Origin of the sequence: uncultured Paraglaciecola sp. (assembly GCF_913058035.1) — a bacterium.
Lineage (GTDB): Bacteria > Pseudomonadota > Gammaproteobacteria > Enterobacterales > Alteromonadaceae > Paraglaciecola.
Map to the genome: position 1 here is coordinate 1 of NZ_CAJXPA010000012.1, position 48,231 is coordinate 48,231.

Here is a 48,231-nt window from a genome sequence, read left to right on the forward strand (position 1 = left end):
TACGATGGCCAAGCCACGATAACTGACAGAAATAACATGATAAATTAGGCTTTAAGCTTTAGGCTTCATTTATTTGAAATAAACACTCAGCCTAATACCAATAAATACAATATTCCTTCGCAATTGTCATAATAAAATTTAAAATGCAGCTTGTGAAATTATCAAATACACGATTTTTTCAATAGACACCCAACTTTCCTTAATTATGCAGGTACTGGTCTAAACCCAAATTAAATTTTATCATCGATTGTTAAACATTTATTTATGCTCGTCCCGCTGAAATATTAAACGTTCCAGCATGAATACTTTCTACATCAATTGCATCAAAGCTAAATTCAGAGTGACAGTATTGGCAATTCATTTTTATAGCACCATCTTTAGCAACTATATCAAGTAACTCCACCTTACTCACTGCAGTCAGAGCCTTAGCGCTGCGGTCTTTGCTACAGCCACACTTAAATACAACGTTGGTTGCAGGGTATAATTCAAGTTCTTCTTGATGATATAGACGATGCAAAATATCTTCAGCCGCTAGCTCGAATAACTCTTCATCTTTAATGGTATCCGTCAAAGCACTCAAATGTTCGAAAGCTGTGTCAGCTTTATCTGTAGCTTGACTACTAGTAGGCAATACTTGTAAAAGCATGCCGCAAGCTTTAGCTTGTTTATCTATCAGTTGGGTCCGTAATATTACTTTTGTTGCTAGCTGTTCTGATTGTTGAAAATATCCTTCAATGCAACCCGCTAAGGTGGGTTTATCTAGCGCTACCATACCCTGGTAACGTTCACCTTTTTTAGGAGATATGGTGATCACCAGTACTCCTTTTTTGACCAACTCGCTAAATGTATTGGGCAAAAATTCAAGCTCCTCATCCCATCTTGCGACACCTCTTAACTGCTGATTGTGAGTACCATTGATAACGGCATAACTGAGCGGCCCTTCGCCTTGAATTTGAATAGCGATATCACCTTCAAACTTTAATGTCGCAGTCAGCAAACTGGCAGCAGCCATCAGCTCACCCAGAAGCTGTTGGATAACAGGTGGATAAGGATAGGAGTCTAAAATGGCCTGGAAACTTTTTTCCAAACGTACCATTTCACCCCTTACGTTGCCTTGGTTAAATAAATATCGATGAAGTTGGTCAAATACCATGTTGTCTACCTTGTTACCTTGAGTATTACTGATGTTTAAATTGAATAATTTGACGGCGTTGTTTTTTATCTGGACGACCGTCAGGTTTTGGGCTGTGAAAAGCGCTTAATCTTCGTGCTTCTGCATTACTTGCGCGAAGCGTTTCGCTAGCTAGAGTTTCCTCGTACATTAATTGCGCAAGTGGAGCACCTAGACGCTGTTCTTTTACTTGCAACACCACCACTTCTTTTAGGTCAAAACCTTGAGGTACTTTTATATTAGCCCCCAATTCTACTATTTTTCCAGCTTTACTGCGTTGCTCGTTATATTGTACTTTACCAGATTGCACAGCATCTCTAGCTATGGAACGGGTTTTATAAAAACGAGCCGCCCAAAGCCACTTATCTAAGCGTACACTTTTACTTTCAACAGGATTTTTTTGCATAAGCCTAACTCTTTGTTTGTAATTTTGTTTATAATTTTGTTAGCAAGAAAAATTGTATTTTTTTGTAACTAAGGTGGATTAATGTTGTCCCAGAAGCCCCGACTAGTTATCATTAACGTGCTAAGCTTTGAAACCCTTATCGAGAGACAATGACCGTCGTTAATCATACCGCTAATCATTTATGGCTCCAACTAGTCAAAAACCAACAAAAAATTAATTTGTTGGTAGTAGTAATGTTGGCTTTTTTTCTGCTTTCTTACGCTGCAGAACTCACCTGGCGTTTGTGGCCTCAACCTGATCCTAGTAGTAGTTTAGAAAATATTTCTATTAGCCAATCAGTTTCACCAGAAGATTCTAATAGCAGATTAAATCTTGCTGATATAAAGCGGCTCAATTTATTTGGTGATTTTGATGCTGCTCCGATGGAAGAGACAAAAGCGACAGATGCACCTGTTACACGATTAAATTTGACTTTAACGGGTGTCGTTGCCAGTTCTGTCAAAGATCAAGGAGCTGCAATAATTGAGAACCGAAACCAACAACAAACTTACGGAATTGGTGAAAAAATTGAAGGCACTAGCGTCTCACTAAAAGAGGTTTATGCCGACAGAGTCATCATTAAAAATGGCTCTTCTAATGAGACATTAATGTTAGATGGTGTCGATTACAATAAAAACACTAGCGAATTGAGTCAAACACCGGAAATGAGCATACAGTCTAGTAACCAAGACCTAGATCTTCGACAAACACTATCTAGCGATGCAATTCAAGCTAGTAGGGAATTACAAGACCAACCAGCCAGTTTCATCGATTATATTGCCGTATCTCCCCATCGACCTAATGGTGAATTAGTGGGATATCGCGTTAGCCCTGGTAAAAAGCCCACTTTATTCAAAGCGGCGGGGCTAAAGTCTGGTGATGTAATCACTGATATAAATGGCTTAGATTTAACCGATATGCAGCAAGCCTTAGAAGCTATGAATATGCTCAAAGAACTGCAATCTTTGCAAATGTCTGTACAACGCGAAGATGAGCTTATTACTATTTACCTTGATCTGCCCCAAGGGGAAGAGGAACCAGAAATATGATGTTTATACGCAATCGCTCCAATGTATTACAAGGATTATTCCTAACTATTGGTAGTGCTTTTTTTGCTGTCTCAAGCCTAGTGGCTGCAGCGGACTACTCTCCGAATTTTAAAAACACTGAAATCAGTGAATTCATCAATGTAGTGGGTAAAAATCTTAAGAAGACCATCATAGTTGATCCTAATGTTCGAGGTAAAATAACTGTACGTAGTTATGATTTATTAAGCGAAGAGCAGTATTACCAGTTTTTTTTAAACGTGCTGCAAGTTTATGGCTATTCGGCAGTCACAATGTCCAGTGGTGTAGTTAAGGTAATACGATCCAAAGATGCCAAGTCTTCGAATATACCAGTGGTCGAAGGTAGTCCTTTTGATGGTGATGAGATGATCACTAGGGTTATGCCAGTATATAATGTACCTGTGCGAGAGCTTGCCCCACTATTACGCCAACTTAACGATACAGCCGGTGGTGGTAATGTAGTCAGCCACGATGCATCCAACGTAATGATGCTTACAGGTCGTGCTGCCGTGGTTAATCGGTTAGTTGAGATAATTGAACGTGTCGACAAAGCAGGCGACGAAGAAGTTGAAATTATTAAATTAAAATATGCTTCTGCCACCGAGCTAGTACGTATTATTGATAGTGTCAATAAATCTCAAGGCAAGTCGAACTCAGGTGGCAAATCGGATCCGAGAGTTGTGGCCGATGATAGAACGAATAGCATTATTGTCAGTGGTGACGTAAAGGCTCGTAAACGTTTGATTAATTTAGTTGAGCGAATGGACTCTGAATTAGAGACCAGTGGTAATACCCGAGTCATATTTTTAAATTACGCAAAATCAGAAGATTTAGTGAAAGTATTACAAGGTGTCAGTGCCAGTATCCAAGCAGAAGAAAAAGGGGCAACGAAAAGTCGTCAATCTTCTAGCCGTGAAGTCAGCATTGACTCTCACCAAGATTCAAACGCATTAGTCATAACGGCTGAACCAGATATGATGCGCTCGCTCGAAGAAGTAATACGTCAGCTAGATGTGCGCCGCGCGCAAGTGTTAGTAGAAGCTATTATTGTAGAAGTATTTGAAGGTGATGGCACCACATTAGGTGTGCAATGGGCCAATGAAAGAGGTGGTGGTACACAATTTAATAATGGTGTAGTAGGCATAGGTTCGCTCGCCGTTGGTGTTAATCAAGCACAAGACAAAGTACTTGTAGATTCCATTACTACTACTTCTAATGGTGATACGGTCGTCGTACCTACTGAAAAATCTCAACTCGGTGATTTGTCTAGCTTAGCTTCTTTGCTTGGTGGCGTTAATGGCCTTTTACTTGGTGGCGTAAAAGATGGCTGGGGCGCTGTACTTCAGGCAGTCAGTACTGATACTAATTCGAATCTTCTCGCTACTCCTCACCTTACTACTATGGATAATGAGGAAGCCTTTTTTATAGTGGGTCAAGAAGTGCCCATTATTACTGGTTCAACAACAGGTTCAAGTAACTCTAATCCTTTTCAGTCCGTCGACCGTCAAGAAGTAGGCATAAAGTTAAAGGTGACCCCACAAATTAATGAGGGTGACGCGGTGCAACTGCTGATTGAGCAAGAAGTGTCAAGCGTAAGCGGTGCAACGTCAGTTGATGTTATTATTAATAAACGTGAAATTAAAACCTCTGTCATCGTAGACGATGGCGGCACGATAGTATTGGGTGGATTAATCGATGATGCGGTACAAGAAAGTGTCTCTAAGGTTCCTATATTAGGAGATATCCCGATTCTGGGAAACTTATTTAAGTCAACATCGACTAGTGTAAGCAAGCGTAATTTAATGGTGTTTATTCGCCCCACCATTATACGTGATGGCGTAACCATGAATGAAATTAGTCATAAGAAGTATCAATATATTCGAGCACAACAATTGAAACGCCAAGCCGATGGCATTCCATTGATGCCAAATATTGAAGGGCCGACTTTACCAAAGTGGGATGACAAACTTAGCTTACCACCGTCATTTGAAGACTATATTATGAAAAAAGACCAAGATAAGGATAGCGACTAGTCATGCCAGCTGCCCACCTAAGCGCTGTGGATGCTGAAGAACAAGCATTGATAGAGTCAGGCACTGATCTAGATATGCCTGTTGACGAGCCCGAGCACAAACAATTGGCTTTTAGCTTCGCTAAACGTCATCAAGTATTACTGGATACAGGCGAAAAACCGGCTATTTTGTATCATACACAAGATACTAAATTTCATGTGTTTGCTGAAGTTAGACGTTTTTTAGGTGCTGAATTTAGACTTAAAGAAATTGAATTTGATAAGTTTGAGTCCCTTTTAACCAATGCTTTCCAACGTGATTCATCCGCAGCTAAGCAGTTAATGGAAGACATAGGCAATGAAAGTGATTTATTTAGTCTCGCAGAAGATTTACCCAACACCGAAGACTTATTAGAAAGCGAAGATGACGCACCCATTATCAAGCTCATCAACGCCATGTTGGGGGAAGCTATCAAGGAAGGCGCGTCAGATATTCATATCGAAACCTTCGAAACCCAGCTTTTAGTGCGTTTTAGAGTAGACGGGGTGTTACGTGAAATTTTACGTCCAAACCGTAAAATGGCCTCGATGTTGGTATCCCGCATCAAAGTGATGTCTAAAATGGACATCGCCGAAAAACGTGTGCCTCAGGATGGCCGTATTACCTTGCGTATTGCAGGTAGAGCAGTTGACGTGAGGGTATCTACCATGCCTTCCAGCCATGGCGAACGTGTAGTATTACGTTTACTTGATAAAAATAACGTACGCCTAAATTTGCAAGACTTAGGCATGACCAAAACCAATCGTGGTTTCTTTTCTACATTAGTGCATAAACCTCACGGTATTATCTTAGTCACAGGCCCAACAGGTTCAGGTAAATCGACAACCTTGTATGCGGGCCTAAGTGAAATTAATTCAAAAGACCGCAATATTTTAACGGTTGAAGATCCGATTGAATTTGACTTGCAGGGCATCGGTCAGACACAGGTTAATACTAAGGTCGATATGACTTTTGCACGTGGGCTGAGGGCGATATTACGTCAAGATCCTGATGTCGTCATGGTCGGTGAAATTCGTGATTTAGAAACGGCAAAAATCAGTGTGCAAGCCAGTTTGACTGGTCACTTAGTGATGTCAACTTTACACACCAACACTGCAGCAGGTGCCATCACCCGCTTGGAAGATATGGGCATCGAACCTTTCTTATTATCTTCTAGTTTGTTGGCAGTTTTGTCCCAACGATTGGTTCGTACTTTATGCCCAGATTGTAAAACCCCACATATACCGAGCGAACAAGAATGTGTGGTGTTAGGTATAAAAATAGCCAATATATCTAATCACTCTACTTACTCACCCAAGGGCTGCGCTGCTTGTAATCAAACTGGTTACAGAGGCAGAACGGGTATTCATGAGTTATTAGTGGTCGACGAGGGCATACGAGAACTGATCCATACTGGCCATGGTGAGCAAGCGATTGAAAAGTATATTCGACAAAACACACCAAGTATTCGTGATGATGGCTGTGGCAAAGTATTGTTAGGTATTACCTCACTTGAAGAAGTGTTGCGAGTGACAAAGGAAGATTAAATGGCTGCTTATGCATATCAAGCCATGGACAAAAGTGGCAAAAACAAAAATGGTGTTCTAGAGGGCGATAACCCAAGGCAAATACGTCAACAATTGCGCGAAAAAGGGCTAATACCCATGCAAGTTGACCAAGTAGCTGAAAAAGAGCGTAAGTCACAAGCCGGATTCAATGTATTTAAAAATACCATTTCAGTTTCAGATTTATCGCTTCTGACTCGTCAGCTATCAACGCTGGTTGAAGCTTCATTGCCTATCGAAGAGGCCTTGTTTGCGGTTGCAGAACAATGCGAAAAATCGCGCCAAAAAAATATGATGATGGCAGTACGTAGCAAGGTAGTTGAAGGTCACACATTAGCTGACGCCATGGCCGAATTCCCCCATATATTTGATGATTTGTTTCGCGCTATGGTAGCCGCAGGTGAAAAATCTGGTCACCTTGATACAGTACTGAATCGCCTAGCTGATTACACCGAAAAGCGTCAACAGACTAAGAGTCAAATAACACAGGCCATGGTTTATCCTAGCATTATGATGTTTTTTGCATTCGCTATAATCATATTACTGTTGACCGTTGTAGTACCCAAAATTGTTGGTCAGTTTCAGAATATGGGCCAAGATCTTCCTACAATCACTCAGATATTGATTGATGTCAGTGAATTTTTACAAGCCTATGGATTAGCGCTAGGCATTTTGATAGTGATAGTGTTTGTCATAATTAATCGCGTGTTGCAAAAGCCTGTCATGAAAAAACGTTATCATAAACTGATTCTCGTTTTACCTCTTGTTGGTAAATTATCACGGGGTATGAACACCGCAAGATTTGCTCGCACATTAAGCATTTTAACTTCAAGCGCTGTACCACTGTTAGAAAGTATGCGTATTGCCAGTGAAGTACTTGAAAATTTACAGATAAGAGCAGCGGTCAATACTGCTGCAGGTTTTGTAAAAGAAGGCTCAAGTTTGCGAGCATCACTTGAACAAACAAAAGTGTTTCCACCGATGATGATGCATATGATCGCATCAGGTGAACGTAGTGGTGAATTACAACAAATGCTGGGTCGCGCAGCGGACAATCAAGACAGACAATTTGAGTCTTTAGTAGGCGTATCACTAAAAGTATTCGAACCAATTTTAATCGTGACTATGGCAACTGTTGTACTATTTATTGTACTAGCGATCCTACAACCTATTATGGCTTTAAACTCTATGGTGAATATCTAATGAAACGACATGATTCTACAAAAAAAAATAAGAGCAGAATTAAGGGATTCACCCTAATAGAAGTTATGGTGGTATTGCTTATAATCGGCATTATGGCTGGTATGATTGCACCACAAATTTTAGGTAGTCAGGAGGAAGCACAGTTAAAGACAGCTGCCATTGATATTCAAAGCCTAGAAAATGCATTGACTCAGTATAAACTTAGTAACAATGTATTTCCCACGTCAGAACAAGGTTTGGAAGCTTTGGTCAGTGAGCCTACAGTTGACCCCATACCGCGCAATTACAGAACAAACGGCTATATCACGCGTCTACCAAATGACCCTTGGAATAATCCATACCAGTTACTAAGTCCAGGTGAACTTGGTCAAATTGACATTTTTTCTAATGGCCCAGATGGGCAGCCAGGTACCGAAGATGACATTGGTAACTGGAATCTAAACGACTATTTGAACTAATTAGATTGATGACCCGTTAGAATGAAATCTCACCGCTCAACATTCTCTAAATGTACTGGTTTTACTCTACTTGAGGTGATGCTGGTATTACTTATTATGGGATTGGCGACAGGTGCAGTGGTACTCAGCTATAATGGCGAAAACGGTCGAGACATACTCAAAAAACAAACTCTACGTTTACAGGTGGTATTTAATATGGCCTCAGATTACGCCGTACTAAACCAAAGGCAGTTGGGTTTAAGAGTCGAAGATAACAACAACAGCTATTATTTTATGTACCTTGATGAAACTCAAGAATGGCAAAAGCTTGAATTCGATGACACCTTCGCTGAGCATCAACTACCAGAATTTTTCAGTTTGGAATTATTTTTAACAGGCCTACCTTGGGAGACTGATAACAACCTAATCAGCAGCGACATATTTGACGAAAAATTGACAGTGTCCAGAGATGGGGTAGAGATAGGGAACGAGGAGGAGAAAAAAATTAAACCTCCACAGATTTTTATTTTTTCTAGTGGCGAAATCACCCCGTTTTCTATGACATTAGCTTATGAACCAGAGTTTAGTAATGAACTACCCACTTATTTCCGAGTTAATGGACAAGATAGTATACCTCTAACGACCGAAGGGCCTTTAGATGCCCCCTAGAAACTTGAATAAAAAGAAATTCCAATTCGTGTCAGGCATGACATTGCTCGAAGTACTGGTTGCTCTGTTTATTTTCGCTTTGACAGGCACAGCTATTATGAAGGCTGCTAGCGACCATCTGACAGGTGTTGGACAAATTGAAGAAATTACATTTGCTACATGGGTTATCAATAATCGTCTTACTCAACTACACATTGATAACACTTGGCCAATCAAAAACAACTTAAAAGGCGAGCAAGAATTAGCTGGTCGAAGGTGGTATTGGCAACAAAGGGTAAATAAAACGAACGACTCAGACATGGTACAAGTAGAAGTTTCTGTTGGGCTAGACGACCAATATGAAGATACAGTGAGCTCCGCAAGCACCTTTATTGCTAAGCAAACTAAGTCATGAACCGCCAACTCAATAAGCAAAACTATGGTTTTACTTTGATAGAAATATTGGTTGCCATGGCAATCTTTACTGTGATTGGTTTGGCAAGCACTGGTGTACTTACATCGGTAATTAACAGTGACCAACTGTCTTCTGAACGTTTTGAAAGGTTAGAAGAGTTACAAAGAGCAATGCTGACCATAGAGCGTGATATTTTGCAGATCGTACCTCGTGCTGTGCGAATTAACGGAGACCCCGTGGATACCGTAATCTCTGGAGGTGAAGACGTATTTGACAGTGATGCAGATGGTCTTGGTTTTGTTCGCATTGGATGGCATAACCCACAGATGTTACTACCTCGTAGTTCCTTGCAAGCGGTTGGTTACCGTATACAAGAACAACAACTTCAACGTTTATACGGCAATTATGTAGATAACGTGATTGGCTACGAACCCAAAGTAAAAGTCTTATTATTTGGTATTGAAGATTTTCGAGTCAGCTTTTTAACAAAAGCTGAGCAGCTAGAAGAGCCAGAAGAATGGGATGAAGCCTATTCAAGTTCTACATTACCAATAGCAATATCCATTACCATAGTGAGTAAAACCTTTGGTGAAATTCGCCGCGAATTTATGCTGGCTAATGGCTGATGAATCAATCCAAGCAAAATCAACAAGGTGTTGCCTTAATAATAGTCTTGTTAATTGTGGCTATTGTTAGCGTGCTAGCCACAGAAATGGGCGGGCGTTTACAATTACAGATTAAGCGCGCATCTAACATAAAAGAAAATAATCAAGCTTACTGGTATGCGATGGGAGCTGAGCAGTACGCGCGAAAATCCATCAAACAACTAATGGATGAAGATGGTGAAGTCATTCATCTAGAACAACCGTGGAATCAAGAGTTTATCTATCCAATACAAGGTGGTGGCATACAAGCGCAACTAATCGATATGCAAAGCTGCTTTAACCTAAACGCTTTAAAGGTGACTCAACCATCCGTTAATAATAACATCCCTAATGCGAATAACAGTCTCACGTTAATCGAAAAAAAAACCGCTTTTGAACGCTTACTGAGAAGTATAGAACCTGAAATATCAAGCTATAATATCGATATTCTTCGCGACTCGTTAGTTGACTGGTTAGACGAAGACAACAACCCAACACAACTAGGTGCAGAAGATAGCGAATACGAAAGTCGTCAATTTCCATATGTCGCCGCTAATAATTTTATGGTTCATAAGTCAGAGTTACGAATGGTTAATGGTGTTGAAGTTCCTTGGCTAAGAGAATTACTGACACTGGTGTGTGTACTACCCAATGACAATTTATTTAAAATTAATGTAAACACTGTAAGCGAAAAAAATGCTGCTGTTATCTCAGCTGCTACTGGGCTGGATTTATCTGGAGCTAGATCAGTACTTGCCACTCGAGGTGAAAAAGGCTTTCAAACAACGCAAGAGTTTTTGAGCGAACCTAGTATTCAAGCTTTAACATTATCTGCTGAACAAAAAACATGGTTTGATGTAAAAACTTCACATTTTATTTTACACACTAAAACCAAGTACAATAATTCTACATTCGTTATGCAAAGCTTATTTAAAGTCGACGCCAGTAACAATGTCACCGTTATTAGGCGTGAATTTAGTGGTTCTTGATTAACTATTTTTTAATAAGCTGGTTTTTGACGGGCTTTTTTTAATGAAATGGCTTTTAACAAAGAAGCGTTTTTAAACCATAACAACCAAAAAGGTACAAAAACCTTATGGAACAGTTAGTAATACGCCTAGGTGCTAATCCAGATGAATCGATTCATTGGATTGTGTGGTCTAGCCAACAAAACGAAATCATTGCTTCTGGTGAGCTACCCGATGCAACACAATTAGCTACCTTGGCGGATAGGGCTGGTAGAAGACCAATCTGTGCCTTGGTGCCAACCAGTGATGTGTTGCTCAAGTGGGTTGAGTTGCCAGCTAAGGCTGGGCGTAAAGCCTTAGCTGCGATCCCATTTATCTTGGAAGAAGAAATAAGTGGCGATATTTCACAACAATTTTTTGCCCTCGGCCCCAAAGAAGGTAATAACCAAGCTGTAGCCATAGTAAACAAAGCAAAACTACAAAGTTGGTTGAAAATAATCGCAGACGCAGGTTTGACATGCGAGCAACTGATTCCTGATGTTTTAGCATTGCCATTAGTAGATAAGAGCGCATGGTCTGTCTTAGAACTGGGTCAACAAATGTTGGTTCGTAAAGACGAATGGGCAGGTTTACAGGGTGAGAGAGGCTGGCTAATACAAGCTATTAATCATATTGCGCGACAATATACTAAGCAAACAGCACAAACACCTTCGATAAATGATTATTCTGGTATGGATTTAGCTGATCTAAAGCACCTTGATATATCAGTGATGCCTCTTGAGTTACCGATGAAAGTGTTGGCTCAAGGAGTCGCATCAGCGAAATTCAACTTATTACAAGGTGAGTACAAAATTAACAATAAGGTCGCTGGCCAATGGAAAAAATGGCGATTAGCAGCGGTACTGGCTGTTGTTGCTTTGTTTACCAGTCTCATTGATAAAAGCCTAGAGCAGAATCAACTAGTTAACCAACTTACTTCTTTAAAATTACAGGTAAAAAGCGAGTATAAGCGGGCATTTCCTAATGCTGGTGCATATCGTGATCTCAGGACTACCATGGGTCGTCAAATGAAAGCCCTTGAGACAAGTGGTGGAGGCGCGTCGATGTTAATTATGCTGAGTCAGCTTAGACCTGCATTTGAAGAATCAGATGTCAGGCCGCAGACCATGCGTTTTGACAGTAGTCGTGCAGAGCTGCGTATTCAAGCAATCGCAAGTAATTACGACGCCTTAGACAAATTTAAACGCCAAGCAGAAGCCCAGGGGTTTACTGTTGAGCAAGGCTCTATCAACCAAAAAGATAATCAAGTAATCGGCACATTGTTGATAAGGAGTTAATATGGAAAAACTCAAAAGTATGTTTTTACAGCTAAGTGAACGTGAACAACGCTTAGTCACTATTTCAGCAATTTTGGTATTAGTAGCCATATTTTATTGGGGTATCTGGTCACCATTAAACACGTCACTAGATCGAGATAAAACAGCGGTTAAACATCAAACAGAATTACTGACTTGGGTACAAAAAAATGCTAATCGAGCGTTACAACTTCGTAGTGGTGGCGATAGTAAAACTTCGTTTTCAGGCTCTCTTACTCAAGTAGTGAGTCAATCTGCTAACCGTATGAAAATTGCTATATCAAGAATGCAGCCCCAGGGTGAAGAATTACAGGTATGGATAGACCAAGCACCCTTTAATGACGTATTGAGCTGGTTACAATCACTTGAAAAAACAGGCATAAGTATATTAGATATTGATATTGCAGAATCTGGTTTACCTGGGCAAGTTAAAATTCGTCGCTTAAAATTAGGAAAGTTATGAAGTCAGTGCTGAAATGGGGTTCACTATGCCTTGTTGTTTATTTTATATTTTTGATCGTTAAATTACCTGCAGTCCAAGTATTATCAAAAATTCAATTACCTGAAGGCATCAATATAAGCGTCATATCTGGCACTATTTGGAACGGTCATGCACAAAGAGCTCAAATAAATGGGTTACCTGTTAATGACATAAATTGGTCCCTGTCGTTTCTCCCTCTGTTACTAAAGGAAATCAGCGCTGATATCAAAGTAGGTAATTTACGCGATGTGGAACAAATCTCTGTTTCTGGTCACATTAGTTTTTCTGGGCAACGCTTTCAGTCAGAAGATTTGTTGGCTTATGTTCCCGCAAACTTAGCCATAAGCCTACTTCCTTTGCCTATTCCCATTCAAGCTGATGGACGTTTTAAAGTGCAATTAAACAAGGTGGATTACAAAGCAGGTTGCCAAACGTTTAGTGGCAATGGCCAATGGTTAAATGCAAATTTTACTGGTGTAACAGGCATTATAGAGTTAGGTAGTTTCGATGCAGATTTAAGTTGTGAAAATAACAGTATTATATTGAATGTTAAACAACCCAACAGATTTGGCTTAACCGCAAAAACCACAATTCCTGCTAATATGAAATTTACTATCGAGGGCCGCTTTAAACCTGAAGCTAGCTTACCCAGAGAAGTGCATCAAGCTGCACAGTTTTTTGGTAAAGCGGATGCCGATGGTTATTATCCGATTAAGTTTTAAACAGTTTATCCTCATCTGGATCCTTTATGAGATTCAGTTGTTTTACTGGACGTTTAGTTTAACCACTTTATTATAAGTTTAGATTAATTAACAAACGGGTTCGCTACGATCTCATCCAACAAAAAACGATAGTCCTGTATTGATGGAAATTCACTAATCTTTCTAGCTGGTTGACGGCTATCAGGGTTGCTCACTGCCAACAAATGTTTAATACCAAAATCTTGAGCAGCTTTTAATATACCTAAACTGTCATCCACAAAAAGTGTGTGTTCCGGGTTAAAACCAAGTTTTGCTTGAAGCCTTTGCCATAAAACTTGTGATTCTTTGGTGACAGAAAATTCGTGAGTCGATATTAGTTGGTCAATGTGGTTATTTAATTGAGTATGTTCCACTTTTAACGACAAGCTGTCAGGGTGCGCATTAGTCACCAAAATCACATCACGCCCTGAGGCTTTTAAGGCGTCTATAAAAGGTAAACTGTCTTCGCGAATACTGATTAAATGCTCAATCTCGCGCTTGGCCTCAATAATATCGATGTCCAGTTTTTCAGCCCAGAAATCCAAACAATACCAGCTTAAAGTACCCATTACCTGCTGAGTTTCAACAGCCATAATATCTTTGGCAGCTTGTAGTGAAATGCTATGTTTTTCAGATAATCTTTTAGGCACATGTTCTAACCAGAAATGATTGTCGAAGTGCAAGTCTAGTAAGGTGCCATCCATATCGAGCAACACAGTGTGAATATTTTTCCAAGCAAGCTTTGACAAGTAGCATGTCCTCTATTTAACAGGTATATTTGGTCTATAAAGAAATTCATCTAATTTAAGTTATATAAAGTTAATCTTACTTTTAAAAAGACGATATCGGCGGTTATATTAACGTGAAAAATACATGAACAACATAGACAATAAAAAATTACTCCCACAAATCCATTCTCGCAAAATAGTTGCAAAAAGCGGACTGTTTAAAATCGAACAAGTCGATTTAGAATTTTCAAATGGGGAAACGCGTGCTTTTGAGCGCATGGCTGGTAGCGGCAATGGGGCCGTTATGGTAGTGCCGTTTATCAATGATGACGAATTTTTGTTAATAAGAGAATACGCAGCAGGAACCCACACTTACGAACTGGGCTTTCCTAAAGGGTTGATTGACCCAGGTGAAACGGCGGAAGTAGCGGCTAATAGGGAACTAAAAGAAGAAATTGGTTTTGGAACCAAAACATTACGTCTACTACAGAATGTCAGTATGGCACCGGCTTTTTTTGATGCCAAAATGACCATCTTTGTTGCCGAAGATTTATACCCAGAGTTATTGCCAGGTGATGAGCCTGAACCTTTAGAAGTAATTAAATGGTCAATTCAGAATATAGACGCGCTGTTGGCTAAAGATGATTTTATAGAGGCAAGATGTATTGCTGCCTTGTTACTTGCTGAGAAATGGAAAAAGTCACGCTAATGCCAACTAAAGATGCCCAACAACTTTTAGATATAGCAAAAAAAACGGCGATTATGGCTGGTAAAGTAGTATTAGAAATTTACGACAGTGGTGATTTTACTAGTTTTCAAAAAGAAGATAATTCACCTGTCACGTCAGCTGACTTCAAAGCCAATGAAATTATTATGCTGATGTTGCAAAAAGCAACACCAGACATTCCCATTATGTCTGAAGAGACTGAAATAGGGTCGTTAGAAATGCGTCAAACTTGGACACGATATTGGCTTATCGACCCGATTGATGGCACTCAAGAATTTATTGCTCGCAGTGGTGATTTTGCTATTAATATCGCACTGATAGAAAATAATCAGCCTATTCTAGGTGTAATCTACTGGCCCACAGGTGAAACATTGTATTCTGCGTTAAAAGGCCATGGTGCATTTAAGGAATGCCCAGTTGAGAACAAACAAATCTATGTCCGAAGTTTAAAAGCACCTAACGAAGATCCATTAATTATTGCGATTAGTCGCAGACAACCTCGCGAAAAAGTCATATCGAGTTTGAGTGGGGAACGTGTTTATCAAACCTTACCTGCTGGCAGCTGTTCACTTAAAGCTTGCTTTATCGCTGAGGGCAGAGCGGATATATTTTTACGTTTTGGTATAACAGGAGAATGGGATACAGGTGCATCACAATGCATAGTAGTCGAAGCAGGAGGTAAAATTTTGGCACATGATTTTTCTCCTCTAAGCTACAACATGCGTACAAGTGTGATTAATCCAGATTTTTTTATTATGGGCGATCAGAATGTTGATTGGCAAAATATTGTTAAATGCGAATTTGGTAACAACAATCAATCTGTCTAACATCAAAATTTTTACCTAATTGAGTTAACTATGAAATATTTATTACTTCGCACAATTTTGATTACTTCGACCTTGTTTTGTTACACGGCTAACGCACATTGGATGTTAGTTGAGGACAAGTGAAGTATTGTGTCGACTAAAAATTAACATATCAGTGAAGTTCAATAATTTAAGACCCTAAAGATGCATTCAACCCTGAGAGGAAATTACAGGTTGAAATTAGTCTAGCCAGTATTGATTCAAGTATCGGAATACGTGATGCACGTTCGCGAGAAGAGTTGTTTTTGGTGGATACATTGCCTTCTGCTAATTTATCTGCCTAGTTACCAGATAGTGTGTTATCACATGCAAAAGGCCGCTCGATATCGATAATACTTCCAGCCGAATTAAGTGTTATGGGTATCAGAAAAACTATTAATGTAACTGTTCAGGTCGCACATAAAACTGACAATGGCATAGGCGCTATTAGCACCCAGCCAGTATAAATATTTACCGCTTATTTTGGGTTAACTTCTGGGATTATAATATTACAAAAGCTAGCAGGACATAATAGTGTTGTGCTAACAGTGCCGGTCAACTTTAACTTAGTATTCTTGGCTCACTAAAATTACTAATTACAGTTGCTGTTGAGCCTCTGACAATTCAAAATCCCCTAGCTGTTGCTTAGGGATGATATTCACAGTTTCATGCAGTTCAGAATAAACTAGAAGCACATCACCTATCGCTAACTGTGCAGATACTTGCTGTACTTTATCCGCCAGCGATACATCAGCCTCACCGTACTCGGTGCCTTCACGGAGTACAAAGCCCTCAATAATGTTCATTAAGGTTTCTTCGGTCAAATCTGTAATAGGTATAATCATTTTAGCTCAACAGTAGATAAGTGTTCAGAATTGTAAGCGATGAACGGCTTAAAGAAGGTATTTGCTCTTTGTTGCATCCAAATCTTGGGTCGCCATGGTGTACCTTGCATAAAACCTACATGTCCACCTTTCTCACTTACTTCGAGGCATACACTCGGTGATAAAAGAACGGCATCAGGCACTATGCTGCTGTGCATAAAAGGATCATCTTTGGCGTGTATAACTAAAGTGGGCGTGGCGATACCTTTAATAAAGTGTTGTGAACTACATTTTTGATAATAATCATCAGCATCCTCAAAACCGTGTAATGGCGCTGTGATATGTTGATCAAAATCTCGAAAGTCTCTAAATTGTTTGATCTGTGATTCCGACACTTTTATTAACTTACTGTAATCCATATTGCGCATCTTAATCAGCAGATTGCTAACCATACTTTTTAGCAAGTAAGCTTGATAAACCCTCGAAAATCCTTGGTTAATACTAATTGCACACAAAGCCAAGTTGAACGGTGTAGACACAGCCATTGCTGCTTTTACGATTTGTTGTTTAGGTTGTTCACTCAGGAGTTTAAGTAACATGTTAGCGCCAAGAGAGAAACCCATCGCTGCTTTACGCGTTTCAGGGAATTTATGCTCAAGCCAATTCAAAAAGTACCAAGCATCCTGAGTCTCACCTGAGTGGTAGGCTCTAGGTGTAGCATTATGCTCACCGCCACAGCCACGAAAATGCATCAATACAACGGCATAACCTTGTCTGACGAAGTTTGCCGCCATATCGTTGATATAATGTGAACGAATAGAACCTTCTAAACCATGAAACAAAGCAATAATGCCCGAGGATTTTTTTACATCACCAGCCCAGATTAAATTAACAAAATCGCCATCAGGTAAAACTAATTTTTCCTTACGGTAATCAAGCTTGGCTCGTTTTTGTATAAAACGCGGGAAGATGGTTTGTACATGTCTATTTTTTGCCCACCAAGGTGGCCTAAAGTCACTTTTGACTATTTCACCATAACGGACATTTTGACTAATTTGGGACTCAGAATACATCAACAAAAAATCTCGATTTATCATTAAATATGAGTATATCAATTGATTGAAAACATAAAAATCTCTTTTGATGGTATACATTAAGAAAAAGGACCAGCACTTTTTATCAGAGGAACAAACATGAAAAAGAAGACGAGATTAGTCATTTAGCTAAGGTGACATTTAATAAGACTCGTCTAATCAAAAAAACTGAGTAACCACTGCATATATAACGACTTATCAAAGACATCATTTGCGCTTCTCGTTGATTCAATTATTCATTTTTGTGAACATTGTATGAGTAAAGTAATTGTATGCCTCACTTAAAGCGTTAGAAGCAGAAGCAATTTACATTATGCGAGAAGTCGCTGCGAGTTTTGAAAGCCCGTGTATGTTTTACTCGATTGGTAAAGACTCCACGATGATGCGGCATAAAGCACAGAAGGCGTTTGCTCCAGATAAAGTCCCCTTTACTATTTTCATGAAAATACCACTTGAGGGTTTCGATAAATGGGTGTATCTCGCAATAAACTTTGTGACGAGCTTTAGATGTGTTTGAGTTTGAGTTTGAGTTTGAGTTTGATGCAGCATCAGGCGTTGCCTGACGTGATGAAGAAAAATCACGTGTTAAAGAACGAATATTCACGGTAAGAAGTGCTGACCATCAATGGGACCCAAAGTAACAACGTCCTGAACCATTGTCGCTGTACAAAACTCAAATAAATAAGGGTGAATCGGTGCGTGTGTTTTCATTTTCAAGCTAGACCGAGCTTGATGTTTGGCTCTACATCCTTTAAGAAAGAATCGACATCGTACTATTATATTTTGCTGACAAACGTATGAGCTGAATAGACGAAGAAAGCGGGCAAATACTTGATTTAGACGACGATAGGATGTTGCCAGATTTAAACAAAAAAGAAAAATCCACATTGAAAGAACACTGGGTACGTCTTGGACATTATGTTACTACCCACAAGCGCGGGCATTATTAAGTAAAACGACAACTCTATAAGGAGTTGCGACGGAAATGCTATTTAGCAAAAACAGCGAACAAAAAGGTCGCTTATTAGACAAATATCAGACTGATTCAATGGATAAAAAATGCGCGAAGGTTACTTCTAACGACTCTACAAACAACAAAGCAACAAAGTTAAACCTAAACATCATCACTATCAGTCAATTTATTAGCGTTCTTAACCACTGTGCCACCTAAATTGGCTAAGTGGTTAATTACTGGCTGAGTCTTCAAAACTCAACAGACGTACTCAAAAATAGTTATGTTAATCAGCACTTTCTTGCTCAAATTCCTGCTGTTTAGTTTCTAACTGTTCTTGGGCATCTAGCCATTGCATTTCTGTATCTTCAAGACTTGACTTCAATGTAGCTTGGTCGGCTAATATTTGTTTAAGATGTGGTTTATTTTCAGCGCTATAGATCTTTGTATCACTTAGTTTTTCCTCTAATAATTGTAACTTTTTATGAGAATCCGCCATGCTTTTTTCGTGCTGTTCAATTGCTTTTCTTAGAGGCTTTGTTGCTTGCCTGAATTCTGCTTCTAAACGTTTATTGTTTTTACGATCAGGTTTAACACTGGTTTTATCGCCTGTTGTGTTAGTAGCTTTATCACCTTTGAGGATCCAGTCTTTGTAATCATCTAAATCACCATCAAAGGCTTGCACTTGCTTTGAATCCACTAGATAAAAGTCATCACAAACCGATGTCAATAAAAATCTATCATGTGATATCAATACCATGGCACCTTCAAAGCCTTGCAGCGCGATATTCAGTGCATGCCGCATATCTAGATCTAAGTGGTTGGTGGGCTCATCAAGCAACAATAAATTAGGTTTTTGGTAAACAGTTAAAGCCAATACTAAACGAGCTTTTTCGCCTCCGGACATAGGCGCGACTTTGCTTAACGCATTATCACCACGAAACCCAAAACCACCTAAATAATCTCTGAGGCTTTGCTCAGTGGCTTTTTTATCTAGTCTTTGCAAATGGGCTATGGGTGAATCATCGCCGCGTAAAAACTCTAACTGATGTTGTGCAAAATAACCTATACGTAAACCCGCAGATGTTTCATATAAGCCTTCCATGGGCGACATTTCACCTGCTAATAATTTGATTAAAGTCGATTTACCTGCGCCGTTTTTACCTAATAAGCCAATACGACTGCCCGGTACAAGATTAAGGTGCAGTTTTTCTAAAATAATGGTGCTGTCGTAGCCCACCTTCACTTGCTCCATTTTTATTAATGGATTAGGTAATTTAGGCGGAGTGAAAAATTTGAAACTAAATTCAGAGGCCGCCATTACCGGTAGTAAATCTTCCATCTTTGCCAACTGTTTAACACGGCTTTGTGCCTGTTTAGCTTTGCTAGCTTTTGCACCAAATCGATTGATAAACGACTCTAAATGGGCAATTTGATCTTGCTGCTTTGAATATTGTAGACTTTTTAAACGTAAGCGTTCAGCGCGTTGTTTTTCATAAGCATCGTAGTTACCCGTATAACTAATAAGTTGCTGCGATTCAACACTGATGATTTCATTCACTGTGCTGTCCAAAAAAGACTTATCGTGAGAGATCAACATTAAGGTTCCCGTATAACGCTGCAGCCATTTTTCTAACCAAATCACCGCATCAAGGTCAAGGTGGTTAGTAGGTTCATCTAATAACAACAAATCAGAGCGACATAGCAATGCCTGGGCTAAATTCAAACGCATTCGCCATCCACCAGAAAAAGCAGAAACGGGGTTTTTCATTACATCATTGACAAAACCTAAACCCGCTAAAATAGTCGAGGCACGGGCATCAATATCATATGCGCCAACCTGTTCTAACAAGCCATGTAAATGAGCAATTTGTTCACCATTGTGCTCTTGTTCTGCATCGATCAATTGTTTTTGAAGTTTTCTGTAATGTTTGTCTCCATCAATCACATAATCGATTGCAGAGCGTTCAACAGCAGGCGTTTCTTGTTCAACTGAGATAATTTGCCAATTTTTAGGAATATTAAAATCCCCCTGCTCGGTGTGTAACTCACCCTTTATCAAAGCAAACAATGTGGACTTACCACAACCGTTGGCACCAATCAGGCCTGCTTTATGGCCAGGGTAAACGACAGCATTGGCATCTCGCAGCAATACCTTACTGCCACGCATTAACGAAACATCTGAAAATTGGATCATGGAAACCTGTTATGAACTTTTTAGCTATCTCAACCGTTAGTTTGTACTTAGTGACACAAAATCTAATACGAGATAACACTCAAATTTGAATGGGAGTATCATATCAAGATGAGCAACCGAAAATATGTCTTAAACCATGGTTAACAAAATTAAAAAAAGATTCGTCGCAGGAGCAAACTGCCCAAAATGTCGTGCACTTGATACAATCATGCTTTACTTTGAAAATAATGTTGAAAAACTGGAATGTGTAAAGTGCCATTATTCAGAGTCTCAAACAGATAAAAAAGTGGCTAAGGCCTCACGAGCAAGTTCAAATGTAATTGGAGTGTTTAAGCCAGATTGAATTATTAATCGCTGCACATCGATCTAATAGATGAATAATTCAAGAATAGTGTTTATTCATCTATTTTATTGATGTGTCACCGTAGGCAGTTTACATATGGTGAATTTTTTATGGATGCACCTACAATTAATAAGTTTCAAAACGACCCTAAATAACACCTATTCGTCCCAACTGGTTCTAGAATCAACTCAAATGAGAGTCTTTTATTCCTTAAATCATCGTTGACACATTAAAACATCTGCTTAGGCAGCAATATTTAACAAGCAACCTCGTTCCTTCTAAATTTCAAATAGTTGTACTGTTTAAAGTTCTGAGTTGCTAAGAACCTCTCGGCGTGTCATATCAATACTAAATCTTTTATATTCGACTAGTAGTGTGGTGGTGGCATTTCCTCTTTTTCAGACGCCATATTACTGGGTTCGATAGCACTAATTTTTGATACCAATTGTTTAACTTGATATTGCAAGTCATCCATTTGTTTTTGCTGTTCAATCAATGCCTGGTTAAGGCTTTCAATGGTGTCTTCTTGAAAAGACAGTTTCATTTGTAATTGTTCGATATCCGTTTGTACTGTACTCATTAATTTTCTATCTTCCACTTTTCTAGTAAACCATTGCTACTTTCTGAAATAATTTCGCTATCACCAATAAAACCGACAGCATGCACAACCGCCGATGCAGGTCTGCTACCCTCACGAGCTGAAACCTTCCACTCATTTAACTCTTCACCTGTTTTCACATCCCAGCGATTAATTCTTCTAGATGGCGAACCGGTTAGTAAATAATTACCATCATCCGAAAAAACGGCTGTAGTGAATATCCTTTGTCTTGCTGAATATTGTAGATTACTGATTTCCTTACCAGTCACTAAGTCCCATATCCTCGCATCTCGCTTACTATCAGCGGTAAATGCATAACGCCCTTTATCATCTAGCGATACCTTTGTAACTCGACTAGGATGGTCGAATTTAAATATAACTTGACCTGTGCGGGTATCCCACAAATAAGCTAAATAGTCATTACCGCCTGTTAGTGCATAAAAACCATTAGGAGAGATATCCAAGCTGTTTATTTTTTCTTTATGTCCTAAAAACTCTAATCGCCTGCCTGTTTTAGGCTCAAAAAACATCACTTTACCACTACCGCGGCCAACCAAAATACCTCGCCCTTGATTTGAAACTGCGATGTCTCGAATACTTGTCTCGTCAATTCGCCAAAAACCTTCTGGCTCGCCGACATCTAAATTCCATAATGCAAATGCTTCTCTATCAGATGTCACAACATATGAATTATCAAAGGCAATATGAATATTTGTCACTGAATTGCTACCGTCATCTTGATGTCGCCACACGTATTGCTTTTTATTAGTACTTAAATCCCATACAGTAATGCCATTTACAATGGTAGATACAACTGCAATCGTATTGTCTGCAGATATGTGGGACGCATGTGTCCCTCCGTCAGCATGGCGAAATGAACTAACAGGCACATTACTTGACCCATCGCAGCCCATAAATCCAATGGTACTTAGCAAAATTACAACATAGACAATCTTAATGCGTTTATTCAATGGGTTTCTCTTCGATTCAATCGTGTCTAGTATATGCGTTTGCCCACCAATCACATACTGCTAGTTGGTGAATTATAATGAAAAAGACCTCAATCACTGTTTGGATTACCTCTGTGGAAATCTTAATTGCCTGTTTGACCACTTCCTATTGATCCCATGAAAGTTGAGACGTTAACCTTCAGTACACAGTAACAATCTCATGCTATGGGCGCCAGTTTGGGCCAGATTGTTGAAAACAAAGTAACGAATCAAAAAAATGGGTATCAAATACAACCAAAATTTATTGGTTAAAAGTTTTATTGCTGCCATACAAGGTCAGCCATAACTCGATAATATAGGAATACAATCAATCACCCGTAAAGTCGAAAGTCTTGTACGAGAGAAACAAGACAAGTTAAGAGCTCAGATGAATGATGAAAATAAAGCCAAGGGTTCAGAGTTTTTAAGAAATGATGTTGGACATGTTGCCATTTTTATCACAGATTCAGATTTACAGTACTAGGTGTTAAAAAATGGTGCTGCTAACAGACCTAAATCGACTGACATAGTCAAATAAACTACTTTGGAATGTTAATAGATGAAACAGAAATTGATTCTTATTTCGCACGTAACAAGTAAGCAAGTTTTCCTTTAAATCAGGTTATTAATGTTTGGACTGAAGGCCAACAGCTCATGGGCGTGGGTGCAAAATATAAGTTTTATGTTTTCTCAATTCTTCCTTATGCAGCTCGTTCAACATGTGAAGTCACTAGTCACTCAATGCTTATTTTTGAAGTAGAATTACTAGAAATAATCAAAATAGATAATGCTGTAAAAAATAGGAATGGTCAGTTGTCGACGGCCAATAAAAAACCGAACACGTTACCGTGTTCGGTTTAACTCTGTTATTTTTACTAATCAGCTATTTCCGTGCTGAACCTTATTCCTTCACTATTTACCCTTCTAAAGGGTAATTTATCCCAAATTAATTGGGTAATTTAAGCTGTAATTTTTTGTCATTTCGACTAAATACTGTTTCAACTTTATGTGTTTGGATGTCGATATTTACCTCAAATCAATTGTTGCCAAGTTTATAGGTAGTATGACTTGCTATTGCTATTTCAGTTGGTTTTACAAAGGGCGAAAAAAAGGGCAACTCTCTTTAACGCTAGGTTCCACAAAGTGTTTTTCTGATTAGGTTAGCAAAGGTCTTTAATTAAAAACCTATCTCACTTTGATTAATATTAACTATAGTAGATAACTGTTCTTTTACACGCCTAAAATTGATTTTTACTTGTAATGAATTGTGCTAAAAAAATAGTTTTTATTACCTCTTAGTGTTCGAATTAGTGTTCGAATTAGTGTTCGAAATTTCTCTTCATCGTTTTCTAATTTTCGGTCACGGCTGCCGTCAGTTTTTAATCAAAAACATTATTTTTTTAAATGATTTAGGTTTCTCAAGGTCCACTAATGATGATAAACAGTGGCAATGCCCATTTTAATATAAAAAAACGCCTGATTTAGAAATAGTTACTTTGGTAAAAGCTTGAGAAAATTTATACTTATCATATTAAAATAATACGCTGAGTAAGATTTAAGGTTGAAAACAAAGTTAATAACATCTGAAGGCTATAAAAAACTTTATGATGAGCATGAATATTTATGGATGAAAAAACGCCCTGAAATTACAAAAATTGTCAGCTGGGCTGCGAGTCTTGGAGATAGATCTGAGAACGCAGACTATACTTACAATAAGCGTTTATTACGGCAAATAGATAGACGTGTTAGATTCCTTAGGAAATTGCTTCCAGAACTTCAAGTGGTACATCATTCGCCTGCACAAGACGGCAAAGTGTTTTTTGGAGCTTGGGTAGAAATTGAAAATACCGATGGTGAAATGAAGTGTTTTAGAATTGTTGGCCCAGAAGAAATTTACGGAGAAGATAAAAACTTTATATCTGTCGATTCGCCAATGGCAAGAGCCCTAATTAAAAAATGTGTAGGTGATGTTTTTACTGTCATAACACCAAACGGTAAAAATGAGTGGTTTATAAATTCAATCAAGTACAAAGATGCCTTCGAGAAATAATAACTCACTTTTCAGTATTTGGTTTTCCAAATCGACCTATTAGCGTTTATCCCAATAAACTGTCAATAGATACGAAAAGTGTAAAATTTTAAGTACCTTGCTTTGATGTTCAAGCATAATCGATTTTTGCTCTGATTATGCAAAAAATTAAATAAGCCTCCATCTAAATATGAAGGGGTAATCTGGATATATAGCCTTATAAAATTTTCATTAGCTTAATATTGTCACTTTTATTCATCTAACGCTGGTAATTTCTCTCTCGCACCCCTATATAGATGGCTGGATTTAAATGAATCATATACAAGGCCTTCGATGATGATAGTGGAAAAAATTGCGCATGAGTTGCAAGTACAAGCGCAACAAGTTCAAGCTGCGGTAAAGTTACTAGACGAGGGGTCGACAGTTCCTTTTATTGCTCGCTATCGAAAAGAAGTCACCAATGGTCTAGATGACATAGCGTTAAGAAAATTAGAACAACGCTTAACTTATTTGCGTGTTTTAGAAGACAGACGAAAAGTTATTATCAAATCAATTGAGGAGCAAAAAAAAATGACTCCTCAATTAAAGACAAGCTTGCTTAGTGCAGAAAACAAAACCGAACTAGAAGATTTATATCTGCCGTTTAAACCCAAACGCAGAACTAAAGGCCAAATCGCCATTGAATCTGGGCTTGAACCTTTAGCCAGTGCTCTATTTAATGATCCACAGCTCTCCCCTGAATCTGAAGCTCAGGCATTCGTAAAAGAAAATAGTGATGTGCCAGACGTTAAGTCAGCCTTAGATGGCGCAAAGTACATTCTTATGGAAAGATTTGCTGAAGATGCGAGCTTGCTGCAAAAAATCCGTCAACATTTAAACAATCATGCCCACATTAAAAGCCAAGTTATAATTGGTAAAGAAGTTGAAGGCAGTAAGTACAAAGATTACTTTTCACATTCCGAACTATTGAAAAAAGTACCTTCACACAGGTCACTTGCGATGTTTAGAGGCAGAAATGAAAAGTTTCTGCAAGTCTGCCTAGATGCTGATCCAGAAAAAGATAACAGTGATAAAAGCTCATATTGTGAGCAAATCATCATCGAACACTTTAATATCAAGTTTGCCAATAGACCCGCAGACAAGTGGTTAGCGTCGGTGGTGCAATGGACATGGCGGGTAAAAACTTTGCTGCATATGGAAAACGAATTATTTGGCGCGGTGCGTGAACAAGCTGAACAAGATGCAATTAACGTATTTGCTAAAAATCTAAATGATTTGTTAATGGCGGCACCGGCTGGCCCTAAAGTCACGATGGGTTTAGACCCAGGTTTACGTACAGGTGTAAAAATAGCGATCGTAGACCCAACAGGAAAGGTCTTAGCTACTTCAACTATTTTCCCCCATGTGCCCCAGAATCAGTGGGATAAATCACTTCGCACTATTGCCAATTTATGTAAACAACACAAAGTACAACTTATTAGTATTGGTAATGGCACTGGCTCAAGAGAAACCGATAAGCTTGTGGGCGAGATGACTAAAGTCAACCCAGACCTGTCAGTGAGTAAGATTATAGTCAGCGAAGCAGGAGCCTCGGTTTATTCTGCATCAGAACTTGCTTCAAACGAATTACCAGCGATGGATGTTTCATTACGTGGAGCTGTTTCTATCGCCAGACGACTACAGGACCCTTTAGCAGAGTTAGTCAAAATTGAACCTAAAGCCATAGGTGTAGGACAATATCAGCATGATGTCAGCCAGAGCAACCTAGGAAAGTCACTGGGTACTGTGATAGAGGACTGCGTAAATGCTGTGGGAGTGGATATCAACACAGCATCAGGTGCATTATTGAGTCACGTGTCAGGTCTGAATCGTACTTTAGCTAATAATATTGTTAACTATCGAAACACACACGGTGCATTCAAATGCCGTAAAACCTTACTCGATGTTGAACGCCTAGGACCAAAAGCTTACGAGCAAGCAGCAGGCTTTTTACGGATTATGGGGGGAGAAAACCCACTTGATGCATCAGCTGTGCACCCTGAATCCTACCCAGTGGTTAATTCGATTATCGAATATACCTGTACTGCAATGAACGACATTGTTGGCAACACCGAAGTGCTAAAAAAACTTACTCCTGAAGACTTCGTCACTGACTTGTTTGGTTTGCCCACAATCACAGATATCATTAGCGAGCTTGATAAACCCGGTCGAGATCCTCGCCCAGAATTTAAAACTGCTAACTTTAAAGATGATGTGCAGTCTCTAAAAGATCTCAAAGTCGGTATGATTTTAGAAGGTGTAGTGAGTAACGTTGCCAACTTCGGCGCTTTTATTGATGTAGGTGTGCATCAAGACGGGCTTTTACATATTAGCGCAATGACTGACAAGTTTATTTCGGACCCTAGAGATATTGTCAAAACAGGTGATATTGTTAAAGTGAAAGTAATGGAAGTAGATGTTGAAAGAAAACGTGTGTCCTTCACTATGCGAATGGGCGATACAACTAATCAAGAAGCAAAACCATCATTACAAAAAAATCATATGGAAAAAAAGCCCTCTAATCGGCCTGCAAAAGACAATCGGCAACAGTCTAAGCCTAATCAGTCGAATCAAATGATGGGCAACGCTTTTGCTGATGCTTTTTCCAAAGCAAAGAAATAATGACTTCTAACTATCCCTAAAACTAACAAGCCCTCTTTTGAGGGCTTGTTTCATTATGATGTACTTATAACACCAGACTTAAGCAGATTGCTGTACTACTTCAGAACGAGGATTAGTCACTTGTTGATAAAAATTTTGAATCACTGACACCCTGCGAATAATTTCTAAGTCTCTGTTTGCTAAAAACTGACTCGCATCATGCAAGTCAAGCTCAGTACCAATAACGCTTTGCTCATCAACTTCTGACTTACCGATATCTAGTAAACGAGTTGGTATACCGATATCTAAGGCATCAACAATGTCATCAAACGAAGGTGTTTCTCCATCAACAGAATTCTGTTGCGCTTTTACAATTTTATCACTGGCTATTTCAGCGCTTGCTTCAAGGGCTATTTGAGTTGCTTCGGTCGCTACTCTTAAATCTTGCACGCTGGGTTTTGCGGGGGCCAAGGCCGCAGCTTTAACTTGCTCCGCCTTACGTAGTGTTTCCTGTGGTGTAGCAGCCTTTGATATATCTATTGAAACCTCGCCACTGACCGCATATCGTCTGCCATCAGGTCCTCTTTCATATTCGTATTCAGGTGAGCTTGCATATTGACCACCCAAGGAGGCATGAGCTTGCTCATGCGCCCGGACTTCAGCATCTCTTTGTTGCAGCTCTGTCAGTTGCTGTTGCTCAGCTTGTTGTTGCTGTTGCTGGTCTTCAGCATTTTCTTTACCCTCACTGGCATCTTGCCCATTGTCTTGAGCTGAATCATTTTGTGTATTGAGCTGTTGAGCCGTTTGAAAAGTGGGCTTTTCGTAAGTGAGTGGTTGAGGTACTTGGCCAGGTGTCTTAAGCTTATCTGCTTCAGGACCTACACTTGTCTCAGCCGATGACTTCTCATTAGATGCTAGTTGTGGCACAGTCTCGCGCTGAGAGTTATCCCTGCGCACCGCTTCCGTATTAACAGTACCAGTGTTAAATATTACAGGGGGAGAAACGGGGAGAAGAATATTCATAGTATTTATTGCCTAAAAACTAGGCCAGAATATCTAGGATAGTGCCAACAGTATCACTAGCGGTATCAACTACTTTTGTAGAAGCTTGAGCATTGGTCAGATTCACTGATAAGCCTACTAGGTTAGATGTAATCCCATCAATTGCTTCTGGAAGTAATTTTTTGATTGAACTGAGCTGCGTAAGTGTAGCATTTGCTAAAAACTCTTGAGGATCGCTATTCGGTAGGGTAAAAGCCGATAAGCCGGCCAAATTCGATGTATTTTGGGTGAGCCCTTGAGATGCTCTTTGAATGCCTATGGTGCCACTTAATATGGCGGAATTCATATTGTTATTGATATTCACTGTAATCTCCACAACTTAACCTCTCATGTTCAATTATTAACCATCTTTAGGTTTTTTTAAAGCTTTAACTTGTTATTAGTATTAAATCAGCACTTTTATTAAACGTTTCGCAAAAAACTCTGTATCTGAAATGAAAGGAGCATGGGATGCATCACTGATAACCTCCAACGTCACCTTAGAATTAAGATACTGCATCTGCGGGGCTAATTTGTCTGGCACTAAAGTATCTAAGCGACCTAAAAACATATGACATGGTATTAACAGTGTTTTAAATTGCTCACGTAAATCAATGTTTTGTAACATATCTAAGCCTGCAGATAATGCGATGGGTGATGGAGGTGGGAATTGTTGCACCGCTTGCTTGATTGTATTTGTATCTTGCTTGGCGTTTACACTACCCATTGCTTGGATCGCCAAGAAGCGTTGCAGCGTTTTAGTAAAATCTAGCGACAGTTGCTGAGTAAAAAAATCTAATACTTTAGTTTCAATTCCAGGCCAATCGGTACTCTTAGAAAATTTTGGACTAGAACAAATTAACACGAGTTGTTTAAGTTTTTCAGGGTAATAGCTAGCAATTTGCTGAGCAACAAGTCCACCCAGTGACCATCCGATAAGGATACAATTTGATGGAAGATGCTCTGCCACTGACTGTGCAATGTTCTCTAAGTTATAAGGAGCAGGTAATTGTCGATGATTACACCCGTAACCAGGCAAATCGATTGTGGTGACACAGAATTGGTTTTTAAGTATGTTTATCAATGGCTGCCAAACGCCACTATTTACACCCCAACCATGTAAAAAAACAAGCTGTTTACCGCTCCCTACTGTTGATAATTCCAATCTTACCGACATTTCTTCTACACTTAACCTTGCTAGTTGATTTTTATATTAAGTAAAGGAATATCAGCAAAATGAAGGTAGCTTTGAGTCAGAATTGTTTAGTGTGCAAACAATCCAGCAACTCAGCAATATGCCATTATTGCATTGCAGATCTAACACTATTTGATATTGACCGACATCATCACAATCTTATGTTATCACCTAAGGTGAGTTTGGGTTTGACAAAAGTAGATTTTACCCAGGTGATGGCTCTTGCTGATTATCAATGGCCATTATCAAAGCTATTGACTGGATTAAAATTTTCGAAACATATCCCAAATGCTCATGCATTAGCGACACTTTTCGTGAGACATTGTTTGAGTTCAATGCCTGTTTTACCACAACTAATTATTCCAATGCCCCTGCACAAAAACCGCTATTTATTTAGAAAATTTAATCAAAGCATAGAGTTAACCAAACAAATTTGTAAGTTAACTCAACTAGATATGGACACGTCCATCATAAGCAGATGTAAATCAACCCCAGCTCAAACCAACTTATCGGCTTATCAAAGGCACAAAAATTTGTGTAATGCTTTTGAAATAAATGTAGCAGCCCAGCGGCGACTTAAAAACTATCGTCATGTCGCCTTATTCGATGATGTCATCACCACGGGCAGTACAATGAATGGTGCTTACCACAGTTTACGTAAGCACCATCCTAGTTTAAAAGTTGATGTATGGAGTATCTGCCTCACCCTTGCGCGTTAACCTGGCGCATTAATAAAACCGGCCATAAAAATGGCGTTACTCATCAGACGACTAGTACCATACCAAACACCTCTGAAATTGATGTTAGTAGCAAAACCAACCACTTTACCTTTGCCAAAATTATGCGACACAATCGCAGCGCTACCGCCAATAAGTTGTTGTAACTCATCAGCACTGTAGCCGGCCATAAGAGGTGATTTTACATAACTTGCCACAGTAATAAATGGTTTATCGGGTAGCCGCATCACCAAAGCACTGTTACGAAACATAGGCAATGTAGAAGACGTATAACCAAAAGCGAGTGGATGACTTACATCTAACTGCGTCTCAAATACTGCTCCAGCAATTCTCTTCTTTGCTTTAAGCGCTTCCTGATTTTTATAGGTCATACCTGTTGTTTCAAATGCTAAATTGATTTCGTTATTACTCTTAAAATTAGCCTTAAGCCATTTATTATCTGAAAACCAACTTGCCGCAGATTTTTGACCAATAAGAACTCCTCCTTTGTTTAACCATACCTCAATCTTACTGACAGTCTCCTCAGGTACCTCTTTATACATCCCTTCGACCCATATCATGTGCGAATAACTGTCCAAAGAAAGTTTACTTAGTTGGTCTAAGTCTGTGATTGAAACAGGCATATCAATATGCTGATCTAGATAGTGCCATACTTCCCCTAATTCATATTGAGAAGTACCACGACCGCCCACTAACAACACTTTTGGTTGTGTAATATTGAGCATTTTTCGGCTACCTAAATCAATACCTTGTTGGGTTAATCCAGATGTAACCGAATGAATAGCGATATTCAGGTCTGTATTTTGCTTTTCAATAATCTCTAATAAATTTTCAGGTTGTTCTAGAGCGATAGGAACAATTACTGCCCCCGCCGCAAAGCTCATACCACCCTGTACGGTTTGAGCAAAAAAGGCTTCGCCAGCAAGCTTCACCTTTACATTATTGGCTAATAAACGCTGTAATAGTTTAGGAGCTTGATAGTTTTTCCAGGAAAAGGCGTAGGCATAAGCACCTGGTAACAATTCAGGATAAACAGTTGTAGGTTTCTTAAGAGTCAGTTTATCGAGTTTTGGTTGGCGTTTAACTGCTTGGTACTGAATATTAAATGCTAAAGGCAAGTTCCAATTCGACACGTCATAAAATGTATTGTCATCAAAAGACTTCCGTGTTGAGAATAAAGATTTTATTAACCTATATTGAGGCTGGTCGAGTGGCACAAACATACTATTCACGGTATCAAATATTTGTCTATCAACTTTTACATCTTTGCTCAGAGGAAAATATTGAATCTGATGTGCTGACAATATCTCTAACATTTTTGAAAAACGGGCTTGGTCAAATTTCTCATTCAAAATATAACCATCAAAATCATCATCTTTAATAAGGTTTTTGGTTTTTTTAGCAAAATCTACTTGATAATCAAGCAGCGCTTGTTTATTAGCTAAGGCACCTGCAAAAGTAGAAAGAGAAGTCGTCACTTGATTCTGGATAGTATCAGAAAACTTCAAAGTACCATTTACGGAGTCTTGAATATGCCCCCTGCTGCTAGCTTGTTCAAATAAAATACCAATACTTCCATGGGCATCAGGGTAAGTTGAACCTTTACCATAATAAAAATCATCAAAACTTTCTTGAGTAAAATATAGTTGTTTAGTCTTGTCTAACGCTGCTGCATGAAAATCTCCCAACGCTGCAGTTAGTTCAACATTTTTTAATGGTGTCCATGGGTTTTTTCTGGAAGCAATGCCAGGTTGAAAAAAATAGGTGCTATTAGTGCCCATTTCGTGAAAGTCAGTTAATACATGCGGACGCCATTGATGAAATTGTTTAATACGAGCTCGTGACTCTGGGTGAGTTAACAACAGCCAATCACGGTTTAAATCAAACCAATAATGATTGGTGCGCCCCGAAGGCCAGGCCTGACGGTGCTCGCGGTGATTAGGATCAGATACTGGGTTCTTACCTTTGTGCATATTAGCCCACTGAGCAAATCTTGATAGCCCATCGGGGTTCAAGCTTGGATCTAATAAAACAACATTATCGTCAAGTAATTTATCTATCGATTCGCTTTCACCAGCGGCTAGGTAATAAGCGATCAAAAGTGCAGCATTAGATCCGGAAGGTTCATCGCCATGAACACTGTAGCCCATCCAAATAATGAGTGGATCATCCTCGTCGGCAGATTGACCTAAGTTTTGAATGTGTCTGGCTTGAATTGCAGCCAAATTTTGCTGGTTTTTAGCAGAACTAAAAGCTAAAAGGTGAAGAGGACGGTTTTCGTGTGTACGACCCGTTTCAACTAAGCTCACACGATCTGACTGTGCAGCTAATAACTGCATATAATTAGCAATTTGATCATGACGTGCATGCCATTCACCTACTGACGCACCTAGCGCTTGAGTGGGAGTGGTCACTCCTACTTTATACTGAGTATCGTTTGGTAAATACTCGGCGTCTAAAACAGCAAAAGCTTTGACACTTGTAAGTAACAACAAAAAGGCAAAAATTCGAAACAAAAAATCCATAAAAACAAGTCTCAACAGTCAACATCTTTTAAAAGAATCTCACGTTTTAGTTTAAATTAACATAAGGAAAAATGATTACTTGAGTGTTTTAGTCAAGTAATCTTGTTATAATAACTTGACAGTCTTTTTAAAGGTAGATAGCCCATGATTAACATTTCAGAAACAGCGCAAGCACACTTCTGCAAGCTGCTAGCAAACCAAGAAACTGACACTAACATTAGAGTGTTTGTAGTTAGCCCAGGCACTCCCAGTGCGGAATGTGGTGTATCTTATTGTCCACCTGATGCTATAGAAGAGTCAGATACTGTATTAGAATTTAATGGTTTTGATGCAGTTGTTGATCTCGAGAGCGCACCTTTTCTTGAAGAAGCGGAAATTGATTTTGTCACAGACCAAATGGGCTCACAGCTAACACTTAAAGCGCCCAATGCAAAAGCACGCAAGGTCGATAATGACGCACCTCTATCTGAACGGGTGAGTTATATGATTGAAGCTGAGATTAATCCACAGCTAGCCAGTCATGGTGGTAAAGTTACCTTAATCGAAATTACGCAAGACAAAGAAGCGGTACTAGAATTCGGTGGTGGTTGTAACGGCTGTGCGCAGGTAGATGTCACCTTAAAGGATGGCATCGAGAAACAAATGCTTGAACAATTTTCTGGTGAGTTAACTGCAATCAAAGATGCCACTGAACACCGAGCAGGTGAACACTCTTACTACTAAATACTAGCCCAGCGAGGAAACAACCATTAACTGGTTACAGCACTTAGCAGATGAGCCAGATAAAAGCTGGGCTTTTTTCAAACGCGGTTTTAGTATTTTCTGCCTAGGCGCGGCAGTGGTTTTGATAGGCTCAAAATATGCGCCTGTTATTCAAATACCAGGCCTAGTCTTTTTGGCAGTGGGCAGCCTATATTCTCTTAGAGGCTACATTGGCATCCTAGCTCATCGCATGACAGCTAGTTTTAAACTGCCACCTTCCCAGTTCGACAAAGATAAATAAAGTAGCATCCTAGGCTTATTCCTCTGAATAATAAAAAAAGTAACATCGCCATCCATAAGCCCATATTTTCATAAGATAAAAACACCCAAAAAGCTGGAAAATAAACAGCCAACCCACAAAACAACATACTATTGCGCATAGCTTTTGCACGAGTTAGCCCCACAAATACGCCATCAAAAAAGAAGCACCAATGAGCTATAATGGGTAAACAATATACAAATATTAGATAGCTTTTCATTTCAATCTGAAGCGTTGGTTGGTCTGTTATCATAGAAATAATTTCTGTTTCTCACACTCACAAAATTAACGAGTACACTACAGCAACAACCGTTGACCAGACTAATCCGTGTAAAGTGACATAAATGATACCTTTGGTGTTTCTTTTTCCCTTTTGTTCTCCAACCAATGCTTCTGCAGCATAAGCAACACCATCTAAGCCAAGAGCAATTAAAGTGAAAAACTGCATCAAAATCGCATTAATTGCCGCTGACGTAGAGCCAAAACCTACTCCCTTAAAAATAAGAAAAGCAATACAGGCCTGTAATATCAAGTTTCGAAAGAATGTGTTGCCGTTCAAAGACAATAAAGGTTGTAAATAGGCAACCGAAAACCATTTTTTTTGTATCACTGTTTTACCAATAATTTTTAGTGCTGCGATCAGACTTACTATCGTGATGAAGTATTCAGCTACCACGCTCGCCAACGCTACACCGAAGACCTCCAGTCCTAAACCAAAAACAAACCACAAATTAAGTACTAGGTTCAATAAATTTGCGAACACCTGAATAAGTAGTACCTGTTTGGCTTTTTGCTGGCCTATCAACCATCCCACTAAAGCTAAATTAACTATAGCGGCAGGTGCTCCCCAGATACGTGTGAAAAAATACTCAGATATAACATCTTCGATAACTGGAGTAGCACTGGCGAAATATAAACCCAAAGCCAAAATACCATCTTGTACTAATAACAAAAAGCTGCCCAACAAAAAACCAATTAAGACTCCTTGAAACAAGCTTTGACTGAGCTTATTTGGATCTTCACTGCCCTTTGCTTGTGCACTAAGACCTGTACTGGTCATTCTTAAAAAACCGCATAACCAGTATAATTGAGTGATAATCAATGCAGCTACTGAGGCACCAGCAAGAAAGTATGTGTCTTGCATGTGCCCAAGTACTGCTGTGTCGACTAAACCCATTAAAGGGGTTGTGACGTTGCTTAAAATCATGGGTATTGCAATAACAATAATTTTTTGGTGCAAACTAATCTGAAAGAAGTTTGATAAAGTATTATTTATATTCATTAAGTTATCGATTTTAAAGGAGAGGCATGAAAAAATTTTGGAACATTTTTTCGTTCACAATAACATGTGTGTTGTTAAGCATAAATACTTGGGCAAAAGACAATGCTGTTATATTGTTGTATCACCATGTCAGTAATAGTACTCCTAATGTGACGTCAGTATCACCTGATACATTTCGCGAGCATATGCAGTATTTGGCTGAGCATCATAAAGTATTACCTTTAAAGCAAGTTATTGAAGCCTTGCAAAACAAACAACCTTTACCTGACAAAACAGTAGTGATCACTTTTGATGACGGTTATGGCAACATTTATGACAATGCACACCCTATTCTTAAAGAATTTGATTATCCATATACCATTTTTGTAAATCCTTCTCTTATCGGTTCGGTAGATTACCAACTTAACTGGCAACAAGTGAAACTTATGGCAACAGAAAAAGCCAGTTTTGCCAATCATGGAAAACAACATAACCACTTACTCAGTAAAAATGCCAATGAATCAAAACAAAATTGGCTTAGTCGCACCATGCAAGACATCGAAGATGCTGAAAAAACACTTGAGCAAAAAATGGGCTATAGCCTTAAATATTTTGCTTATCCATACGGAGAGTTTAATAAGCAGTTAAAATTGCAGTTAAGCGCTGAAGGTTATATTGGGTTCGCTCAGCATAGCGGAGCAATAGCCTCATATAGTGATTTTTCTGCTTTACCTCGTTTTCCAGCAGCTGGGATATATAGCAACATTGAGACTTTAAAGGTTAAATTAGATAGCATGGCGATGTTGGTTACTGATGTTATCCCAGATGACCCAGAGCTTGAGTCGTCTGTTCAAGAGCAAATATTTACCTTCAATATAAAATCAGTAGACTTATTACCACAAAAAATTAATTGCTTTCAAAATGGCACACTACTTAACAAATCAATTAAACAAAACACTATTTTAGTGAATATACAGCCTATTATTAAACCTGGTAGACATAGGGTAAATTGCACAGCACCTAGCACAGGTAAAAAAGATAGATACTATTGGTTTTCGCAGCCTTTCTTTATGCCAACAGCTCAAGGAAAGTGGTTAGACTAATTACTGTGTTAGTTGAAAGTATGAGTTAAAGCTTTTTACTCAGATGAAAATGGGAGCCAATCCCTAATCGCTGCATTCTAAGGCTAACGTCTGATTTGTTAATTTCTACGAATCCTTGACGTCGATAAAAATCACTTGCTTGTATGTTTTTACAGTCGACATCAAGACTTAAAGCTAATTTTCTAGAGGCCGACGCTTGTTGTCGCATAGACTCTAGTAGAGCACTCCCTACACCTTGTTTTTGATACTGTTCAAGTACAGCAAAATGTCCGATGCACCACTCATACTTTTTGGGTTTGGGAATACAATCTTGCAATGCTTGACTGGCTTGAACTACAGCTAATGTATGGTCAGTACCGTAAAAGTCGATTAACGTGGTTAAAGTTGCTTGATGGAACCCAGCGGGTAAATCACTATGCCATGGGCAAGAACAACCAACAACTTGGTTATCAATTTCAGCGACCCAATGATTGGCATAACCATATTGACCATCTGAGAATAGAAAACTAGATTGGAGAAAATTTAATACTGATAACTCATCGTTTATATCAAAAATTGCTGCAAGTGGAACAGGCGCAGAAGATAAAACTAATTGGCCTAAAGCATATGCATCAATTTTTTTAGCTTGCCTTATCTTCATTTAATAGCAGTTTATTGGGACATAATTGCCGGCATATCCACCAGTATTTTTTGACCTTCACTGATAGGTAATTGCCCTACGACAAAATCAGGTTTGAAGCGCCCAACTACTTGTGCCCTCGGATTTAACACCACCACAGACGAGCTGTGGTCAACCAAGTAATTTGGGTTGTCAGTGCTTTCAGACATAGAATACATCATGCCCATTGCTCTAACCAATGGAAATAACTGTGGGTGCTCCCCACTTACAGCAATAAAATCGGGATGAAAAAAATTAATATATTCGTTTAAACGTTTCGGGGTATCCCGTTTAGGATCAACTGACAGAAGAACAATTTGAATAGGAAATTCGGATGGTATTTTTTGTAATTCTGGATAGATACCTTTTAATTCTGCCAAAGTAGTAGGACAAATATCGGGACAATAAGTATAACCAACAAAAATCAGACTCCAATGACCCATTAAATTCTGAGGTGTAAAAGCTTTATCATTATGATCTACCAACTGAAAATCAGGCAGCGCTCTAACCTGAGGATACAGGCTTACATGTTGCATTTTAACATTATTGCTAGGAGGTTTAATGTAAAGTGCTGCTACAACCCCAACAACGAGAGCAATAAATGCAATTAAACCTGCTTGTAATTTACTCATTCCTAAAACCGCACATAATGATCAACTAATAACACCACAAACAGAACCATCAAATGGATAATTGAAAATTTAAACGTCTGCATCGCTGTTTGTTCGGTGGCAGTAAATTTTAATTTCCATGCATAATATAAAAAACCAGCATTTAGTAAAGTAGAACCAATAAGGTATATTAGACCAGACATACCAATTAAGTAAGGCAGTAAACACACCACACAAAGTAAAACCGTATACAGCAAAATTGAGGTTTTAGTGAAATCTATACCATGTGTCACGGGCAACATTGGTACCTTTGCTTTTGCATAATCTTTCTCACGATGAATAGCCAAAGCCCAAAAATGTGGTGGTGTCCAAATAAACACAATTAATACCAATAATAGTGCATGGGCGTGAACTTCGCCCGTCACTGCTGTCCAACCTAGTAATGGGGGAATAGCACCAGCTAAACCACCAATAACAATATTTTGAGGAGTGGCTCGTTTTAAGTACATAGTGTAGACCACTGCATATCCTAGGAGCCCTGCAAGGGTTAATACTGCGGTTAGACGATTAACCCATAATTCGAGGATCACATAACCTACAACAGTTAATAATCCGGCAAAAAACAATGCTTTTTGTGGACTTACTTTACCTTTAGCTACTGGGCGATTAAAAGTACGTGCCATTTTACCATCAATCTCTCTATCAACAACATGATTTACGACAGCTGCGGCAGATGACAAAAAGCCTATACCTGTTAGCCCAGCAATAAGAATTTTCCAGCTGATCCAACTATCACTGGCTAAACACATGCCAACCAAGGCCGTCAGCAACAGTAATAACACTACTTTAGGCTTGGTTAATTCATAGTAATCCCGGCAAGTTGACCATAAATTAAACTGACTATTTGGTTGTTCTGCGGTCACAACTTTACTCACCATGTTCTCCTAAGTTTTGCGATACAATGTATAACTGATGGTGACTAACACCAACATTAAAAACGCAGCTACAATGTTATGCATTACCGCAACAGCGATAGGTAAACTGTAAACAACGTTGCTTATGCCTAAGATAATTTGAGCACCCAATACTATTACCATTAAGACAGATAATTTTTTAATTAAGCTCGAGCTGGCTGCAGCATACAACTTAATACCCAACCAACATAAGTACAAAAAGGTAATCAATGCGCCTATTCTATGTACTATATGCATGGTCATACGCTCAGCATATTCATGTGCACCAAACTCATAATTTTCTGCTTCTGGGATACTAAATGCGCCGGCAAAATCTAAACGCTCGTACCAGTTACCTTCACAAATGGGTAATTCAGTGCAGGCTAGCGCCGCATAGTTGGCTGACGTCCAGCCACCTAAAGCAATTTGACATGTTAAAATAACAATTCCTATAACTGAGTATTTACCAAAATCTCGCATCCCAGCATCACCACCTGGGATTCGATAAGGGGTTAATCTTAGATACAATAAAAATAATCCTGATAAAACAGTAAAGCCACCTAACAAGTGCCCCATTACCACCGCAGGTAATAAGTTCAGGGTCACTGTCCACATGCCTAATGCACCCTGAAAACAGACTAAAACCACCAAAAAAAGTGGGAGTTTTACCGGTTTGTTATAAGCTTTATTAAATAAACTATTTATAAATATTACCAATATTAAAAAACCTAATGCACTGGCGAAATAACGGTGGATCATCTCATTCCATGCTTTATGTTCTTCAAATGGTCGCTCAGGAAAAGCCTGTTGTGCAACTTCGATGTTCTCAGTAGTTTTGGAAAAACTAATATGACCATAACAACCTGGCCAGTCAGGGCAACCAAGACCTGCATCGGTCAGTCTGGCGTATGCTCCTAGTGCTATAACGACAGTTGCTAATATGATGCTTAACAGCACAAGCTTCTTCATTTAAATATCCTCTAACCTATACGCGACAGTTTAAGTACCTTGCGCATATCCGACAAAATATCACGACTATCAAGTATCGCCTGCTCTTTATCAATTTGTAATGGATAACGTAAAATCACGTTACCCAGGGTATCAGCAACAAAAATAGCATCTGTAGTGTTTTCTTTGAATACTTCTTGAAGACTTCTAAGGTCAGTTTTTAGCAAGTGAAAACTTTGCTTTTCTTGAAGCGATGCTAGTTGGGCAATATTACTTTTTTCATGAGTAATAACCACAACCTCTGCCCGGTCACTCTCTTTTCCTAAAGCACTTCGAACTTGAGCAATAATGTACAACGCATTTTCACAGTCAACTGCACACACTTCTGGTAGTACATACAGCAACTTCCATTTAGGTTCCTGTTGTGATGCTTGTAAAATTCTCATATCTACTGGGGGCGAAAGGAGTTCGCCTTTGTTGGTCGCCGCTTGATTAAACCAATCATTATCTAGCGCCAACTTTGCCAACAAAACAGGAAGGATAAAAACGCTAGCAAGTAGTAACATCATCGCTTTATTATTTTTTTTTGTATTACTCAATTTTGTTTCCTTTTTAACTTATTTCTTTGTGCGATAATAAATACTGCTAAACCAGCAAATGCGAGCAAGAACCATTGTGCAGCGTAGGCTATGTGTTTTTCTGGAGCCATCACTACAGGTTGCCAGTCTCTTACGAAACGTGAATTTTCTTCAGCAGTTAACAACACCACGAAAGGCAATACTTGTTTTTTATAATGTTGCTGAATAACGTTAATATCCGTTTGCTGTAAAACCTTTGGCCACTCACCATCTATCACTGCAGTTTCTTTTACCATGATATTGTCTAGCGGTAAGGATATGATCCCTGAATAACGCGCTTTTTCAGCAACAATCTGAACACTTGGTAAAATATCACGGCTACCGGTGCCTGCTACCCAACCAAAATTAGTTATCACCGTCCCTGAGTATGTTTGCACGGGCACTAATACTTGATAACCCACTCGACCTTTATGAATTTTATTATCTAGTAAAAAAAAACGCTCTGCATCTACCGAACCTTCAAAATTAACAGGCATATCCAGCATATTATCTATATCGCTGCGTATCACTTGTTGCAGATTGACTTGCTCTGTTTGAGCAGCTTGTTCAATAGCTAATAAGCGTACTGTTTTTTGTTCTGCTCTTTGCAATTGCCAATTACCTAAAGCAAACATAATGACAACACACACAAAAGTTACTAAGGTAGCTACAAAGGGTAAGCGTGATAAAAAAGTCCACATATCAACTCAAAGTATCTTTAGGAGTAAGTAGATGTTAATCAAAATACTTGTTGGCGGGTTATTATTATTTATGGTGTTCAATTTATTTAAAGCCATGATGATTATGCTCAAAGACGACCCAAACAGCCCCCCTATGAGTAAGTTTATTGGTAGAAGGGTATTCACGTCGGTAATTATTGTTGGCCTTATATTGCTCGCCGTAGCAACCGGGCTCATCACACCAAATGCAACACCCAATTAGCTAGATGAGGAGCCACTGCAACACAGAGGCTCCTTAAACTCGATAGTTCCGATGCTAAAAGATATAAACAACTGCAAACAGTATTACCCAAACAACATCAACAAAATGCCAATACCAACTAGCAGCCATAAAAGCAAAATGGTTATCAGGAGTAAAATGGCCTTTCATAATTCTGAGTAACATAATAAACAGGATTATCGCACCCAACGAAACATGGAACCCATGAAACCCAGTCAATAAAAAGAAAGTATTACCATAAATACCAGACTGTAAGGTCAAATTCATTTCTGTGTATGCATGAATATATTCTTCAACCTGCATCACCATAAAAACAGCACCAAGCAACACAGTTAAACCTAGCATTATCTTAAGTTTACCACGGTTGTTTTGTTCGAGCGCAACATGAGCATAATGGCAAGTTACGGACGATGTCAGTAATATGAAGGTGTTGATCAATGGCAGTCCCGTCCAGGGCATAGCTTCTGTGGTGGTACCACCTGGAGTGACAACTAAAGGCCAGATAGCTTCAAAAGCAGGCCATAACACTTCGCCTGTCATATCATTATTTGACGCACCGCCTAACCAAGGTACCGAAATGAATCGGGCATAAAACAACGCGCCAAAAAATGCACCAAAAAACATAACTTCAGAAAAAATGAACCATGCCATACCTTGACGATAAGAGCGTCCTAACTGAGCGCTATATAAACCACTCATGGACTCATGTATTTGATTTCTAAACCAGCCGAACAACATAACTATTAAAACTATAAAACCTAAACCTAAAATATAAGCGCCATAGCCTTCTTTGTCTCGGGTACTTTCAATCACAAAATTGCCAGCCCCTACAGCCATTAGAAATAAAGCAACAGCCCCCATAAAGGGCCATGGGCTTTCTGCGGGGACATAGTACTTTTCGTATTCTTTTTCTGACATTTTGATCTCCTTTACCCTCAATTCATTGCCACAACATCTGCTGAAGCGGTGACGTTATAAAGAGTATATTGCAAAGTAAAATAAGTTATATCTTCAGGAAGTTGAGGGTCGACATAAAATTGCATAGGCATCAACAACTCCTCCCCTGCTTGTAATGTCTGTTGTTCAAAACAAAAACATTCAGTTTTATTCATATATAACGCCGCTGGGCCAGGTGAAATCGATGGCACAGCTTGACCCACAATTGCAGTCTTGGCAGGGTTTTTCACGTAAAAATTAACTTGATTGAGTTGCCCTGGGTGAACTTTTACCTGTCTAGTTTCAGACCTAAATTCCCATGGCATGCCGCTATTTATTCGCGTAATAAAATCCACTGTTATCAAACGACTATCATCAATTTCAACTGCTTCGTACACAGCGGCTGTATCCGATGGCTTGCCATTGATGCCTAGGGCATCACAAAGCACGTCATAAAGAGGCACCAGCGCAAAACCAAACCCAAACATGCCAATAACTACTGCAGCTAATTTCAGCACCAATTTATTATTTTTTGCTTGATTGTGTTGTGCGCTCATAAGTGTCTATTCCTAATAAATTATTTCACAAAAGGGGGCGTTTCAAAACTGTGATAGGGTGCTGGAGAAGGAATTTCCCATTCTAAACCTTCAGCTCCTTCCCAAACCTGATTTGACACTGGCTCACCTTGTTTTTTACACGCTTTGATCAGCAACACTAAGAATATAAGTTGAGATAAACCAAATGCAAAACCACCAATACTGATCCATTTATTAATGTCTGCAAATTGTAACGCATAGTCTGGAATACGACGAGGCATCCCCGCTAAACCGACGAAGTGCATAGGAAAGAACAACACGTTTACTGAAACCAATGAACACCAAAAGTGCCATTTAGCTAACCCAATATGAAACATTTTTCCGGTCCACTTAGGTAACCAATAATATACCGCGGCCATAATCGAGAATATCGCACCTGTAACCAATACATAATGGAAATGCGCCACTACAAAGTAAGTGTCATGATATTGGAAATCGACTGGCGTAATCGCTAGCATCAGTCCCGATAATCCACCAATTGTGAACAACACTATAAAGGCTAGTGCAAACAACATTGGCACTTCAAAAGTCATCGAACCACGCCACATAGTTGCTACCCAGTTGAAAATTTTCACTCCAGTAGGTACAGATATCAGCATGGTTGCGAACATAAAGAACAGCTCTGCTGCGACTGGCATGCCCGTTGTGAACATATGATGTGCCCATACAATAAAAGACAATAATGCGATAGATGCTGTAGCGTAAACCATCGATGCATAACCAAATAATTGTTTACGAGCAAAAGTTGGGATGATCTGAGAAATGATACCAAAAGCGGGAAGTATCATAATGTACACCTCAGGATGACCAAAGAACCAAAAAATATGTTGGAACATTACTGGATCACCACCACCTGCGGCATCAAAAAAACTAGTCCCAAAAAACTTATCAGTCAATACCATCGTTACTGCACCTGCTAACACAGGCATAACGGCAATTAGCAAAAATGCGGTAATTAACCATGTCCAGACAAACAGTGGCATTTTCATCCAAGTCATACCCGGCGCGCGCATGTTAAAGATAGTCACCACAACGTTGATTGCACCCATGATGGATGAAGCACCCATTATATGAACAGCAAAAACAAACAATGCCGTACTATCTGCACTGTATGTGGTGGATAAAGGAGCGTAAAAAGTCCATCCAAAAGCAGGACCGCCACCTTCTAAAAACAAAGAAGATAAAAGAATTAAAAAAGCAAAAGGTAATATCCAAAAGCTCCAGTTGTTCATCCTAGGTAGAGCCATATCTGGCGCACCTATCATCATAGGTATTAGCCAATTAGCTAAACCTGTAAAGGCCGGCATAACTGCACCGAAAACCATGATGAGACCATGCACTGTGGTCATTTGATTAAAGAAGTGAGGCTCTACTATTTGTAATCCGGGTTGAAATAATTCAGCACGTATTACCATCGCCATTGCGCCACCAGTCAAAAACATAATGAAGGCGAACCAAAGATATAATGTGCCGATATCTTTATGGTTGGTTGTATATAACCAACGTTTTATACCGTATGGAATATGATGTTCGTGGTGATCATCTGCGTGCGAATCATGCTGAGTGTCATCAGTTGTTGTTGTCATGGTCACCTTCTCCTATTGTCCGTTCATTGCTGAATTGATGTCTTTCGCTTGTACTAAGTCACCAGTATCGTTACCCCAAGCATTACGCTCGTAAGTCACTACAGCAGCAATTTCAGACATAGTTAACTGTTTCGCATATGATTGCATAGCACTGCCTGGAACACCGTTTATTAATATATCGATGTGTTTAGGCTCATCTGCAACCGCGATTTGACTGCCTTTTAATGCAGGGAAAACACCAGGTAAGCCTTCACCGTTTGGCATATGGCAAGCTGCGCAGTTAGCGCTGTAAACTTTTTCACCCATCAACATGGACTCATCCATTGTCATGTTCATGGATAGTAATCGTTGTTCTTTTTCTTTTGCTTCTAGCTGAATAGCTTCTTGCTCAGACACCCACATATCATATTCAGCAGGTTCCTTAGCAACGACTACAATAGGCATAAAGCCATGTGATTTACCGCAAAGCTCTGCACATTGACCTCGATACACACCCGGTTCATTAGCTATCGCCCAAGCATCATTTATAAAACCCGGATTAGCGTCTTGTTTAATGGCAAAAGCAGGTACCCACCAAGAGTGGATAACATCATCAGAGGTAATTAAAAAACGTACTTTTTGACCAGTTGGCACGACAAGAGGGCGGTCAACTTCAAGTAAGTAGTTAACACCTTTATCAAGTTTGCCAGAAATTTGATCTGCTTGAGTGGCCAATTTTGAATAATATTCGACGTCGTTGTCCATATATTTGTAATGCCACTTCCACTGCGAACCAGTCACTAACACAGTTACATCTGGCTCACTAGCATCTTCCATATCGATCAGTAGATTCATCGCTGGAACAGCCATGGCTATCAAAATAATAAAGGGTATCACCGTCCAAGCTATTTCAACTTTTACATTCTCATGGAAATTCGCAGGTTTCGCACCACGAGATTTCCTATGAAAATACATAGAAATAAACATGGCTATAAAAACACCAGCACCTATCACTACACATATCACAAACATCAACATGTGCATGTCGTAAACATCAGCACTGATGTCTGTCACACCCTTAGTCATGTTTAGCTGGTATTGCTCAATTTTATCTTTTGTATCTGCAAATACCGGCGCTGTCATCAATGCAAGTAGCATGGTTCCAGCCTTAAACAAAATATTCTTCACATAGCACCTCGTATACGTGTAACGTACTTTTTATTATTCACTGAAACGTAATTCCAAAGACAGTATTATCCATCATAAGAGTTAACGTTTAGTTAAATTATTGTTATTTTTACTGTTTGGACGTTAAGGGTCTCTCATTTAATAGCGACTAGTCTAGCTTTTTTGTTTAACTTACAGTCAAGTGCCTAATTTTTAGACATAAAATTATTAATGGACATTGAACATTGTTAATAAAAATAAAAAAAAGAGGCCAAACAAGAAATAACAAGAATTGAGAAGAATTGAGAAAGGGCGCAACAAAAATTGTTGAAAATTTTTAAACGCGCATTAATTTAAATAATGCGCAGTATTTATACTAGATCCAATCGGCGTTTCGAATAACACCTACTGCGATACCTTCAATATTGAATGGTTGAGTCGCTAAATCTACCTTAATTGGAGAAAAAGCCTCATTTTCAGCATGTAATAAAATTTGCCTTCCTTTTTTCTCAAGTCGCTTCACCGTGACATTGTCATCCACCCTAGCGACTACCACCTGACCATTGTGAACGTCAGTGGTGCGATGAACAGCTAACAAGTCGCCATCCATAATACCGATATCCTTCATGCTCATACCGTTTACTCGAAGCAAAAAATCGGCACTGGGTTTAAACAAATTAGGATCCACTCGATAATGACCCTCAATATGTTCTTGTGCCAAAATAGGTTCTCCAGCAGCAACTCGACCTATCAAGGGCAAACCAAGATCTTCAAGTTGATCTTCAAGTGGTATATTTAACTTAATACCGCGAGACGTGCCGGGTAATATTTCTATCACCCCTTTTCGTGCTAGCGCTTTTAAATGTTCTTCTGCTGCATTAGCAGATTTGAAACCTAACTCTCGGGCAATTTCTGCGCGAGTAGGCGGCATACCTGTATTCAACATGGTATTTTTAATCAGTTGAAGTACTTCTTCTTGTCGTGCAGTTAGTGGACGCATAAACAGCCTGTTTTTTTATACAGTTAGAAAGAGTATATACAGTTATAATTAAATCTCAAATTTGTTTTTCACAAAATATAAGCGTAATTTTTTTTACGAGATTTACATAAAATACAAAATTTAATCTCCAGTTATCAAATTGTCACTGCTACGAATGTCTGTGGTATCCTTCATCCGTTTTAAAATCTGAGAGAAAAATGTATGTTGTGGCTGCATAAATTGCTGTTAGCAATGGTGACAGTGCCGATGAAATGGCTGGTAAAAGTAAACAGCATTCCAAGTGATCTTGAGACTGAACTAGGCATAGATAAAAATCGGCCAATTGTATATTTATTACGTACCCGTTCAGTCACAGATCAGTTGGCATTAAAAATGTCTGCGGCGGCATTAGGCTTACCTAGACCCACTCTTGATATGAATATTACTGGTCAAAGTTATTCCTCATGCTTGTTTTTACAGAAACCCCGCTCAGTGTTGAACCGCAAAATTAGAGGTACTTCGATACAAGAAGATGCGGCCAAGCTATTTAGTATGCACAGAGAAAACTCAGAACTGGATATTCAAATTGTTCCCGTTTCAATACTTTGGGGAAGGGCACCAAATAAAAACACATCAGGTTGGTCAGACGTCATTGCTAACCAGATGTCGCCCAGCTGGCTACGTAAATTTTTTATAGTATTATTTTTAGGCAGAGACAACTTTGTTTGTTACAGCAAAGCAGTCTCTTCTAGAAAAATGGTGGAACTAAAAGGTAGTGATGAAGACATCGCTCATAAACTTATTCGTGTAGCAGGCACACACTTTTATCGCCGTCATCAAACGTTAACAGGCCCTAATATTCTTGAACGTCATCAATTGCATAACAGTGTTCTTGGCGCAAAATCTATACGTAAAGCCATTGTTGAGGAAGCTCGCAGCAAAAAATTAAGTCATCAACAAGCCAAACAACAAGCTAAGAAATACATAAATGAGATAGCGGCTGACTACAGACCTGGTTTGATCAGATTAGCCGAGAAATTATTAACCAAAATTTGGAACAAAATTTATAACGGTATCGAAGTTAGGCATGCTGATAAAGTCAGAGCTTTAGCACAAAATGGTCATGAAATAATTTATGTCCCCTGCCATCGAAGCCATATGGACTACTTATTACTCACCTATGTTATTTACCATGAAGGGTTAGTCACACCACATATTGCTGCTGGAATTAACCTTAACTTTCCTCCAATTGGCGGCATATTGCGTAAAGCAGGCGCATTTTATTTACGTCGAAGTTTCGCTGGTAACAAACTCTACACAGCCGTGTTTCGCGAATATTTAGAACTACTGTTTAACAAAGGTTATTCAGTTAAATATTTTCCTGAAGGAGGACGCAGCAGAACAGGTCGCCTATTACCGCCTAAAACAGGCATGTTAGCTATGACTTTACATGCACTTATCAAGGGTATTAATCGACCCGTGAGTATAGTGCCTGTGTATATTGGATACGAACATGTTATGGAAGTGTCTAGTTACCTTAAAGAACTTAACGGCACGGGTAAGAAAAAAGAATCTTTTTTCCAAATATTTTCAGCCATTAAAAAACTCAAAAATTACGGCTACGGCTTTTTAAATTTTGGCGAACCCATCAACTTAACTAATTACCTCGACCAGCAGGTACCTAATTGGCGAGATGAACAAGAAAAAAGTGGTGACAAAAAACCTAAATGGCTGACACCAGTTGTAAATGTTCTTGCTACAGATGTCATGAGCCGTATCAACCAAACAGCTGCTGTGAGTGGCATGTCAATTTGTGCTATTTGTTTATTGTCTGCGAAAAAGCACGCAATGGCCCAATCTGAATTAATACAAGCCATTGATCACTTTTTAGAATTGTTACGTGATGCCCCCTATAGCGAACTTGCCACTTTGCCTAAGATATCAGGCAAAAAATTATTGGAAAACACGCTTAAGTTGAATAAATTCAGCGTGTCTGAAGACAGTTTTGGGAAAATAATTTCACTCAAAAATACAAATGCTGTAGCACTAACCTACTACCGTAACAATATCCTGCACTTATTCGCCCTACCCGGCCTGATTGCCGCCATAGTGTTTGCCAATAAAAGATTGGCAAAGGAACAGATATTGCTGTTAGTAGCTAAGATCTATCCCTTACTCAAGAGAGAATTGTTTATTTATATG

At 39.1% G+C, this 48,231-nt stretch carries 46 protein-coding genes and 1 pseudogene; 23 read left to right on the forward strand and 24 right to left on the reverse strand.

What is annotated here, in order from left to right:
* Window positions 1-262: 262 nt before the first annotated feature.
* Entirely contained in the window at window positions 263-1,153 is an 891-nt protein-coding gene (gene hslO / locus QZ562_RS03015) for an Hsp33 family molecular chaperone HslO (RefSeq protein WP_293756745.1), read from the reverse strand.
* Window positions 1,154-1,178: 25 nt separating this feature from the next.
* Window positions 1,179-1,577, reverse strand: a complete 399-nt coding sequence (locus tag QZ562_RS03020) for a S4 domain-containing protein (RefSeq protein WP_293756747.1) — start codon at window positions 1,575-1,577, stop codon at window positions 1,179-1,181.
* Between the two features lie 149 nt (window positions 1,578-1,726).
* Between QZ562_RS03020 and gspC the strand changes: the two genes are divergently transcribed.
* The 12 genes from gspC (at window position 1,727) to QZ562_RS03080 (ending at window position 13,172) form a co-directional block, all read left to right on the forward strand.
* On the forward strand, window positions 1,727-2,665 hold the full coding sequence (gene gspC / locus QZ562_RS03025) for a type II secretion system protein GspC (RefSeq protein WP_293756750.1): 939 nt from the start codon (window positions 1,727-1,729) through the stop codon (window positions 2,663-2,665).
* Entirely contained in the window at window positions 2,662-4,716 is a 2,055-nt protein-coding gene (gene gspD, locus QZ562_RS03030) for a type II secretion system secretin GspD (RefSeq protein WP_293756753.1), read from the forward strand. The genes gspC and gspD overlap by 4 nt, the downstream gene beginning before the upstream one ends.
* Before the next feature lie 2 nt (window positions 4,717-4,718).
* Window positions 4,719-6,281 carry a type II secretion system ATPase GspE gene (gene gspE, locus QZ562_RS03035; protein WP_293756756.1) on the forward strand — a complete coding sequence of 521 codons (1,563 nt, stop codon included), beginning with the start codon at window positions 4,719-4,721 and terminating at the stop codon, window positions 6,279-6,281.
* On the forward strand, window positions 6,282-7,502 hold the full coding sequence (gene gspF / locus QZ562_RS03040) for a type II secretion system inner membrane protein GspF (RefSeq protein ID WP_293756759.1): 1,221 nt from the start codon (window positions 6,282-6,284) through the stop codon (window positions 7,500-7,502).
* Complete coding sequence (gene gspG, locus QZ562_RS03045; RefSeq protein ID WP_293756762.1) at window positions 7,502-7,960, forward strand: type II secretion system major pseudopilin GspG; 459 nt, start codon at window positions 7,502-7,504, stop codon at window positions 7,958-7,960. Before gspF ends, gspG begins: the two co-directional genes overlap by 1 nt.
* A gap of 21 nt (window positions 7,961-7,981) precedes the next feature.
* Window positions 7,982-8,608 (forward strand): type II secretion system minor pseudopilin GspH, encoded by a 627-nt coding sequence (gene gspH, locus QZ562_RS03050; protein ID WP_293756764.1) that lies wholly within the window; start codon window positions 7,982-7,984, stop codon window positions 8,606-8,608.
* Window positions 8,598-9,002 (forward strand): type II secretion system minor pseudopilin GspI, encoded by a 405-nt coding sequence (gspI, locus tag QZ562_RS03055; protein ID WP_293756766.1) that lies wholly within the window; start codon window positions 8,598-8,600, stop codon window positions 9,000-9,002. The genes gspH and gspI overlap by 11 nt, the downstream gene beginning before the upstream one ends.
* Window positions 8,999-9,628 carry a type II secretion system minor pseudopilin GspJ gene (gspJ, locus tag QZ562_RS03060; protein WP_293756768.1) on the forward strand — a complete coding sequence of 210 codons (630 nt, stop codon included), beginning with the start codon at window positions 8,999-9,001 and terminating at the stop codon, window positions 9,626-9,628. Before gspI ends, gspJ begins: the two co-directional genes overlap by 4 nt.
* A complete protein-coding gene (gene gspK, locus QZ562_RS03065) occupies window positions 9,628-10,635 on the forward strand; it encodes a type II secretion system minor pseudopilin GspK (RefSeq protein WP_293756770.1) in 1,008 nt (335 codons plus the stop codon). The genes gspJ and gspK overlap by 1 nt, the downstream gene beginning before the upstream one ends.
* A 107-nt stretch (window positions 10,636-10,742) precedes the next feature.
* Window positions 10,743-11,951 carry a type II secretion system protein GspL gene (gspL, locus tag QZ562_RS03070; protein ID WP_293756773.1) on the forward strand — a complete coding sequence of 403 codons (1,209 nt, stop codon included), beginning with the start codon at window positions 10,743-10,745 and terminating at the stop codon, window positions 11,949-11,951.
* Between the two features lies 1 nt (window position 11,952).
* Entirely contained in the window at window positions 11,953-12,432 is a 480-nt protein-coding gene (locus tag QZ562_RS03075; RefSeq protein WP_293756776.1) for a type II secretion system protein M, read from the forward strand.
* Window positions 12,429-13,172, forward strand: coding sequence for a type II secretion system protein N (locus QZ562_RS03080; RefSeq protein ID WP_293756779.1), 744 nt, complete (start codon window positions 12,429-12,431; stop codon window positions 13,170-13,172). The genes QZ562_RS03075 and QZ562_RS03080 overlap by 4 nt, the downstream gene beginning before the upstream one ends.
* A gap of 83 nt (window positions 13,173-13,255) precedes the next feature.
* Here QZ562_RS03080 and yrfG read toward each other — a convergent pair whose 3' ends face one another.
* Window positions 13,256-13,939, reverse strand: coding sequence for a GMP/IMP nucleotidase (gene yrfG / locus QZ562_RS03085; RefSeq protein WP_293756782.1), 684 nt, complete (start codon window positions 13,937-13,939; stop codon window positions 13,256-13,258).
* A 124-nt stretch (window positions 13,940-14,063) separates the two neighbouring features.
* Between yrfG and nudE the strand changes: the two genes are divergently transcribed.
* Both nudE and cysQ read left to right on the forward strand, forming a co-directional pair.
* Entirely contained in the window at window positions 14,064-14,627 is a 564-nt protein-coding gene (nudE, locus tag QZ562_RS03090) for an ADP compounds hydrolase NudE (protein ID WP_293756785.1), read from the forward strand.
* Window positions 14,627-15,472, forward strand: a complete 846-nt coding sequence (cysQ, locus tag QZ562_RS03095; RefSeq protein WP_293756788.1) for a 3'(2'),5'-bisphosphate nucleotidase CysQ — start codon at window positions 14,627-14,629, stop codon at window positions 15,470-15,472. The genes nudE and cysQ overlap by 1 nt, the downstream gene beginning before the upstream one ends.
* Window positions 15,473-16,086: 614 nt before the next feature.
* Here the strand turns inward: cysQ and QZ562_RS03100 are convergent.
* The 3 genes from QZ562_RS03100 to QZ562_RS03110 all read right to left on the reverse strand — a co-directional run bounded on the left by QZ562_RS03100 (window position 16,087) and on the right by QZ562_RS03110 (window position 20,557).
* Window positions 16,087-16,335, reverse strand: coding sequence for a YheU family protein (locus tag QZ562_RS03100; protein ID WP_293756790.1), 249 nt, complete (start codon window positions 16,333-16,335; stop codon window positions 16,087-16,089).
* Window positions 16,332-17,387, reverse strand: coding sequence for a hydrolase (locus tag QZ562_RS03105; protein ID WP_293756793.1), 1,056 nt, complete (start codon window positions 17,385-17,387; stop codon window positions 16,332-16,334). The genes QZ562_RS03100 and QZ562_RS03105 overlap by 4 nt, the downstream gene beginning before the upstream one ends.
* Before the next feature lie 1,259 nt (window positions 17,388-18,646).
* Window positions 18,647-20,557 carry an ATP-binding cassette domain-containing protein gene (locus QZ562_RS03110; RefSeq protein ID WP_293756796.1) on the reverse strand — a complete coding sequence of 637 codons (1,911 nt, stop codon included), beginning with the start codon at window positions 20,555-20,557 and terminating at the stop codon, window positions 18,647-18,649.
* Window positions 20,558-20,693: 136 nt separating this feature from the next.
* Between QZ562_RS03110 and QZ562_RS03115 the strand changes: the two genes are divergently transcribed.
* Window positions 20,694-20,900, forward strand: coding sequence for a YheV family putative zinc ribbon protein (locus QZ562_RS03115; protein ID WP_293756799.1), 207 nt, complete (start codon window positions 20,694-20,696; stop codon window positions 20,898-20,900).
* Between the two features lie 367 nt (window positions 20,901-21,267).
* Here the strand turns inward: QZ562_RS03115 and QZ562_RS03120 are convergent, their stop codons facing one another.
* Complete coding sequence (locus QZ562_RS03120) at window positions 21,268-21,480, reverse strand: SlyX family protein (protein ID WP_293756801.1); 213 nt, start codon at window positions 21,478-21,480, stop codon at window positions 21,268-21,270.
* The gene (locus QZ562_RS03125; RefSeq protein ID WP_293756845.1) at window positions 21,480-22,412 is read right to left on the reverse strand and encodes a PQQ-binding-like beta-propeller repeat protein; all 933 of its coding nucleotides are present in this window, start codon (window positions 22,410-22,412) and stop codon (window positions 21,480-21,482) included. Before QZ562_RS03125 ends, QZ562_RS03120 begins: the two co-directional genes overlap by 1 nt.
* A 729-nt stretch (window positions 22,413-23,141) precedes the next feature.
* On the opposite strand from QZ562_RS03125, the gene QZ562_RS03130 reads away from it, so the two are divergent.
* From QZ562_RS03130 to QZ562_RS03140, 3 genes are all read left to right on the forward strand, one after another.
* On the forward strand, window positions 23,142-23,348 hold the full coding sequence (locus QZ562_RS03130) for a hypothetical protein (protein WP_293756804.1): 207 nt from the start codon (window positions 23,142-23,144) through the stop codon (window positions 23,346-23,348).
* Window positions 23,349-24,048: 700 nt separating this feature from the next.
* A complete protein-coding gene (gene greB, locus QZ562_RS03135) occupies window positions 24,049-24,537 on the forward strand; it encodes a transcription elongation factor GreB (RefSeq protein WP_293756806.1) in 489 nt (162 codons plus the stop codon).
* A 315-nt stretch (window positions 24,538-24,852) separates the two neighbouring features.
* Entirely contained in the window at window positions 24,853-27,177 is a 2,325-nt protein-coding gene (locus tag QZ562_RS03140) for a Tex family protein (RefSeq protein ID WP_293756846.1), read from the forward strand.
* A 78-nt stretch (window positions 27,178-27,255) separates the two neighbouring features.
* On the opposite strand, the gene QZ562_RS03145 is transcribed toward QZ562_RS03140, so the two are convergent.
* The 3 genes from QZ562_RS03145 to bioH form a co-directional block, all read right to left on the reverse strand.
* Window positions 27,256-28,179, reverse strand: a complete 924-nt coding sequence (locus QZ562_RS03145; protein WP_293756809.1) for a putative metalloprotease CJM1_0395 family protein — start codon at window positions 28,177-28,179, stop codon at window positions 27,256-27,258.
* A 19-nt stretch (window positions 28,180-28,198) separates the two neighbouring features.
* The gene (locus tag QZ562_RS03150) at window positions 28,199-28,522 is read right to left on the reverse strand and encodes a hypothetical protein (RefSeq protein WP_293756810.1); all 324 of its coding nucleotides are present in this window, start codon (window positions 28,520-28,522) and stop codon (window positions 28,199-28,201) included.
* An 81-nt stretch (window positions 28,523-28,603) separates the two neighbouring features.
* Complete coding sequence (bioH, locus tag QZ562_RS03155) at window positions 28,604-29,374, reverse strand: pimeloyl-ACP methyl ester esterase BioH (RefSeq protein WP_293756813.1); 771 nt, start codon at window positions 29,372-29,374, stop codon at window positions 28,604-28,606.
* Between the two features lie 59 nt (window positions 29,375-29,433).
* Here bioH and QZ562_RS03160 point away from each other — a divergent pair, with 59 nt between their 5' ends.
* On the forward strand, window positions 29,434-30,111 hold the full coding sequence (locus tag QZ562_RS03160) for a ComF family protein (protein ID WP_293756816.1): 678 nt from the start codon (window positions 29,434-29,436) through the stop codon (window positions 30,109-30,111).
* On the opposite strand, the gene QZ562_RS03165 is transcribed toward QZ562_RS03160, so the two are convergent.
* Window positions 30,108-32,654, reverse strand: a complete 2,547-nt coding sequence (locus QZ562_RS03165; RefSeq protein WP_293756819.1) for a M14 family metallopeptidase — start codon at window positions 32,652-32,654, stop codon at window positions 30,108-30,110. The two genes, QZ562_RS03160 and QZ562_RS03165, sit on opposite strands and share 4 nt — an antisense overlap.
* Before the next feature lie 144 nt (window positions 32,655-32,798).
* Between QZ562_RS03165 and nfuA the strand changes: the two genes are divergently transcribed.
* Window positions 32,799-33,377, forward strand: coding sequence for a Fe-S biogenesis protein NfuA (gene nfuA, locus QZ562_RS03170; protein WP_293756821.1), 579 nt, complete (start codon window positions 32,799-32,801; stop codon window positions 33,375-33,377).
* Between the two features lie 242 nt (window positions 33,378-33,619).
* Here the strand turns inward: nfuA and QZ562_RS03175 are convergent.
* Window positions 33,620-34,957: pseudogene (locus QZ562_RS03175) on the reverse strand (MATE family efflux transporter).
* Window positions 34,958-34,983: 26 nt separating this feature from the next.
* Here QZ562_RS03175 and QZ562_RS03180 point away from each other — a divergent pair.
* The gene (locus tag QZ562_RS03180) at window positions 34,984-36,039 is read left to right on the forward strand and encodes a polysaccharide deacetylase family protein (protein ID WP_293756824.1); all 1,056 of its coding nucleotides are present in this window, start codon (window positions 34,984-34,986) and stop codon (window positions 36,037-36,039) included.
* A 25-nt stretch (window positions 36,040-36,064) separates the two neighbouring features.
* On the opposite strand, the gene QZ562_RS03185 is transcribed toward QZ562_RS03180, so the two are convergent.
* From QZ562_RS03185 to QZ562_RS03210, 6 genes are read right to left on the reverse strand one after another with little or no spacing between them, the layout of a single operon-like run.
* Window positions 36,065-36,679: a GNAT family N-acetyltransferase gene (locus tag QZ562_RS03185; protein ID WP_293756827.1), complete on the reverse strand. Its 615-nt coding sequence runs from the start codon at window positions 36,677-36,679 to the stop codon at window positions 36,065-36,067.
* Window positions 36,680-36,690: 11 nt separating this feature from the next.
* Window positions 36,691-37,329, reverse strand: coding sequence for an SCO family protein (locus tag QZ562_RS03190; protein WP_293756830.1), 639 nt, complete (start codon window positions 37,327-37,329; stop codon window positions 36,691-36,693).
* 2 nt (window positions 37,330-37,331) lie between these two features.
* Complete coding sequence (cyoE, locus tag QZ562_RS03195) at window positions 37,332-38,243, reverse strand: heme o synthase (RefSeq protein ID WP_293756833.1); 912 nt, start codon at window positions 38,241-38,243, stop codon at window positions 37,332-37,334.
* Window positions 38,244-38,252: 9 nt separating this feature from the next.
* The gene (locus QZ562_RS03200) at window positions 38,253-39,230 is read right to left on the reverse strand and encodes a COX15/CtaA family protein (protein WP_293756836.1); all 978 of its coding nucleotides are present in this window, start codon (window positions 39,228-39,230) and stop codon (window positions 38,253-38,255) included.
* A gap of 11 nt (window positions 39,231-39,241) precedes the next feature.
* The gene (locus tag QZ562_RS03205; RefSeq protein ID WP_293756837.1) at window positions 39,242-39,808 is read right to left on the reverse strand and encodes a hypothetical protein; all 567 of its coding nucleotides are present in this window, start codon (window positions 39,806-39,808) and stop codon (window positions 39,242-39,244) included.
* Window positions 39,805-40,527 (reverse strand): SURF1 family protein, encoded by a 723-nt coding sequence (locus QZ562_RS03210; protein ID WP_293756838.1) that lies wholly within the window; start codon window positions 40,525-40,527, stop codon window positions 39,805-39,807. The genes QZ562_RS03205 and QZ562_RS03210 overlap by 4 nt, the downstream gene beginning before the upstream one ends.
* Window positions 40,528-40,558: 31 nt before the next feature.
* Between QZ562_RS03210 and QZ562_RS03215 the strand changes: the two genes are divergently transcribed.
* The gene (locus QZ562_RS03215; RefSeq protein WP_293756839.1) at window positions 40,559-40,768 is read left to right on the forward strand and encodes a DUF2909 domain-containing protein; all 210 of its coding nucleotides are present in this window, start codon (window positions 40,559-40,561) and stop codon (window positions 40,766-40,768) included.
* A gap of 54 nt (window positions 40,769-40,822) precedes the next feature.
* Here QZ562_RS03215 and QZ562_RS03220 read toward each other — a convergent pair whose 3' ends face one another.
* The 5 genes from QZ562_RS03220 to lexA form a co-directional block, all read right to left on the reverse strand.
* On the reverse strand, window positions 40,823-41,704 hold the full coding sequence (locus QZ562_RS03220; RefSeq protein WP_293756840.1) for a cytochrome c oxidase subunit 3: 882 nt from the start codon (window positions 41,702-41,704) through the stop codon (window positions 40,823-40,825).
* A 17-nt stretch (window positions 41,705-41,721) separates the two neighbouring features.
* Window positions 41,722-42,279 (reverse strand): cytochrome c oxidase assembly protein, encoded by a 558-nt coding sequence (locus QZ562_RS03225; RefSeq protein ID WP_293756841.1) that lies wholly within the window; start codon window positions 42,277-42,279, stop codon window positions 41,722-41,724.
* Window positions 42,280-42,299: 20 nt separating this feature from the next.
* Window positions 42,300-43,904: a cytochrome c oxidase subunit I gene (gene ctaD, locus QZ562_RS03230; protein ID WP_293756842.1), complete on the reverse strand. Its 1,605-nt coding sequence runs from the start codon at window positions 43,902-43,904 to the stop codon at window positions 42,300-42,302.
* 12 nt (window positions 43,905-43,916) lie between these two features.
* Complete coding sequence (coxB, locus tag QZ562_RS03235; RefSeq protein WP_293756848.1) at window positions 43,917-45,026, reverse strand: cytochrome c oxidase subunit II; 1,110 nt, start codon at window positions 45,024-45,026, stop codon at window positions 43,917-43,919.
* 400 nt (window positions 45,027-45,426) lie between these two features.
* Window positions 45,427-46,050, reverse strand: coding sequence for a transcriptional repressor LexA (lexA, locus tag QZ562_RS03240; protein WP_293756843.1), 624 nt, complete (start codon window positions 46,048-46,050; stop codon window positions 45,427-45,429).
* A gap of 201 nt (window positions 46,051-46,251) precedes the next feature.
* Between lexA and plsB the strand changes: the two genes are divergently transcribed.
* On the forward strand, window positions 46,252-48,231 hold a 1,980-nt coding region (gene plsB / locus QZ562_RS03245; protein WP_293756844.1), incomplete at its 3' end, for a glycerol-3-phosphate 1-O-acyltransferase PlsB.

What these genes read in the sequence shown, in the direction of transcription:
- hslO (WP_293756745.1), bottom strand. Translation starts at nt 1,153, where the DNA reads ATGGTATTTGACCAACTTCATCGATATTTATTTAACCAAGGCAACGTA.
- QZ562_RS03020 (WP_293756747.1), bottom strand. Translation starts at nt 1,577, where the DNA reads ATGCAAAAAAATCCTGTTGAAAGTAAAAGTGTACGCTTAGATAAGTGG.
- gspC (WP_293756750.1), top strand. Translation starts at nt 1,727, where the DNA reads ATGACCGTCGTTAATCATACCGCTAATCATTTATGGCTCCAACTAGTC.
- gspD (WP_293756753.1), top strand. Translation starts at nt 2,662, where the DNA reads ATGATGTTTATACGCAATCGCTCCAATGTATTACAAGGATTATTCCTA.
- gspE (WP_293756756.1), top strand. Translation starts at nt 4,719, where the DNA reads ATGCCAGCTGCCCACCTAAGCGCTGTGGATGCTGAAGAACAAGCATTG.
- gspF (WP_293756759.1), top strand. Translation starts at nt 6,282, where the DNA reads ATGGCTGCTTATGCATATCAAGCCATGGACAAAAGTGGCAAAAACAAA.
- gspG (WP_293756762.1), top strand. Translation starts at nt 7,502, where the DNA reads ATGAAACGACATGATTCTACAAAAAAAAATAAGAGCAGAATTAAGGGA.
- gspH (WP_293756764.1), top strand. Translation starts at nt 7,982, where the DNA reads ATGAAATCTCACCGCTCAACATTCTCTAAATGTACTGGTTTTACTCTA.
- gspI (WP_293756766.1), top strand. Translation starts at nt 8,598, where the DNA reads ATGCCCCCTAGAAACTTGAATAAAAAGAAATTCCAATTCGTGTCAGGC.
- gspJ (WP_293756768.1), top strand. Translation starts at nt 8,999, where the DNA reads ATGAACCGCCAACTCAATAAGCAAAACTATGGTTTTACTTTGATAGAA.
- gspK (WP_293756770.1), top strand. Translation starts at nt 9,628, where the DNA reads ATGAATCAATCCAAGCAAAATCAACAAGGTGTTGCCTTAATAATAGTC.
- gspL (WP_293756773.1), top strand. Translation starts at nt 10,743, where the DNA reads ATGGAACAGTTAGTAATACGCCTAGGTGCTAATCCAGATGAATCGATT.
- QZ562_RS03075 (WP_293756776.1), top strand. Translation starts at nt 11,953, where the DNA reads ATGGAAAAACTCAAAAGTATGTTTTTACAGCTAAGTGAACGTGAACAA.
- QZ562_RS03080 (WP_293756779.1), top strand. Translation starts at nt 12,429, where the DNA reads ATGAAGTCAGTGCTGAAATGGGGTTCACTATGCCTTGTTGTTTATTTT.
- nudE (WP_293756785.1), top strand. Translation starts at nt 14,064, where the DNA reads ATGAACAACATAGACAATAAAAAATTACTCCCACAAATCCATTCTCGC.
- cysQ (WP_293756788.1), top strand. Translation starts at nt 14,627, where the DNA reads ATGCCAACTAAAGATGCCCAACAACTTTTAGATATAGCAAAAAAAACG.
- QZ562_RS03100 (WP_293756790.1), bottom strand. Translation starts at nt 16,335, where the DNA reads ATGATTATACCTATTACAGATTTGACCGAAGAAACCTTAATGAACATT.
- QZ562_RS03105 (WP_293756793.1), bottom strand. Translation starts at nt 17,387, where the DNA reads ATGTATTCTGAGTCCCAAATTAGTCAAAATGTCCGTTATGGTGAAATA.
- QZ562_RS03110 (WP_293756796.1), bottom strand. Translation starts at nt 20,557, where the DNA reads ATGATCCAATTTTCAGATGTTTCGTTAATGCGTGGCAGTAAGGTATTG.
- QZ562_RS03115 (WP_293756799.1), top strand. Translation starts at nt 20,694, where the DNA reads ATGGTTAACAAAATTAAAAAAAGATTCGTCGCAGGAGCAAACTGCCCA.
- QZ562_RS03120 (WP_293756801.1), bottom strand. Translation starts at nt 21,480, where the DNA reads ATGAGTACAGTACAAACGGATATCGAACAATTACAAATGAAACTGTCT.
- QZ562_RS03125 (WP_293756845.1), bottom strand. Translation starts at nt 22,412, where the DNA reads ATGGGCTGCGATGGGTCAAGTAATGTGCCTGTTAGTTCATTTCGCCAT.
- QZ562_RS03130 (WP_293756804.1), top strand. Translation starts at nt 23,142, where the DNA reads ATGGGCGTGGGTGCAAAATATAAGTTTTATGTTTTCTCAATTCTTCCT.
- QZ562_RS03140 (WP_293756846.1), top strand. Translation starts at nt 24,853, where the DNA reads ATGATAGTGGAAAAAATTGCGCATGAGTTGCAAGTACAAGCGCAACAA.
- QZ562_RS03145 (WP_293756809.1), bottom strand. Translation starts at nt 28,179, where the DNA reads ATGAATATTCTTCTCCCCGTTTCTCCCCCTGTAATATTTAACACTGGT.
- bioH (WP_293756813.1), bottom strand. Translation starts at nt 29,374, where the DNA reads ATGTCGGTAAGATTGGAATTATCAACAGTAGGGAGCGGTAAACAGCTT.
- QZ562_RS03160 (WP_293756816.1), top strand. Translation starts at nt 29,434, where the DNA reads ATGAAGGTAGCTTTGAGTCAGAATTGTTTAGTGTGCAAACAATCCAGC.
- QZ562_RS03165 (WP_293756819.1), bottom strand. Translation starts at nt 32,654, where the DNA reads ATGGATTTTTTGTTTCGAATTTTTGCCTTTTTGTTGTTACTTACAAGT.
- nfuA (WP_293756821.1), top strand. Translation starts at nt 32,799, where the DNA reads ATGATTAACATTTCAGAAACAGCGCAAGCACACTTCTGCAAGCTGCTA.
- QZ562_RS03180 (WP_293756824.1), top strand. Translation starts at nt 34,984, where the DNA reads ATGAAAAAATTTTGGAACATTTTTTCGTTCACAATAACATGTGTGTTG.
- QZ562_RS03185 (WP_293756827.1), bottom strand. Translation starts at nt 36,679, where the DNA reads ATGAAGATAAGGCAAGCTAAAAAAATTGATGCATATGCTTTAGGCCAA.
- QZ562_RS03190 (WP_293756830.1), bottom strand. Translation starts at nt 37,329, where the DNA reads ATGAGTAAATTACAAGCAGGTTTAATTGCATTTATTGCTCTCGTTGTT.
- QZ562_RS03200 (WP_293756836.1), bottom strand. Translation starts at nt 39,230, where the DNA reads ATGAAGAAGCTTGTGCTGTTAAGCATCATATTAGCAACTGTCGTTATA.
- QZ562_RS03210 (WP_293756838.1), bottom strand. Translation starts at nt 40,527, where the DNA reads ATGTGGACTTTTTTATCACGCTTACCCTTTGTAGCTACCTTAGTAACT.
- QZ562_RS03215 (WP_293756839.1), top strand. Translation starts at nt 40,559, where the DNA reads ATGTTAATCAAAATACTTGTTGGCGGGTTATTATTATTTATGGTGTTC.
- QZ562_RS03220 (WP_293756840.1), bottom strand. Translation starts at nt 41,704, where the DNA reads ATGTCAGAAAAAGAATACGAAAAGTACTATGTCCCCGCAGAAAGCCCA.
- QZ562_RS03225 (WP_293756841.1), bottom strand. Translation starts at nt 42,279, where the DNA reads ATGAGCGCACAACACAATCAAGCAAAAAATAATAAATTGGTGCTGAAA.
- ctaD (WP_293756842.1), bottom strand. Translation starts at nt 43,904, where the DNA reads ATGACAACAACAACTGATGACACTCAGCATGATTCGCACGCAGATGAT.
- coxB (WP_293756848.1), bottom strand. Translation starts at nt 45,026, where the DNA reads ATGACAGCGCCGGTATTTGCAGATACAAAAGATAAAATTGAGCAATAC.
- lexA (WP_293756843.1), bottom strand. Translation starts at nt 46,050, where the DNA reads ATGCGTCCACTAACTGCACGACAAGAAGAAGTACTTCAACTGATTAAA.